Raw genomic sequence first — 57,139 nt, forward strand, 5'->3', positions numbered from 1 at the left:
CCCGATGATGTGCCCTCAGTGTGACTCTTGTGTTGCCGCCTGAGCGGTGGTTGGGTCCTGGTCACCTGGTGTTTGGCTCTTGATGTGCCTGCCGGCATCGCATTGATGCGCATGTCTGGTCTTGCAAAAGTTATGCCAACACCAGGTGGGAAGGACCGGCCGATGTGGCTTGATAGGAGCGTGGCAACGCCCCCAACTGAGGATTGCCCACCGACCGGCCCAACCGTCCCTGGTCCCTGTTTCTGAAATCAGGAGGCAACCACCATGGTTGTAGTTGGAGTCGATGTACACAAGAGCTCACACACATTTGTTGCCGTCGATCCCGTCGGCAAAAAGCTAGGCCAACTCACCGCCCCGGCCACCACCGCCGGCCATCATGCCGCGATGCGATGGGCCCACACCCAGTTCGGTACCGACCTGCTCTGGGGCATCGAAGACTGCCGACAGATGTCGACCCGCCTCGAACGCGACCTACTCACCGCCGGCCAGACCGCCGTGCGGGTACCCACCAAAATGATGGCCCACACCCGTGCCTCGGCACGTACCCGCGGCAAATCAGATCCCATCGACGCTCTGGCCGTCGCGCGGGCAGTGCTGCGCGAACCGAACCTGCCCGCCGCCGGCGCCGACCCCCGATCCCGCGAGATACGTCTACTAGTCGATCGACGCGAAGTGTTTGTCGCACAACGCACCTCAACAATCAACCGACTGCTGTGGCGAGTCCATGAAATCAACCCCGCCTACGCCCCCAAACCACGCTCGCTGAGCATGCACAAACACCAACAGATCCTCGCCGCACAGCTGGCCACCGAGACCGGACTGCTGGCCGACATCGCCCGCGAAGAACTCGACGAGATCATCTCCCTGACCACCCGGATCAACACCACGGCCACCGAGATCGGCAAACGAGTCCGCGAACTGGTTCCCTCGCTACTACAGCTACCCGGCTGCGGGGAACTCACCGCAGCCAAAATCGTCGGCGAAACCGCCGGCATCGCCCGCTTCCACTCGGCCGACGCCTACGCCAACTACGCCGGCACCGCCCCCATCCCGGTCTGGTCCGGCAACACCGCCGGCCGCGTCCGGCTACCGCGCTGCGGCAACCGACAACTCACCACCGCCCTGCACCGCATCGCCCTGACCCAAACCCGACTCGAAGACAGCGACGGCTACACCTACTACCGCAAACGCCGCGCCGCCGGCGACTCCACCACCGCAGCCCTCCGAGCACTCCGACGCCGCCTGGTCCGCACCGTCTATCAACGCCTGATCACCGACACTGCGCCCCAACCACGAGCCATTCAGACCGCCGCCGCTTGACATAGGAGCAACTTTTGGCGGTGCTCACCTGGGGTTTTGTTCGCCAAAAGGGCACACTTTCGGGGGTTGGGGGCGGTCAGTCGGCGACGCGGACCAGGGCTTTGCCGAAGTTGCGGCCTTTGAGGAGGCCACGGAACGCGTCGAGGACATTATCGAAGCCGTCAGTGATGTCTTCCCGGTACTTCAGGGAACCGTCGGCGACCCATTTGGAGGCCTCATCGAGGAACTTCGGCATCTGGTCGGCGGCGAACTCGGTTTGGATGAAGCCGCGAATCGTCAGGCTCTGGGCGAGCACGATCCCCATCAACTGCCCGGTCCGGTCCGGTCCCTCGGGAAGCGACGTCAGGTTGTAGTTCGCGACGAGTCCGCAGACCGGGATGCGGCCATAGAGGTTCATCCGGGGTAGTACGGCGTCGAAAACCGCGCCCCCGACATTCTCGAAGTAGACGTCGATGCCGTCGGGTGTGGCGGCCGCCAATTGCTCGGCGAAGTCGTCGGCGCGATGATCGACCGCGGCATCGAAGCCGAGTTCGTCGAGCAGATAGGAGACCTTGTCGGGGCCGCCGGCGATGCCGACGGCGCGTGCCCCCTTGATCTTTGCGATCTGGCCGACGGCCGACCCCACCGGACCCGCTGCGGCAGCAACCACCACCGTTTCGCCGGGCTGGGGTTTGCCGATGGTCAGCAGGCCCGCGTATGCGGTGAACCCGGGCATGCCCAGTACACCCAGAGCGGTCGACGGGGGGTTGGTCTTCGGGTCGAGGAGTCGGAGTTGCTTGGCCGGCTCCACCGAATGTGTCTGCCAGCCGCCGTAACCCAGCACGACATCCCCCGGCGCGAAGCGGTCGACGGTGGACTCGATGACGCGGGACACCGTTGCCCCCACCATCGGGTCGCCGATCTCGACCGGCGGCGCGTACGACTTCGCGGCGCTCATCCGGCCGCGCATGTATGGATCGAGCGAGAGGTAGAGCGTCTGCAACGAGACCTCGCCGTCCTGTGGTTCGCGCAGTGCGAACTCCTCGAAACGGAAATCGGAGTCCTTGGGCTCACCGTGTGGCCGCGCGGCCAGCACGATCCGGGTGGCGTTCGTCATATGTCTCCTCATCGAGATCGACCGTGCACATCCACCGTGCCCGTGGTGGCGTGTTCCGTCAACCATTGTTCCCGCGACCGTAGTGTCACTACGGTGAAGCGATGAGCAGCGAGGAGTCAGATTCGGTGGGCGGGACGGATTCGGTGGGCCGGGCCCGCCAGAACATCATCTACTCGGACGGTGTGTTCGGTCGAAAACCGAAGGTACCGACCAACTTTGAAGCCCTCGAACGCGCGGCCAAGAAGAGGATGTCACCGAAGGCCTGGGCGTATGTGGCCGGTGGGGCCGGTGACGGCGGGACGATGTCGGCAAATCGCCGGGCATTCGACCGGTGGGCGATCGTGCCCCGGATGCTGCGGGATGTCTCGAAGCGGACATTGGCGACCGAACTGTTCGGGCAGCAGCTGCCGGCGCCGATCCTGTTCTCTCCCGTTGGTGCCGGCGCTCTGGCCTACCCTCGGGCCGACATCCACATCGGACGCGCCGCAGCCGAACTCGGCGTGCCCTATATCTTCTCGAGCCAGGGCAGCGCGCCGATGGAACAGACCGCGGCCGCGATGGACGAGGTTGCCGCCGGGGCGCCGCGTTGGTACCAGCTGTACTGGTCGACCGACGAAGAACTGGTCGACAGCTTCTTGAATCGTGCCGAAAAGTGCGGGGCCGCAGCGATAGTCGTCACCCTGGACACCACGATGCTGGGCTGGCGTCCGCAAGACCTCAATCTGGGGTCGTTGCCCTTCGCCCAGGGGCTCGGGATCGATCAGTACACCTCGGACCCGCGATTCATCGACATCGTCCGAGAGCGGATCGCCGCAGGACTCCCGCGGGAACGGCCGCAGATCACCGCCGGCGCCATCAAGTCGCTGGTGTCGATGGCCCGCAACACCCCGGGTGATGTTGTGCGCAACCTGGTTTCGCCCGTTCCGCGGGAATCGGTGCAGACATTTCTGGAGATCTATTCACGGCCGTCGTTGAGTTGGGCCGACATCGCCGGACTCCGCGAGCGCACGTCGTTACCGATCGTGCTCAAGGGCATCCTGCATCCCGACGACGCCCTGCAGGCGGTCGACCTGGGGGTCGACGGGATTCTCGTGTCCAACCACGGGGGCCGGCAGGTCGATGGGGCGATCGGGTCCCTGGACGCGCTGGTCGATGTTGCCGCGGCGGTGCAGGGCCGCGCAAAAGTGTTGCTCGACTCGGGTGTTCACGGTGGTGCCGATGCGTTCAAGGCGCTGGCACTCGGCGCCGACGCGGTCTGCGTGGGTCGGCCACACATGTACGGGCTGGCCCTGGCGGGCGCCGAGGGTGCCCGCGATGTGGTCGCCAACATCATCGCCGAACTGGATCTGACGCTGGGATTGTCGGGCCACACAAGGGTCGCGGACCTGACTCCCTCGTCGCTGAAGAGGATCGGCTGAGCTGAGAACCGCTGTCAATGGACACCGGTGGTCAGCGTGTACGTACTCAACGGCAGGACGGCCGTGTCGCCGGATCAGGTCAGGGCGCGACCCGTCCGGATCCGGCGCCGGACATCCCAGAGATAGGCGTTGAAAGGGAAGGCGCGCAACGGCTTCGGTAGCCGGGTCGCCACGGTCTTGGCGACGCGGTTGTGGACGTCGAACACCCGCTGGTTCCGGTCGGGCCAGGCCAGGCCCATCTTGTCCCGGAACTCCGGCGGCAGGAAGCCGGTGGTGACGAACAGGCCATAACCGCCGATCACGAATGAGATCGGCCGCGGCAGGAACTCGAACCTTGAGATGGAGAGCAGCAGCTCGCGGATGGTGTCGTCGATCTCGAGTCCGGCGACGGTGGTGTCCCAGTAGACCTGGAAGTCGGCGCGGGTCGCGGGCCACAGATCGCGGGGCATCTGGAGCGTGGTGCCCATGAGCGCACCCTGTTGGTAGGCCTGTTCGGTGACCGCTTCGGGATCGCCGTAGAGGTACTGCATGTCTTCCCAGCCCTTGTAGAGGCAGGCGGCAACCCATAGTTGCAGGGTCGGATCGAAGGCGTTGTATTTCACCGGGCTGGACCCGCTCGACCTCACCTGGGCGTGCGCGTGGCCGATCGCCTTGCGGTAGGCCTTGCGGTCTTCAGGCGTGCCGTTGACCGCGACCGCGAGGTACGACAGCGTGGTGCGGCCCCGTTTGAGTGGGTGCTTGAACAGGTTGCCGGAGTCGACCTTGCTCTCGGCCACGCCGTAGCCGACCGCGGGCAGCGCGAGTTGCATGATCACGTTCGCGGCGCCGGCGAGAGCCGAGATGCCGGGCATTTCCAGCAGGTCACCGGACGCGCTGTCGGCCTCGACCCGGGTCCATACCGGTGCCGACGGCTCCACGGAGCGGGCGGTACTTCCATCGGTGATCCCAGACGTCATTGTCTGCCCTTCCCGCCGTGAACATTGTGACTACGTACGTTGTCTGTTTGATTCAACCGACCTGTCGACCGAAAGTCAATCGCCTCCATCACGGGGTGAGAGGATGGGGGGATGGCTGACCCCTTACGCCCGTACGGAGGCGAAAACGGAGCAGACCGGGTGAAACGGCGCCGGGCGATGCTGGTTGACGCGGCGCTCGACATACTCGGTTCGCCCGACGGCGGGGCGATCAGTGTGCGCGGGGTCTGTCGGCAGGCCGGTCTGACGGCCCGCTATTTCTACGAGAGTTTCGACGATGTCGATGCGCTGGTCGCGGCCACCTATGACGAGGTGGTTCTCGACATCGCGACCGCTGCGCAGGAGGCGGTGCTGGCCGGCGGCAGGTCGCCCCGCGATCAGATCGCGTCGGTCGTGCGGGTCATCGTCGACCGGATCGACGCCGACCGCAGGCGGGGGCGGGTGCTGTTCTCGCAGACACTGCTGAGCGGCAAACTGGCCAGCAAGCGCATGGACACCACCCTGATGTTCGCGGCGTTGACGATGCAGAACTCGGGCGCAGATGATGCCGGACCCCGGGTGCAGGGTGCGGCCCACTTCTACGTCGGTGGGTTCGGGCAGGTCCTGTCCGCTTGGATCGACGGTCGGATCAACTGCAACACAGACGAACTCATAGACCTGTGCGTCACGATGATGTGGGGCGCGGTGTCGGAGCTGTTTCCGCTTCGGGCCGAGCAGCACCAGTGAGCCGGTGGTTGTTCCAGCGGTCGAAGCCGATCCAGAGCAGCAGGCCCAGCACTGAGACGCCGATGCCGATCAGGCACAGGGTGGCCCAGCCGCCGCCGGCGTAAGCAAACCCCGAGCACACCGAACCGGCCACCGCGCCGGTGAAATACGTGACCATGTAGGCGGTGGTCACCCGGCTGCGGGTCTCGGGCGCCAAGGCGTAGATGGCGGTCTGGTTCGACAGCTGCGACGCCTGTGCCCCGAGGTCGAACACCACCAGTCCGATGATGAAGGCGGCCAGTGGGGTACCGGGCCACGCCAGCAGCAACCAGCCCGCGATGGTGACGAGCCACGCCGACGTTGTCGCCAGGCGCAGATGTCCGCGGTCGGCGAGCTTGCCGATCAGCGGGGCGCCCGCCGCGCCTGCGATACCGGCCAGGCCGAACGCGCCGATGGCCGATTCCGAGTAGTCGAAGTGCTCACCACGGTTGCCGGACAACAGAAATGCCGTCGACGTCCACATGGCGCTGAAACCGAACATGGTGAGGAACCCGAGTGCCATCCGCTGCCGCAGCATCGTTTCGGTGCGGACCATCCGGGCCACCGACAACAGCAGATGTCCGTACGGTTGATGTGGCCGGGCGGAATCAGACGGCGTCATGAAGTACACGACCACCGCCAGCACCGCCATCAGTCCGGCGCAGACGAACATCACCGATCGCCAGCCGCCGAATTCGGCGATCAGACCGCTGACGAGACGGGCGAGAAGGATGCCCATCAACAGGCCGCTCATCACCACACCCACCACGCGGCCGCGGTCGGAGGGCAGTGCCAGAGATGATGACCAGGGGATGACGATTTGCGCAGTGGCGGCGCTGATCCCGACCAGGACCGATGCCGCGAACAGTGTGACGAATCCGGGGGCCAGCCCGCTGAGCAGCAGGGCGCAGGCGGACGCGGTCATCATGCTGGGCGCCAACAGTTTCCGATTCCACAGGTCGCCCAGTGGAACCAGCAGGAGCATGCCGAGGACGTAACCGAACTGCGCGGCGGTCACCACCAGTGCCGCAGTGGCGGTGCTCACGGCGAAGTCCGCGCGGATCTCGTCGAGAACCGGTTGCAGGAGATACAGCGAGGAGACCGACAGGCCGCAGGTGAGCGCAAACAGAAGCGTCAGTGACGAACTGATCCCGACGGGCCCCGTCCGGGGGGAGGTGGGGTCGGCCTGCATCTGGTCAGCTTGCCGGATCATCCGGCCCGATCACCAATCGGGCATGCGGGCGCCGGTGCGGTGTGTATGGGGCCGACCGGCGCGACAAGCTAGGTTGAGATCCATGAACTCCGGGGTCGATCCGACGTCGCACATCAGTGATGACGATGCGCGGGACGCCGGTGCGTGGCGACAGTACGGGGACGAGGAAGACCTCCCGGTGCCACTGGCTGCCGCGCTCGCGGCGTTTGCCGAGCACGGATACCACGGCACGTCGGTGCGCGACATCGCTGCCCGCGCCGGGCTCAGTGTGCCGGGCCTCTATCACCACTACCCGTCCAAGCAATCGCTGTTGCAGGGCCTGCTCGAACGGACGATGAGCGACCTCCTGGATCGTTCGGAGGCCGCGCTGGCCGAGGCTGGCCCCTCCCCGCTGGAACAGTTCGACGCGGTGGTCGAATCGCTCCTCCGGTTCCACATGTACCGCCGGGCGCGGGCGTTTGTCGGTTCCACCGAGATTCGGAGCCTGGAGCCGGACTTCCGGCTCGAGTACATCGCGCTCCGCGACCGCCAGCAGCGGATGGTGGACAACATCGTCGAGGCCGGAGTGGCCTCGGGGGACTTCGTCGGCCCGTATCCCAAGGATGCCGCGCGGGCCGTCGCCACCATGTGTGTGGGTGTTTCGACGTGGTACCGGCCCCGGGGTCGGCTCGGTCCCGACGAGTTGGTGTCGCGATATCTGCTGATCGCACGGCAGATGGTGGGGGTTGTACCCGACGCCGGATGAGCCGGACGCTTGACCGCCCTGGTCTCGCCGTGGCACGGTGTTGTCCTACCGAACGATCGCTCGGTCGGGCCGGTTCCGGGTCGTCGAGCACCGCGCACAAGGAGGTGCCATGGCGATTCAGCTTTCTTATGATCCCCAGGTCGAGGACGTCGTCAAGAAGACGAATGTGTTCGTCCGCGACCACGTCCTGCCGATCGAGGACGAGTTCGCCGGCGACATCACTGCCGCCGGCGGAGACGAGCGTCGGCTCGAGATGCGTGACCGGGCCCGTGAGGCGGGTGTCTTCGCGCCGCACGCTCCGGTCGAGTACGGCGGTCTCGGCTTCAACATGTCGGACCGCGCCCCGGTCTTCGAGGCGGCCGGTTACTCGGTCTTCGGGCCCATCGCGCTGCACATCGGTGCACCCGATGAGGGCAATGTGCACATGCTCGCCCACATCGCCTCCGGCGCGCAGAAGGAGAAGTACCTCGCGCCGCTGGCCGCCGGAGACCAGCGTTCGGCGTTTGCCATGACCGAGCCCTCACCCGGTGCCGGTGCCGATCCGTCAGCCCTGCGCACCGCCGCCACCAAGGTCGACGGTGGCTGGAAGATCAACGGCGACAAGTGGTTCATCACCGGAGCCGACGGCGCCGGATTCTTCATCATCATGGCCCGCACTGCCGGTGCCCCCGGCGATCGCGGCGGGGCCACGATGTTCCTCGCACCCGCAGGCACCCCGGGCATCACCGTCGGACGTCATATCAACACGATCGACCGGGCGATGATCGGCGGACATTGCGAGGTCGCCTTCCGGGACGTCTTCGTTCCCGACGAGGACGTCCTCGGTGAGGTCGACGAGGGATACCGCTACGCGCAGGTGCGTCTCGGCCCGGCCCGCATGACCCACGTGATGCGCTGGATGGGCAGCGCCAACCGGGCCCATGACGTCGCGCTGAACTACGTCGCGCAGCGTGAGGCCTTCGGTGGCAAGCTCGGTGACCTCGGCATGATCCAGAAGATGGTGGCCGACAACGAGATCGACCTCGCCGCTGCTCGGGCGCTGTTGGTCAAGGCCTGCTGGGCCCTCGATCAGGGTTCCAATGCGGGTGATGAGACGTCGATTGCCAAAACATTTGGCGCCGAGGCATTCTCCCGGGTGGTCGACCGTTCGATCCAGATGTGCGGCGGCATGGGTGTCTCCGATGAACTGCCGCTGGCCCGTCTGCAGCGTGAGCTCCGCCCGTTCCAGATCTACGACGGTCCGTCCGAGGTGCATCGTTGGGCCATCGCCAAGCGCGCCGTGGGCAAGACCAAGAAGGCCATCGCCGCCGGGAAGGTGTCATGACCTCGCTGCCCGGGATGGATGTTGCCAGGCTTCGCGCATACCTGATCGAGAGCGGTGTTCCGGTCACCGGCGACCTGGTTGTCGAACTGATCAGCGGAGGACGGTCGAATCTGACCTTCACTGCTCGTGATGACAACTCGCACTGGGTGGTTCGGCGACCGCCGACCGGTGGCCTGACCCCGTCGGCGCATGACATGAATCGAGAATGGACGGTCACCAACGGATTGCAGGGTACTGCGGTTCCGGTGGCCGGCACCGTCGCCTTCGACCAGGAAGGTGAGGTCCTCGGCGCGCCGTTCACCGTCGTCGAATTCGTGGACGGGTTGGTGGTGCGCAGCGCCGATGACCTCGAGGCGCTCAGCGGCGACGACATCGAGCGCAACGTCGACGGTCTGATCCGGGCGCTCGCCGACCTGCACGCAGTCGACTACCAGGCGGTGGGCCTGGGTGAGTTCGGTCGCCCGGACGGTTTCGTGGCCAGGCAGGTCAAGACGTGGGCGCGGCAGTGGGAACACGTGAAGACCCGTGAACTCGACGATGTCGCCACACTGTATGCGGCACTGAGTGAAGCGATTCCGGCACAGACTACGAATTCGATCGTGCACGGTGATTTCCGGGTCGACAACACGATTCTCGACACGAGTGATCCGGGCAAGATCAAGGCAGTGGTCGACTGGGAGATGTCGACGCTGGGGGACCCGCTGACCGACGTCGCCCTGATGTGCGTCTACCGCGCGCCGGTCTTCGACGCCGTGCTCGGGATGGAAGCCGCCTGGACGAGCGACCGCTATCCGTCGCCGGACGATCTCGCCGAGCGCTACGCCAGGGTCTCCGGTCGCGAGTTGTCGGACTGGAACTTCTATCTGGCGCTGGCGAACTTCAAGCTCGGCGTGATCGGTGAGGGTATCACCCACCGCGCGCGCAGCGGTTCGTCGTCGGGTGAAGGTGCCGAAAGTGCCGCCAACGCAACGGGTGAGTTCATGGCGGCCGGCCTGCGGGCGATCAACAGCAAGTACTGAGGAGTGTTCCGGTGAGCAAGCAGGACAAGGGTCGCAAAGTCGCGTTGGTGACGGGAGCCTCACGGGGTATCGGTGCCGAGATCGCGTCGAGGTTCGCGGCCGACGGCTGGGACCTGACGATCAGTGCGCGCAGTCCGGAGCCGTTGCAGGAGCTGGCAACCCGGTTGGTGAACACACACGGGGGGCGGGTGGAGGTGGTCACCGCCGACGCGGCCGTCGAAGAGGAATTGATGCATCTGGCGGCGGTGCACGCCACCGAGTACGGCCGGCTCGACGCGCTGATACTCAATGCCGGGATGGGCCAGAAGGGTCCGATCAGCGACCTGCCCGCCCGCCGCTTCGACAAGCTCTATCAGGTGAACCTCAGGTCGGCGTATGTGCTGTTGCAGTCTCTGCTCCCGACGCTGCGCAGCACAGCCGAATTGGCCGGTGCCGCAAAGGTCATCGCCATCGCGTCGATCACCGGAGTTCATCCCGAACCCGACCTCGCCGCGTACGGCGCGACCAAGGCCGCGCTGATCTCGTTGTGCGAGACCTTCAATCTGGAGGAGTCGGGCCGCGGCGTGTCCGCGTCGACGATCTCGCCTGGATATGTGAACACCGACATGTCGTCCTGGACCGCGATCCCGCCGGAAGAGATGATCACCGCGGCCGATGTTGCGACGATCGCGATGGCAGTGACCCAATTGTCCCGGTATGCGGTGCTTCCCGGTGTGGTCCTGAGCCGGCCGGGGACCAACCTCGGCCGGGCCTGAGTAGTTCGAGATCGTCGTCGCTGTGACTCAAGGGGTGCCGCGCAGGGGCCGGTAGTTGGCCTGCAGGATGCGCTTCCCGAATCCGCGGAGCACGACGTTGCGGATCAGCGGTGGCAGATTGCGTGCGTGGTCGCGGCGGTGGGTCTGGGCGAGAACCCAATCCGTCCGCGGTCGGCGGCGCTGTTCGAATGCCGCCAATGCCTCGGTGGTATTCGTGGCTGCCGTGAGGGATTCGGTCAGCACGATGGCGTCTTCGAGGGCCATTGCGACACCCTGGGCCATATTGGGTGAGGTGGCGTGGGCGGCGTCACCGATGAGTAGGACGTTGCCGCGCGACCACCGGTCGAGCACGACTTCTTCGACCGGGCCGGCATGCACTGCTTCCGGGCCCCTTTTGTCCAGCGCATCGAGCACGGTCGGGACCGGTTCGGCATAGTCCGACAACACGTTTCGCAGCGGGATCGCCGGGTCGCTGATCGGCCCGTCGCAGTAGCAGTACACCTGACCGTGCCCGATCGGGAACATCAGGAATGCCGAACCCGGCCCGAGCCGGACCGACCACAGTCCCGGCGGACCGTCCCACGGGGCGAGGAAGCGGTACGCGTACTGGCCGACCGGCGTGGTCGCGTCGACATCGAAAACTTGCCTGCGAACCGTGGAGTGCACACCGTCGGCGCCCACGACGAGGTCGTAGTGGCCGACATGGCCCGCGGTCGTTCGCACCGTGATGTCCGGTCCGTCCGAGTTGATCACCGCGGGTGAATCACCCCACCGGATCGGCACATCGGCGACCCCGTCGATCAACACTCGGTGGAGGTCGGCGCGGGGCATGGCCAGGCACGACCCGATCCCGTCCCAGAGTTCGTCGACGTCGACGTCGAACAGCAGACGACCACGGTGGTCGGCGGTGCGCTGGCGATAAATGCGAGCGGCCAGACCGGCCACCGGGCGCGCGAGTCCGATCGCCTCGAGTGCTCGAACGGTGTTGCCCAGCAGGTAGATTCCGGTGCCACCGGGAACAGGGATCGGGGCTCGCTCGATGATCTCGACGGACGCGCCCCAGTCATGCAACAAGCGTGCGGTGGCAGGACCGGCGATACCGGCGCCCACTATCAGGACACGTACTCCGTCACCGTGCATGGTGACCACCTCCGTCACCCACAACGACGCCCGTGGACCGGATCTGTCAGAAAACGGTGAGGTCGACGTCTTGTCCGGCAAGTATCGCACCCGCCGTTGTGAGGCTGTCGAGCTTTACGAGGAAATGCTGGGTGATCGCATGAACGTCGCGCAGCCTGCGCTGGAGTGGATGATCGGAGTACAGCGCGGTGCCACCCCCGGCGGTGTAGGCGGTGTCGACCACCTCGACCGCAGTGGCCACCGCCCACGTGCACGCGGCGCGCAGATGAGCCCGAAACTCGGGTGTGAACTCGTCGTCGGCCAAAGCTGTTACCCAGGCGGAGTCGGCGTCGGCGTACAACAGGCTGCGCGCGGCGCGCAGCTTCGCATCGGTGACGCCCAGCTGGTGCTGGAACAGCGGGTTGGACGCCAGCGTTGCCGGGCCGAGAAGCGGTACCTTCCGCGTCGCCAGGGTGATGATGTCAGTGAGTGCTGCGGTGGCGATTCCGATTGCAACACTGGCGATTTCCAGTGCGAACACCGCTGGTGCGGGGATGCGTAACAGCGGTTCGTCGAGACACGGTTCGTCGACCATGATGAGGCCGGTACGCTCGGCAGGGACGAGCACGTCTCGTGCCGAGAAATGGTGGCTGCCCGTGCCGCAGAGCCCGGACGCGGTCCAGGTGTCCTCGATCTCGACCTGTTCGGGCGAGAGCACCACCAGCCGCATCTGCGGATCTGAGCCGTCAGAGCCGTCGCCCTCCAGGCAGTTGGCGAACAGCCAGCGGGCGTCCTGGCAACCACTGGCGAAGGCCCAACGACCGTTCACCCGATAGGCATCACCCTCGCGCATCGCCACCCCGCTCGGGTTGAAGACGCCGACGATGACCTGCGGTCCGTCGGTGTACAGGGTGTCGAAGGCGGCCCGCGAGAGGTGGCTCACGTCGAGCCAGCCGCTTGCGGCGATCCCCACCGTCCAGCTCACCGACCCGTCGGCCTGCGCCAGGGAATCGAGGACCTGCATCGCCGAAGGCAACTCGATACCGATCCCACCGTGGCTCCGGGGTAACAGCATCCGGAAACAACCGGTCTGTTCGAGTTCCGCGCGCAGGTCTGGGGGCAATCGTCGTGCCGACTCGATCTCGCGGGCCCGATCGGAGATCGTCGGGGCCAGCGTTGCTACGCCGTCGAGGATTGCGGCCGCCTCGAGCGACGGCGGCCGGGCGGCGGCAATGGCGGACATCACGACACCGCACCGGCCGAGGCGGTGGTGGCACTCAGTTGCGCCAGCAACCCGGCGACGTCGACCACACCCCATCGTTCGGCAATCTTGCCGTCGGCCACGCGCCAGATCTCGATACTGCGCACCGTCACCTCGGTACCGGACGCGGGAATCCCGAGCATCTCGCCAGTATGGATCGCGCCGACCGCAGCATTCTCGACGACCGTGTCGCCGGCCGACCGGTACTCGTCGAGCAGCATCCGCCGGTCGGACAGCCCGTCATTCAGCAAGGCGATCGTCTGCCGCATGCCTTCCCGGCCGGTGTCATGTCCCGGCATCGGGTCGTGGTTGACGAAGTCCTCGGCAAAGACTTCGTCGATCACACCGAGCCGGCCGCCGACGCATCCCTGTGTGGTGAAACGCCGCACGACGGCGATGTCCTCGTCACTCATGATGGCTCCCTTGGTTGCGGGTTTGAAACAACCGTACGAAAGCTCGCGGCTCGTCCACATCGGGCAAATCACCGATTCTGGCCCGGCGGCGTGTCTGGGTGATTCTGCGGAGTGTGCGGCGGCCGGTCAGATGAGATCGTGCTGATACGCGTAGGCCGTTGCCGCCGCCCGCGACGACAGACCCAGTTTGGTGAAGATGTTGCTCAGATGGGAGGCCACGGTCTTCTCGCTGATCACGAGGTCGGCGGCGATCGCTCGGTTGGTCGCGCCGGTGGCCACGAGCGCGAGCACCTCCAGTTCGCGGGGGCTCAGCCCGAGCGCCGAGCCCTGCCGGGCAGACGTCGCGGTGGCCTCGAGTCGGACGAGGTCGGTGGCCGCACGAAGCTCGGCGAAGATGGCGTGGGCGGTGGCGAACTCCATCTCGGCGCCCTCGGAGTCGCCGAGCCGATGGCAGGCGCGGCCGATCAGCACGATGGCCCGGGCCCGTTCGTACGGGACACCCAAGTCGCGCCATCGTGCGACGGCCCGCCGCAGCGCGATCAGGGCCTGCTCGGGTGATCCGTCGGCAAGGAGTACGGCGCCGGTGGCGTGGTCGGCCGCGGCGCGCAGGAAGGCGCTGTTCCACCGGGTGGCGAGCGCCGCGAGTTCGTCGGCCCCGGCTCGGGCGGCCAGCGCATCACCGCCGGCGAGCACGATCTCGACGTAGCCGGCGAGCAGTGCCGCCCGGGCCGGCGGTGCTGTGGCCTCGGCAAGTGCGCGCCGGATCGCGGCACCGGCCACCTCCACATCACCCTGGGCCAGGCGCAGCAGCGCCAGCCCGGGTTGCGGCTGCCGTCCCTGACGGTTCGCCTGCCGATAGGCTGCCTCGGCGGCGGCCGGCTCTCCGCGCAGCCGGTGCAACTCGGCCCTCAGGTACAGCGATTCGCCGACAGCCGGGTGACTGAACAACCTGTCGAATGCCCGTTCGGCCTCGTCGGCGGCCTCGGCCCAGCGGCCGTGCAGCAGCAGCATCTCGGCGCGGTGGATGAGGCACTGCCCGTGGTAGAGCACCAGCTCGGGTTGGTTCTCACACCAGCGACCGAAGGCCGCTGTCCACTCCTGTACCCGCCGGAGGTCGAAGAGTTCGTGGCAGCCGTCGATGGCCGTGCAATAGATGTCGCCGACGGCGATCGGTGAAACGTGCTGTGCGGCAATCGCAACGATCACCTCATCGAGCAGGGCGACGCCTTCGGTGACCTGACCTCGGTTGACCAGGCAACGCGCCACACAGACCCTCGCCAGCGCGACCAATTCGGCATCGTCGAATTGCTCGCCCGTGGCGCAGGCCTGCACGAAACCGCGATGAGCGCCGTCGGCGTCTCCTTCGAAATAGAGTCTCACCGCGGTGAGGTACCGCAGAAATCCCCGCTCCACACAGTCGGCACCGGCATCGTCGAGCAGTCGCTGCGCGTGCGAAACCCAGCCGCCGCCGCGTGCCAACTCGCCGCGATTCATCAAGCCGAACGCCAACCACGCCGCACAGCGGACCGCCCGGACCACATCACCCGATGCGAGCGCTACCTGATGCGCCCGCTCCCACATGCCCGTGCTCTCTGCGTAACGCCCCGTGAGACACGCGGTCACAGCGAGGCGTTCGAGATCATCGACACCCAGCGGTGCATAGTTGGCCGCCGCCGACAGCTGCTGGTACGCCGTCTCCCAGGCGAGCCGGCCGAACGCCTCACCGCCAGGATCCGGAGCGTTCTCCATCGGTCCAGTATGGCCTTCCACCTGCACATCGGCGATGGAAATCCATGGGTCAGGATCGGGTTTCGGCCCGTCGGATGATCTCGGTGGTCATGGCGTCGTATCTTTTCCGGTGGAGGGGCAAGGTCGCGTACCAATAGGTCCGGCCGGCAACGCCCCGTGGATAGAACACGGTGCGCAGATCGAGGTGGGTTCCCTCGTCGGTGCCGGACACCTCGATCTCGAGCCAGGCGGTGCCCGGCGCACGGTTCGACCGCAGCCGCAACACCTTTCCATCGGTGGACGAGTCCACCTGCCAGTGCTTGCGGTCCCGAACGGCTTCGATCACCTTCCACACCGTTTCCGGAGCGGCCGTCGTGTCGCCGGAATGGTGCGTGGTGTAAGCCTGTTCGCCTGCCCATCCGGGGTCGGTGGGGATGGGATCGGCCGGCGGATGATCGGGAGATGCGTTTTGCCAAGTGCTTTCGACTTCACCGCGGTCGATCCGGGCCAACGCCAGTTCGACAGATGTCCGGTACGACGTCAATCCCGCAGTGGGAGGGGGTATCACGGTGGTGATGTCGTGTTCGGAAACCACAGCATTGTGTTCGAGTGATTCGATCAGCGGCCGGGCCAGTCCACCCGGAATCGGTGTCACGGTGCCCACCCAGCGACTTGCGAGAGTTGGGGTGAGTAGCGGCAATACGAGGATGCGCCGCTTGGAGAGGCCGGCCACGTCGGCATACACCTGCATCATGTCGCCGTATTCGAGGACGTCGGGACCGCCGATGTCCCAGGTTCGCGACTCGGGCACCGGGGCGGTTGCGGCCTCGATCAGGAAGTGGAGGACGTCGTTCACCGCGATCGGCTGAATCTTGTTGTGGACCCACCGGGGCGTGGTCATGGCCGGTAGGCGTTCGGTCAGGTGCCGGATCATCTCGAACGACGCCGACCCCGAACCGATCACCACGCCGGCCTGCAACACGATCGTCTCGATGCCGGAGTCCATCAGGATCTCACCGACCTCGGTGCGTGAACTGAGGTGTTCAGAGAGTTCGACACCGGTGGGATGCAGTCCGCTCAGGTAGACGATGCGTTTGACCCCGGCGACCTCGGCCGCGGAGACCACGTTGCGGGCGGCGCGCTGCTCTTCGGCCCGGAAGTCCTTGGTCCCGCCCATGGAATGGACCAGGTGATAGACCACGTCGACATCCCGGAACGCCTCGGCCAGGGATTCCGGATCCGACAGGTCGCCCTTGATCACGGTGGCGTGTTCGGCCCACGGGGCGCCTGTCAGCTTGTCGGGCGTTCGCGCCAGCACTCGGACGTCGTGCCCACGTTGGATGAGTCGCGGTGCCAGACGGCCACCGATGTATCCGGTGGCGCCGGTGACCAGGATCTTGCGGGCCTGCGTCGATTGCGGCTGCATACGCCCCAGTGTGCCCGAAGCGACCGGGTACCCCCGCTGACCTGGCCTCCGGTCAGCGCATGGTCACCAGGGGCCGCGTGCCGTCGGTGTCATCGTCGATGTCGGCGTGGGCGTGATCGTTCACCGACATGACATTGATACCCGAGCGACCGACGAGGAGTTTGGTGACCGATGCGTTCACCATCGTCCGGGAGACCGCGGGCCAGTTCTCCGGGCTGATGCCCCAGAGGTCGGCGATCACCGCGCCGATGGTTCCCGCGGAGGACGCCGCGATCGCCACCTGTCCGGGCCCGGCGTGTCCGGCGATCTCGGCCAACGCTTGTCGAACACCGTTGCGGTATTCGGTATACGAACCGTCGGCCGCATTCGCCCACTCGATCAACGCGTCGTCGAGATTGCGCTGGAACCCGCGCTGCGCCGACGTCGCGTCCGGTGCGTTGCCGGGAGGCGGTACGTGGGTTTGAGCCAGACGCTCGAGGTTGTACTCGTTCCAGCCGGGGTTCACCACCGGCTCCGGCGCCATGCCGCTCGGGAACTGCGCGACGATTTCCTCGATCGTCTCGAGTTGGCGTGCAAGGTTTCCCGAGACGGTGAAGTCCACTTTGCCGGCGCGGGCGGCGAGCGCCTTACCGACGTTGCGGGCCTGCCTGCGCCCGAGCTCCGTCAAACTTCCGTAGCCGTTTTCGTCGACGCCGGCCTGACCATGCCGGACCAGATAGATGACACCCATCGCCCCATCTTGCCGGTACCGGTCGACGATCGAGATGTTGGCCCACTTGAAGATCCGCGAGCCATCTGTAGGCGCAAATTTCATATTTCAAGTATCGACGCTGCGGCGGTTGTGCTTCGGCGAGACGGCAATCTGATGATTCGCCCCGGGGGTGTGCTTCGTCACTAGGATGTGCTGAACCAGACAAACCGGATTGGACAGAACGCTGATCAACGAAGTGATGGAACCCAGCAAACAGGTAGTGCGTCGCGGCCGGACCACCCTCGCCGATGTACAGCAGATGCTGCGGGACGGATCGTGTTCCGTCCTGTCACTGGACATTTTCGACACGGTGTTGTGGCGACGGGTTCCGCGTCCGACCGACCTGTTCGCACTGCTGGGTGAGCGTCTCGCCAGTGAGGGCGCCTTGCCGTCCTGGGTCGACGCAGCCACCTTCCGCAGGATGCGGATCGTGGCCGAGTCGGATTCGCGGGAGCGGCGAGGAGCACTCGGTCCGGAGGTGTCGATCTACGACATCTGGCGTGAGATGCCCACCGCGATCATGACGGCCGGTGACATCGATTTCTACGTCGAGGCGGAGATCGATGAGGAATACCGGACCCTGGTGCCGGACCTCGACATCGCCGAGGTCATCAACACCGCCCACGCGCACTCGATCCCGATCGTCATGGTGTCCGACACCTACTTCCTGCAGGAGCACCTCGACCGGTTCCTGGACCGGCCCGGACTCGAACCTCTCAAGTCCGCGAGGTTCTTCCGCTCTCATGAGCACGGTGTCGACAAGGCCGAAGGTCTGTGGAAGATCGTGGTCAAGGCGTTGGGGGTATTGCCCGGCCAGATCGTGCACATCGGCGACAACAAGCGTCCCGATGTGACAGTGCCCGGCAAGTTGGGTGTCCGGACCGTGCACTTCACCCGCATCGGGGAGCGCTACGAGCCGATCCTGCGCCGCGAGCGCAGTCCCCTCGGACCGTTCGGTGCCAGTGCACCCCGCCTGGATCTGAGGCAGGGCGACTTCGGCATCACGAGTCTGCGAGCCAAGCTGATCGAGGATGCGCAGCTCGATGCCGTCGCGCCCGATGTGGCCTGTGCGTGGCGCTACGGTGCGTCGGTGCTCGGACCGGTACTCACCGGTTTTGCCGAATGGGCTGCACGCCGGGCTCACGAAGAGGGCACCTCGGTGCTCTGGTGTCCGATGCGCGAAGGCGAGATGCTTTCGACGCTGATCAACAATGCCGCCCGCCTGCATGGCTTCGATGTCACGGCGAAGCCGGTATGGCTGTCCCGACATCTGACATCGGTTGCCGCACTGGGATTCGTCGATCAGGACAGCATCCACAAGTTCATGCGGCGCCGCCACGGTATGACCATCGGCGGACTGTTGGGGATCCTCCAGCTGCGGCCCGGTGATGTGCCGGCGTTGTCGGCCCGACTCGGCACGGTGCTCGACAACGGGGTCATCGCCGACGACGTGGCCACCGCACTGACCGAGTCTCCGGCGATACGCAACCGGATCGCCACCACCGCAACAGCCACCCGCGAACGGCTGCTGGCGCACCTGCGATCGGTCGGTGCTCTTGACTCGGGCGACATCACGCTGGTGGACCTGGGGTGGGGTGCCACCATCCAGAGCCAGCTGGCAACGGCCTTGGAGTTGGCCGGAATCCCGATCACACCTGCGGGTCTGTATCTCGCGACCGATACCCGCAGTACCGCGGTCGCGCTGCGTGGTCTGCGCCTCGAGGGTTATCTCGGCTCGTCCGGTGAGCCCGTCGACATCGTCGGTCCGCTCGTCCGGAGTCCGGAGGTTCTGGAACAGGGCGTGAGCAGTCTCTGCGGATCGCTGCTCGACTTCACCCCCGACGGTGAACCGATCCTCGGACCGATCGCGGGTTCGGCAACCCAGATACATGCGCGTGCAGCCCTCCACGAAGCCGTCCACGCTTTTCAGGGCGAGTGGATTCGTTACGCTTCGGCGTCGACGGAGTGGCCGGTGTTCAACGGTGGTGAGGTGCCACTGCTGGGCAATATCCTCGCCTCGTCGATCATCTCGCCCACCGCTGACGAGGCCGCGGTCTTCGGGGCCTGGGAGCACGAGGACAACTTCGGCTCGGACCTGGTGAGTCACGTTGTGCCGGTGGACCTCCTGCCCGCGGTCGGATACATGTCGCCCGGTGATGTCACCGATCTGCTGATGCGAGATTCCTTCTGGCCGCAGGTGCTGGCGGCAAGCGATCCCAAGCTGGCCGCAGCCGTGGAGGCCGTGAACTCCGGTGCGGTACCCCCGGAGGTTTTCGAGCCGGACGAACCCGGTAGCAAGACGTTCCTGCGTTTTCGTACGGGCGACGGCAAGTGGCATGACGGACCGAAGGTTCCGCTGCGGATCAACCGGAACGGATTGTCGTTCGCGCGCCTGAACTTCGAGGCGTTCGACGCGACCGACATCGCGCTCGCGATCCCCGGACGGCCGGCGCTGGTGCGGGTCGATTGGATCGAGGCCACCGTCACCGCCGGCGGACATAGGTTGGCGGAACCGTTGCGCTGGGAACACCCAGGGGACTTCTCCGGCCTCGTGTACGCGGAATCGACATGGCTGGGCGGCAATCTGATCGAGTTCCATGCCCCGCATTCGGCGGTGTGGATACCGCTGGCCGCCCGGGCCGGGGCCCCGATCAGCACGGCTCAGGTAACCATCGCGTTTGCTGTTCTGCCGCAGTCGTTGTCGGGGCTGCAGCATCGACCGCCACCCGGGCCGCGCCTCACCAGATTGACCGCTCGCGCCAAGGGCGAATATCGGACGGGTGGGCCGCTGGCACTGGCCGCCGGTGTGGCCCGCATCGTCGCTCGCGCCGGCGGTCCGCCACCTCCGCCGAAAGATGAGGACGACGACCGTGACAACACCTGAGTTCGGGGATCGAAGCGATCCACACGCGCAGGCGCGGACTGCGCGTCAAGCGCCCCTGCTCCTGCATTCGCTGACCCTGTTCTCAGAGGTGATCGGTCGTATCTTTGCGGCGTCGCCCCCGGCGATCGTGGTGGAGGTCGGGGTCGAATCCGGCGGGGCGAGTTCGATCTATCTCGATGGCGGTGCCGGCGACGTGTACTGCATCGAATCGAGTCCGACCGAGGAGATGCGAAAAGCTCTCGCGGACAATCCCAATCTTCATCTGGTTGAGGGGTTTTCGCCGGACATTCTCGGGGATCTCCCGCTCGGCGATGTCTACATCCTCGATGGCGATCACAACTACGCCACTGTCCGTGCTGAACTCGACTGGATCCTGGCCAAGGCTCCCGACGCGATCGTCATACTCCACGACGTGTTGTGGCCTTGTGGCCGACGAGATCAGTACTACAACGCGGATGCTGTCAACGCAGACGGTGTTCACGAGAACGGTGATGACGGGCCCACGGTGTGGCACGACGAGGTCACTCCGGCGGGGTTTGTCGGTTTGGGGCACTTCACCGCCGCGATCGAGGCCGGAGGTGAGCGCAACGGCGTATTGACTGCTGTCGAAGACGCACTCGCTGCGCAGCCGTCGGGCACACACGAGTTTGCCTTGGTGCCGGCCATCTTCGGCCTCGGAATCATCTATCCGACCGGAGATCCGGAACGGTCCGATCGGCTTCGCGCGGCACTCGAACCGTACAGAAACTCGCCGTTGCTGGCGGCCATGGAGAACAATCGGATCGCGTTGTACACCCGCGTTCTCGCGATGCAGTACGAGATGGCCGACGCCGCCGACAAACGTGACGAACTCGTGCACCAGCTCGAACTGCAACGGGCGCAGCAACGCGACGAGGTCGCCGAACTCGAGCGCCGCCATCATGAAGAGCTGGCCGCACTACGGGCCAATCCACCCATCTCGATCCGCAACGTGACCCGACGTGCAGCGCGCAAAGCTGTCCGCGGGATACGTGCGGTTGGTCGAGACAGGTCTTCACACTAGCGGTCGCTGCCCCGGCAGTTTCCGTATCGGGACCAGGCCCCGGCCGGCCCGGAGGAACCCTCGATCATCTTGCGGGTTTCATCCGACCGACCGGGGTTCTGGCGACCTGCCTTTCACTGTGAAGTTGTCAAAGATCCTGCAGTGCACGGGGCAGCCGTGTTGCGGATGGAAAAACTGCGGGTTGATCAGGCTGCGGTGAGCTCGGTGGTCAGGGTGCGGCGGGCGTTGGATCGGATCGGGGTCCTGGTGAGGTCGTCCGGCGCGATGAACCACGGATGACCATCGCGATTGATAAAGACCTCCCAGCCACGGTGGTGGATGTAGCGGTGGTGTCGCCGACACAGCAGAACCATGTTGATCATGCTGGTCCCACCACCATGGCTCCAGAAGTCAATGTGGTGGGCGTCAGTCCGTCCGGGCGGGCAATCACACCCAGGGAACGCACAGCCCCGGTCGCGGGCGATCAAGGCCTTTCGGATTGCCGGCGTCACTGTCCGTTGATCGCGGCCGACATCGAGCGGCACCGAATTGTTGTCGAGCAGGATCTTCGTGATCACCGAATCACATGCCACCATTTGGGCGGTCGATGCTGATGCCGGTCCGGTCCATTCGAAGGCCGGTGCCAACGTGGGCGCCTTGGCACCTGGGATGCCGCGTAGTTGCAACTCCTGCAGGTGTTCTGGGGTCACGGTCACCACCACATGGGGCTTTGCGCCGCCACGTGACGGCCGGTCTTCCTGATCGAGATACGAATCGAGAAGTCGCTCAAGAGCATCGGCGCGGATCTGGGCATTCGATCGGCGATCCGGTGATCCGTCGGGTTCGGGTACCGGTGTCGACAACGGATCGAGCGCGACCCGTAGTTTCTCGCCCAGCAGGTTGTCCAGATCCAAGGTGCCGTGGCTGCGTCCATCGTCACCGTTCCCGAGGGTGAACTCGTTGAGCTCATGGTTCTCGGCGTCCGGGATCGGCTTGTCCGGTGGCGACAACACGATCGCGATATGCCGCGCCCGTTCCGACACCGCGGCCGGACTGGCCATCAACGCTTCGGTCAGCAAGCCTCGGACACAATCGTCTCGTTCAGCGTCGGGTAAGTCTGGATTTCGCCGTTCAATGTGGTTGATACCCTTCACTATCGAGTCCACATGCTCGCCCGACAGCGTTCCGTCCACACCGTAGGCCGCCACTGAGGGAATGTCGCCGAGCGCCTTGCCCACCCGCACATATCGATGGGCCGCCGCCGGCGCCATCCCCTCCTGCTGGAGCAGCCTGGCGGTGGATCGCACACCCGATTTCTGCGCCAACCCACGCTTGTCGACTTCGCCGACCAGCCGGAAAAGTATCTGTTCCACAACGTGATTGAGTCGGATAACCGCCACCGTGTGTGATGAAAACTGCGCATCATCCCCGGCGACCAAAGCTGCATCCCCTGCCAGATCAGACAACCTGGCGAACATTCCCCCGAAGTCCATGATTTGAGCGTACACCTGGAAACTCCTTCGCACAAGCTTTCGAATAAGCCTATTGCGCTGTAGCGCAGAATGTTTCGGGACACTCGCGGTTTGGGAGGGCAGTGTAATGAAGGGGTCTGACATTGCGGCTGTGTGCGGAAGATCGGCGGGATGATCGACACGGGCCCGGACCGCTTGGTCTTTCGATACGGTGAGATGCATGGGTACAACACGTGACTTTCGGTTCGGCGTGAACCTACTGGGTCGTGGCGGTGTGGCTGAGTTCTTGGCCCAGGTTCGTGAGGCCGAGCGGGGTGGCGTCGATGTCATCTTGTTGCCGGATCATCTTGAGCTCGGGGCGCCGTTTCCCATGTTGGCCGCCGCAGCGGCAGTCGCGCCCACTGTCCGGATCGGCACGTTCGTTCTCAATGCCGGTTTCTATCGTCCGGCCCTGCTGGCCCGAGAGGTCGCCAGTATCGATCAGCTCAGCGGGGGACGTTTCGAAGTCGGTATCGGCGCCGGCTATGTGGAGAGCGAGTTCGACGCTGCCGGTTTACCTTTCGGGACACCCGGTGAGCGGGTGCAGCATCTACGCGATACGGTGCTGGCACTCAAAGACCTTCTCGGGCGTGACGACCACGAGCCGCCATCGGTGCAGAAGCCCCCGCCGATCATGATCGCCGGAACCGGGGACAAGATCCTCACGTTCGCGGCGAGGCACGCCGATATCGTCGCCCTCGCCGTGGTCGCCGACGACGAGGTGCTCGCCGAGCGTGTCGGATTCATCCGATCCGCGGCCGGTGGCCGGTTCGATCAACTCGAGATCAATCTGATCATTCTTGATCTCGCCATCGATCGTGAACCCGACCTCGACGTCCTGCGGAGTCATCGACCGACGGATACCGATGCCGAACTCCTGGCGTTGCCAAACGGGTTGCGCGGCAGCCATGCCGAGGTCGTTGCCCGGATCAGGGAACTGCGGGACCGCTTCGGAATCAGCTACCTGACGCCGATAGACCCGCCCGCCGCCGATCTGCAGGCGTACGGGCGGGTCATCTCAGAACTGCGGGGAGGGCAGCCTAGCGCTCCAACCAGTGTGTCGCAGTGAGTGGTTCGGCGTCGGCCACGGCATCGTGACTGCAACCGAAGCCGACAGTCCAGCGGCCGTCGGAGAGCTCAACCGGACCCAGTGTCATCGGCGCCGGCAGCTCTGCGAGGAACGTTCCCAGGGCGGCCGGGGACAGGGTCCAGAGTTCGCCGCGGATGGATTTGCCGTGGTCGCTGTCGCGGACCAGTCCGGGCTTGGCCGGTTGGGTGTCGAGCGCGACCAGACGGTATTCCGGCGCGGTCGCGGCTTCACCCGACCATCGGGCACCGCGGCTGGTCAACTGACTGTCCAAGGGCTGTCCCCGCAGATGGGCCCCGACCACGAACACCTCGGTGACATCGGCACCCGCTCGCTCCGGCCACGACGGACCGGTGGCAGGCAGGCTGCTGCCGATGCGCCCGGCGATGTCGAGTGCAACGGCGTCGTCATGGGCACGTCCGATCACGGTGATGCCGAACTGCGCTGTGCTGCCATCTGATTCGATGACCTCCCCGGCCGGGACGGCCACCGCGCACAGGTTGAAGAGGTTGCAGAAATTGGTGTACGTGCCCATCGTCGCGTTGACCCCGACCGGATCGGCGGCCACCTGCGCCAGGGTCGGATGCATCGGGGCCGTCGGCACCAGCAGGGCCGCGGCGTCGCCGAGGGCCTCGAGTGCGCGGACACGCAACTCCTCGACGCGTCGACGATCGGCCAGCAGCTCGGTGGCCCGGAAGCGGTCGGCACCACCGATGATCCCGGCCACCGTCGGGTCGAGACCAGCCGAATCGTCGGCGGCCGTGATGAACTCGCCGACCGCGTCGTACCGTTCTGCCACCAGAGCGCCCTCGTACAGGAGCTTGGCGGCGGCGAGGAAGTCGTCGATGTTGATGCGCTTGACCACGATGCCCGCCGACTGAGCCTGTTCAACGGCTGCTGCGAAGGCGGCCTGCCAGCGTTCGTCCAAGGCGGGCAGCGTCTCCGGGACCGCAACCACCGGGTGCTCGGCCGCTGCGAAATTGGTATCGGCGGGCCATGTTCCGACGTCGGACATCACGCCCATCGCGCGGTTGGCGAGGTCGAGGTCGGCGGCCAGGATCGTGACGCAGTCATAGCTCGCGCACGCCGGTACGACACCGGTGGTGCTGACCACGCCCAGCGTCGGCTTGATGCCGACGATGCCCTGTAAACCGGCCGGCACCCGACCGGATCCGGCGGTGTCGGTGCCGATCGCGATGTCGGCGAAACCCAGGGCGACGGCGACGGACGATCCGGAACTGGATCCACCGGAGATCCGGTCGTCGCGACGGGAATCACGCACCGCGCCATAGGGACTACGGGTTCCGACGAGCCCGGTCGCGAACTGGTCGAGATTGGTCTTGCCGATGACCACCGCGCCCGCGGCCCGGAGCGCGGCGACCGAGACAGCGTCGACCTCTGGCAGGTATTCGTAGCCGGGGCAGGCGGCCGTGGTCGGGAGCCCGGCCACGTCCACGTTGTCCTTCACTGCCAGGACCACACCGGCAAGCGGACCGCCGGCGGCCAAAGATGCGGCGTGTTCCCGGGTTACGTCGGCCTGCTCACGCAGTGTGATGAAGACTTCCGGGCGATCGGCCGCGGCGATCGCGGCGTAGATCTCGGCGATGCGGCTCATGCCACCCTTCCTGTTTTGATGGCGAACTCGCCACCTTCGGACCAGCGTCGACGTTCTTCGGTTCGGGCGATCTCCATCGCCGTTCGCTCGGTGAGGATGTCGGCGGCGTTCTCGTCGAGGTACTGCTGGTGTTCGGCGAGCGAGAACGTCCCGTGCTCGATCTTCACCTCACCACGACCGGCAGCGGTGTCGGCGCGCAGGTCGAGCAGTTCGTCCGCACTCACCGGGTACCACCTGATCTTGTCGAAGAAGCGCAGCAACCACGGGTGCTCGGGGTCGAATCCGGCCGCTTCCAGTGGATGCCGATGATTCCACACCTGGGTGGTGCGCCCGACGAACTGGTAGCCGCCGGGACCTTCCATACCGTAGATGCACATGTAGGCGCCACCGATCCCGACCGCGTTCTCCGGTGTCCACGTGCGGGCCGGGTTGTACTTGGTGGTGACCAGCCGATGGCGGGGATCCAGGGGGACCGCAACCGGTGCACCGAGATACACGTCGCCAAGGCCGAGCACGAGGTACGAGGCGTCGAAGACGATGCGGTGGACATCGTCGACCGAGTCGAGTCCGTTCATCCGCCGGATGAACTCGATGTTCCACGGGCACCACGGGGCATCGGAGCGGACCCCGAGCATGTATCGCTCGATGGCCTCCCGCGTTGCCGGATCGTCCCAGGACAGCGGTAGGTGGACGGTCCGGCTCGGGACCACCAGTTCCGACGCGGCCGGCAACTGGGCCTCGCACTCGATCAGCCAGTCCAGCAGAACCGATTGCCGCAGTCTGGTCGGGTCGACCTTGACCTGCAACGACCGGATGCCGGGGGTGAGGTCGATGAGTCCGGCCGGACGATCCGCTTCGATCCGCTGGGCGAGTGCGTGGACGCGGGCCCGCAGCGCCAGGTCGAGCGTCATGTCGCCGTATTCGACCAGGATGTTGTCGTCACCGCTGCGCCGGTAGGTGACCACGGTGCTGCCGTCGGCGGTCATCGTGGACCCCAGGACACCGTTATCGAGGTCGCCGCCGGACGACAAGACCACACTGATGTCGGAGCGACGGGCCGAACCGAGGTCGGCGGGGCTGGCCGTCTGCGCTGAACGGACGGGGACGAAGCGCACGGTGTTGCCGGGTTTGAGCTGTCCCATCTTCCAGCGATCGGCGGTGGTGATCGTGACCGGGCAGACGAAGCCGCCCAGACTCGGACCGTCGGGCCCGAGCAGGATGGGGGTGTCGCCGGTGAAATCCAGCGCACCGACCGAGTAGGCGTTGTCGTGAATGTTCGACGGGTGCAGACCGGCCTCGCCGCCGTCGGTGCGGGCCCAGCGCGGCTGGGGTCCGACGAGCCGGACGCCGGTCCGGTCGGAGTTGAAGTGGACTTCGTAGGGCGTGTTGTAGAGGTCGTCGATGTCTTCGACGGTGAAGAACTCGGGTGCGCTGTGCGGTCCGACGGTCACCGCGAGGTGCCAGTTCTCGGTGAGCGCGGGCTTCTCCTCGTTCAGGATGCGCCGGGGCGCAGTGACCAGGTCGGCACCGGCACAGGTGAGGGTGTCGCCCTCGGTGAGCGGACGGCCGTCCTTGCCGCCGAACTTGCCGAGCGTGAACGTGGAACGGCTACCCAGGTACTCCTCGGCCTCGACACCACCGGCGACGGCCACGTAGACCCTCATCCCGACCGGTCCCGCCGCGCCGATGTCGAGGATCTCCCCGGCCTTCACCGTGACCGGGGCCCACTGCGGCACCGGAATCGAACCGACGGTGACAACGGCCGGCGCACCGGTGACCGCGACGACGGTGTCCTCGGCAAACGTCAACCGCGGCCCCATCAGGGTGCATTCGAGTCCGGCTGCGCCCTCGGGGTTTCCGACCGCCACGTTCGCCAGGCGGAACGACAGGTCGTCCATCGGCCCCGACGGTGGGACACCGACCTGCCAGTGCCGGATACGTCCGGGCCAATCCTGGATGGTGGTCTGCGGACCCGCCCGCAGGACCGAGATCGTCGACATTGCTTCAGGCGCCTTTCGAAACTGCTGCCGGCCGGGTCACGACGACGCGGACGGCGGTGGGGTCGAATCCGTTGCAGGGGTTGTTGATCTGCGGGCAGTTGGAGATCAGGACCAGGGTGTCGACCTCGGCGCGCAGTGCCAGTCGGAGTCCCGGTGCCGACAACCCGTCGACGATGCCCAGCGAACCGTCGGCATCGACGGGCACATTCATGAAGAAGTTGACGTTTCCGACCAGATCGGCCTTGCCCAAACCGTGTGGTGCGCCACCGATCAGAAAGTTCTCGACGCAGGCGTGCTGGTGTTTGGTGTGGTGTCCGTATCGCAGCGTGTTCGATTCCTGTGAACAGGCGCCACCAACGGTGTCGTGGTTGCCGACCTCGTCGGCCACGATGGTCATCAGCGGGGCGCCCTCGTGATCGCGGATGACACTGCCGGTGGTCAGGAAGATGTTGCCCTGTGCCGCGATCGTCGCCTGAGCGGAGTAGCGGACCGCATGATCGTGGGCGCCGAAGAACAGGGTGTCGACGGCCTGATTGCCGTGGAGATCGACGATGGTCAGCACATCACCGGCCGCGACCACACCCGACCAGGGTGCGCGGTCTCCGATCACGTGATCGGAGATCACCTCGCCGGGGATCAGGGCCAATTCGTCGGCCGATGCCGTGGCGGCGGATGTTGTTGCGGTGGTGGACATCAGACGGTCCTTTCAAAATGGGCGGCGTTCCAGGCGTCTTCGGAGTTGAGGACCGCGCGCTGGTACTCGGGGTCGGTGTCGCGCAGCCCGGTCACCGCGGCGTCGAGGTCGGCAGGTGCCTTCCAGGCCAGCACCTCCACGGGGCCGACGTCGAATGTCGGTGAGGGATCGAGCGGGTGGGCGGTGTTGACGATCGCCACGGTGCACGGAAGGTGCAGTAGCAGGTCGACGTACTTGTCTTGTCCGGCAGATCCTTTGGAGGTGAGCGATCCATCGGCCTCGACCACCACGCTGTGGAAGAAGGAGATGGACGGCACGACGTCGGTGGGTGTGAGCCCCTGCTTGGCCGCGGCCAGCGTGAACAACTCACGTCCCGCCGGCGAGTGTGAATGGACCTCACCGGCACCATACTTCTCGGTGTTGGTGGACAGGGTGGTGGTGCCGCACAGGGCATCGTGATGGCCCGAGGTGTCCTCGACGATGGTCGCCAGCGCCCGACCCTGATCGCTGAGGAGCGGGTGACCGGTGCCGAGGTACGCCTGCCATGGCACCTTCACCGTGTCGGCGACATTGAGCCGCTCCCACGGGGCATCGGAACGCCACAACAGCAGATGCGCACATCCGGTGCCGGTCACGTCGCGGAGTCGGAGGCGGGTGCCCCGGGCCAGGACCTTGACGGTGTAACGGCCGCCCGGGATGGTCTCGGCCCATGTCATGTCCTGTGGTGCGGTCTCTTCCGGAATCGCGGGCCATGCCGAGGCGGGGACGACCGGCATGGAGTCGGTGATCGTCTGGGCCTGAGCGCGGGCGTGTTCGCGGGCGCCCGCCGTGGTTCCGGTGGTGGCTCCGGTTGCAGTCATGATGAATATCCTTGTGCGATAGGTGGGTTGAACGGTCTGCTACTCGGAAGCTGCAGCTGACGGCGCCGGGACCGGCATCGGGTGCTTCTTGCCGTGCGGGAAGCAGGCGATACCGACGATGATCGCGACCACGATGCAGATCGGGCCTGCCCACTTGAGGATCGGCATCTCACCGGCCGGATCGAAGATCTCTTCGCGGGGCCAGGCGAGGTTGATCACCATCAGGAATCCGTAGACGACGGCCAAGATGTTGACCGGGATCCCGAAGCGTCCCAACGTGAACAGCTTCTTTCCCTCGGAATCCACCCGCACGTCTTCGCCGGGCCAGCCCTTGATGCGGCGCCAGAGCATCGGACCGGTGACGGACAGGTAGGCGAGGTAGATCAAGATGATGCAGACGCTGGCCAGGGTCGCGAAGATGGCGGAGTTGCCGACGTTGACCACGAGCACACCGATGCACAGGACACCGATCAGGATCGACGGTGCGATCGGGGTTCCGGTCTTCGGGTTGACATGAGAGAGGATCCTGGAGGCCGGCAGCCGGTCATCACGGGCCATCGAGAACATCAACCGCGAGCAGGCGGTCTGAATTGCCAAGGTGCAGATGAAGATCGCGATCACCACGTCACAGAGCAGGACCTTGCCCCAGAAGGATCCGAGGACCGAGTCGAGGACATAGGGGAGACCGCCGACGGCGAGTTCCTCACCCAGGCTGGGTGCGGCCATCAGTGCGCCGAGCAGCATCAGTCCGCCGCCGATCGCCGAAACCGTCAGTGCCAGACGGATCGTGCGCGGAGCGACCCGACGCGGATTCTTTGTCTCTTCGGCGAGTTCGCCTGCGGAACCGAAGCCGACCATCACGTAGGCGGCCATCAGGCCGGAGACGATGAACGCCCAGATGTAGCCGGGCTGTTCACCGGGGAGGCCGGTGTCGAAGACGACGTCGGGTCCACGCTCGGCGTGCGTGAACAGCGCCAGGATCACCGCGATCACACCGACGATCTCGCAGGTGACGCCGATGTTGTTGATCCGGCTCATCCAGTTGACGCCGATGCAGTTGATGAAGGTCGTGACGACGAGCAGGATCGAGCCGAGCAGGACCGCATTGGACGCTCCGCTGGTGCTGGTCAGGGCGGAGTCGTCGCCGATGAGCTGGAAGCCTTCCCAGATGGAGGGCATGACCACCTGCAACGCGATGGCCGCAGCCGATGCGGTGACGATCTGCGCGAGCATCATGAACCAGCCGCCGAACCACCCGATGACCTCACCGCCCATGCGCCGTGCCCACTGGTAGATGGCACCCGAGATCGGATACCTGGCGGCGATTTCGGCAAAACAGAGCGCCACGAGGAACTGGCCCGCGTAGACGATGGGCCAGGTCCAGAAAAACGCCGGACCGCCGAAAGAGAAGCCGAGGCCGAACAGCTGGAAAATCGTGGTCAGGATCGATACGAACGAGAATCCTGCAGCGAAGGATGCGAAGGTCCCCAATGACCGGTGCAACTGTTGTGTGTAACCGAAGGCAGAGAGATCGTCGGAATCGCCGATCTTCGAGGCACTCCCGGCGCTCGGCGCCGAGGGTGGTTGCGCTGTTGCGGTCATGGCGGGTCTTCCTGGTCGTGGGCGCTGCGGCCCGATTAACCTGTCGAGTGATAGATAATCGTGAAGCGATTTCTATCGAGTGACAGGTTTGTTACCAGGGTGCTACCACGTGAAACGATTAGGTTTCGCAAACCACACTGCGCCGCAGGTCGGGGGCTTGCGCTGAGGATTGGTCCTGCCCGAAAGCGGCCGGGCGACAGTAGGGTAAGTGCTTGTGAGTCAGATTGCGGCAGGGCCCGGGCGCCCGCGGTTGGTGGAGCAGCGCCGCCGTGGGGCAACCGCGCGCGACGAGATCCTCGACGCCGCCGCCGAGTTCTTCACCACGCGCGGGTACTCGGGTACGTCCACCCGGATGATCGCCGAGGCCGTCGGGATCCGGCAGGCCTCGCTCTATCACCACTTCAAGACCAAAGACGACATCCTCGAGGCGCTTCTGCAGGACACCGTGCTCGCGCCGCTGGAGGTGGCGACCGCCCTGCTCGAAGCCGACGGGTCAGCGCTGGAGCGGCTGCAGCGACTGGCGCGCTTCGACGCCGGGCAGCTCGCCGGCTCTCGCTGGAATCTCGGTGCGCTGTACTCGTTGCCGGAACTTCGGACCGAGCGTTTCGCCGAGTTCCGCAGTGCCCGAAGTGACTTGGCACGAATCTACGCGCAACTGGCCGGAGAGGTCCTGGGCAATCACACCGATCCCCGCCGGCACCTGCCGTTCCGGCTCGTCGAATCGGTGATCAGCATGCGATCGGATGAGATGGTCGGCGCGTTGGGCGCGGACTCACTCGAAGACCTGGTGACGGTGCTCGTGGACAGCGCCGAACTGGTCTTGAAGTAGCGGTCAGGCGCGCCACTCGGCGGTGCGTTCCGGGCTCGCTTGCGCGAGTGCTTTTTTGGTGGCTTCCGCATCGAAGTCTTTGCCGTACACCGGGGTTCCGGGCTGTTGCCGCCACGACTGTGCCAACGATCTGGCATCGACCGGGTCGAAACCGAGTTCGTCGACCAGCGCCGACACGATCTTTTTGCCCTCGGCGTCGTCGCCGGCGATGGGCAATGCGATCCGGCCCTTCGTTCCGGGCGGGGTCCCCTTCTCCAACAGGTGCTTCCAGTAGATGCCGTTGAAGACCTTGAAGACGGGCTCGTTCAAAACCTCGGAGACCCAGACACTTTCCGGCGTCCCGTCTTCGATGGCGTCGATCTTCCCGTCGCGTTGCTGCGGGTAGTAGTTGTTGGTCTCGATCACCGGCGCCCCGGGTTTGCGATTCGATAGGATTCCCGGCGCCAGGTCAGGGGTGTTCTTCTGCGGAATGCTGACGATCACCAGGTCTGCGTCTCGGGCGGCGTCCTTCGCCCAGACCGCTTCAGCGCCGGTTTCTGCGGCCAGTTCGGCAAGGGTCTGCGGATCCCGTGAATTGGCGACCCGTACCTGGTGCCCCAACCGCGTCAGTCGGCGGGTCAGCGTCCCGCCGATGAAACCCGCACCGATGATCCCGATTCTCACAACTGACCCCTTGCGCTGATGGACGACCACGTGTCGGGAAGTTCAACCGGTCTGATCACCGGATCATTCCGTGTCTCGATCGCTACCGGACCTCGTCCGGCAGCACATCGTGGACGAGCAGCGCGATCTGCACCCGATTGTTGAAGCCGAGCTTGTCGAGCATGTGGGAGATGTGCGTCTTGACGGTGGCGACGGACACGTGGAGTCCGGCCGCGATCTCGGCGTTGGACATCCCACGGGCGGCCGCCACCGCGACCCGTTGTTCACCGGCGGTGAGTTGCCCGAACTGTTCTGCGCCGCGGCTGCTGCGACTGTTGGGCTCGGTGTAACGCTGAATCAGCTTGCGGGTGATGGCGGGTGAGAGGATCGGTTCGCCCGCGGCCACCTTGCGTAATGCCGCGATCAGATCGCGAGGGGGTGTGTCTTTCAGCAGAAATCCGCTCGCCCCGGCACGCAGGGATCGCAGGACCAGGTCGTCGGTGCTGAAGGTGGTCAGCATGATGACGTGCGGTGGGTCGGGCAGTGCCCGCAGCACGGTGGTGGCGTCGAGTCCGTTGACCTTCGGCATCCGGATGTCCATCAGGACCACGGTCGCGTCGGTCTCGCGAACCAGCTCTGCCACGCCGGCCCCGTCTGCGGCCTCACCGACGATCGTGATGTCGGGCTGGCCGGTCAGCATGGTCCGCAGCCCCGCACGGATCAGCCACTCGTCGTCGATCAACAGAAGACGGATGCCGGTACCCGGTTCGTCGCTCACGGCAGACACTCTCCCTCCCAGGGCAGCCGTGCGGACAACACGAACCTTCTGTCGACGATGCCGTGGTGGAGCGTGCCACCGGCCAACGTCACCCGCTCGTTCAGGCCGACCAGCCCCGATCCGGTTCCCGGGATCGACGGGTACATGCCCGGGTTCAGTGGTTGCGCGATGGTGATCGTCAACCCGGTTCCTGGCGACCCCACGATCCGTACGGTGACCGGCACCGCCCCGGCGTGCTTGCGGGCATTTGTCAGCCCCTCCTGGACGATGCGGTAGGTCGCGCGACTGACCACGGCGGGCACCAGTTCCACGTCGCCGACGTCGACGGTCGCCTCAACCGCGCTTCCGGCCAGTTCTGTTTCGTCGAAGAGTTCGGGCACAGTGGCCAGGGACCTGGTCGGTTCGGCCAGGTCGTCGTCGGTCTCCTCGCGGAGCATGCCGATCACATCCCGCAGATCGACGAGCATCTGATGGACTCCGGCCCTGATCACGCCGGCCGCCCGGCTGATCTCCTCCGGGGAGGCGTCTGGCCGAAACTCGAGGGCGCCCGCGTGGACCGACAGCAGACTCATGCGATGCGCGAGCACGTCGTGCATCTCCCTGGCCAGACGTTCGCGTTCGGTGGCGCGGGCGTGCGCGATCCGTTCGCGTTGCTCGGACTCGACGTTGCGGGCGAGCTCGGCCAGCGAGATGAGCAGTTGCCGGCGATTACGCACCATCGTTCCCCAACCGAGCACGGCGACGGTGAGCAGCACAGAGAACGCCAGGATCACGCTCCAGGAATCCTGCTCGGCGTCGGGGTACAGGAAATAGTTCGACATCGCGGCACCGATACCGAGTGCGCCGATGGCCAACGAATAGCGCAAGGGTCGGTGGACCGCGAGCGAGAACAGGGCCAAAAACGCAGGGCCGGTGATGAATGAGGCGAATCCGGACGCGACGGTGAGGATCAGTGCGACGGCCACGGGCCACCGGCGGCGCCAGACCAGGGCGATACAGCCGAAGAGACCGAGAACGATGTCGGCGGCCAGAAGCGGACCCCAGTTCTCGAGCCGACCACCGATGGTGAGACCGCCGATCCCCGCGGCGAGCAACACCATGAGCACGTCGATCGTGATATCGCGAGTGGTGCGTCGACCCGTCAGCGGATGCGGATCGGCCTCGAGGGTCTCGCGCACCGCGCCGGGCATCCATGCCGGGCGCGTGGGCAAGCTGTCCCAGCCGCTGCCTTCTGACTGTGCACCGAAGCACCGAAGCGACTCATCCCACGATGGTGTCCGGTTCCGGCCGCAGATGCATCAGGCGAAAGTCTGAGCTGGATCGATCAGTCGGCGATCGAGGGCTGAGCAGCAACCGTCCGGGTTGTCGGCGATGCGGTGGCAGGCAACCCGAATCGGGCAAAATCTTCGACCATCGTTTCGGAGAAGAACACCACGACATGCGCGACACCGGACCGGGTGATGTCGAGGACCTGTAGCTGAAAAGGGCGATGCACACCGTCCTGTGGATCGCGCATGTACAGCCCGAAAGCCGGCTGGCCGTTGGCGGTGGTGGGGAGCAGCACCATGTCGTCGGCCTTCTCGGCCGGACAGTTGTGTTCGATGAGACGGCCGATGATCGACGGGCCCTGGTACCAGCCGGTGAACGGCGGCATCTCCCAGATGGCCTTGTCGGTGAAGAGAGCCACGATGGCGTCGATGTTGTAGGTCTCGAAGGCCTCGACCCACTTCTGCAGCATCTCTTGCTGCGCCTGGTCCTCGGGCTCGGTGATCGAATCGCGCTCGGGAGAGACCTCTTTGAGCTGTGCCCGCGCCCGCTGCAGCAGGCTGTTGACCGTCGCGGTGGTCAGATCGAGCGTCTCGGCGACCTCCGCGGCCCGCCACTGCAACACGTCACGCAGGATCAACACGGCGCGCTGGCGCTCGGGCAGATGCTGGAGGGCGGCGATGAATGCGAGGCGAATCGATTCGCGGGCCCCGACGATGGTTGCCGGATCCGCGGTTTCGGACAGCGTCTCGTCGGAGTCTGCGAAGGGCTCGAGCCAGGGAACCTCGTTGTCCTGCAGCAGCGGTGCCTCGGGATCGTACGAGTCACCACCGAGGCCGGAGGGCAACGGCCGGCGCTGCTTGGAACCCAGCGCAGTCAGGCAGGTGTTGGTCGCGATCTTGTACAGCCACGTACGGACCGAGGAACGGCCGTCGAACTTGGAGTACCCGCGCCACGCCCGGATGAAGGTCTCCTGGAGCAGGTCTTCGGCGTCGTGGTGCGACCCCATCATCCGATAGCAATGCGCCAGCAATTCACGACGGAACGGCTCGGTGACCTCCAGGAAGTCTGAATCCGCTGGCGCCTCGACAGTCATGTGACACAGATTACGGGAGCAGTCGGACACCAGCCAGCCCAAAAGGGCACGATCTCTCAGTTGTTCCAGAACCCTTCATGCACCTCGGCGGCCTCGGGCATCGGGATGGGACCGTGCACCGCGGTGGGTCGCTGGCCGGCTGCGAAAACCTCCCGGCAGGGGAGCGCCATGGTCGGATTCTGCTCGTCGGCGCCGGTGATGACGGCCAGGTCGGCCTCCGACAGGGCGTAGACGACCGTTCCGATCCCGGCCCAGTAGACCGCGCCCGAGCACATTGCACAGGGTTCGGCCGAGGTGTACATGGTCATCGTGGAGAGTTCGGCGGGCGTGAACCGGCCGGAGGCCATCCGGGCGAGATTGGTTTCCGCATGTCCGGTGGCGTCTTTTCCGGTTTCCACCGTGTTCTGTGCCTCGAGGACAACCTCTCCGGTGCGGGTCGCCAGCAGTGCGCCGAAAGGATGATTCCCGGACTCACGGGACTCTCGGGCGATGGCAACGGTGCGGCGCAACAGGTGGTCGTCGATATCGGTCATGGGTATGAGTGTGCCTGGTGGGGTCTGTGGTGTAGTTGTGGAGGGGTGATCCGAATCGGGACTTCCGGATGGGTGTATCCGCCGTGGCGCGGCGAGTTCTACCCGCCGGGCCTGGCGCAGCGTCGCGAACTCGAATACCTCTCCCGCACCCTCAATTCGGTCGAGATCAACGGTTCCTTCTACTCGTTGCAACGCCCCACCAGCTATCAGCGGTGGGCGGAGCAGGTCCCCGACGACTTCGTCTTCGCGGTGAAGGGACCGCGGTTCATCACGCATATGAAGCGGTTGGTCGACGTCGATCAACCGCTTGCGACGTTCTTGGCCTCCGGCGTCCTGGCGCTGGGTCCCAAGCTCGGACCGATGCTCTGGCAGCTGCCCCCGAACATGCCGTTCGACCCCGACGTCGTGTCGGCGTTCGCCGATCTGTTGCCGCGGACCACCACAGAAGCCGCGGAAATGTCCCAGAATCACGGCGACAAGGTCGACGGACGCGCCTGGACGAGCACCGATGCCGAGCGTCCACTGCGGCACGCGATGGAAGTACGCCACCCGAGCTTCGAAACTCCGGAGTTCCCACAACTGTTGCGGGAGAAAGGCATCGCGCTGGTCCTGGCGGATTCGGCGGGCAAGTTCCCGGTGATCGACGAGGTGACCACGGATTTCGTGTATGCCCGGTTGCACGGTGAGCACGAGTTGTACACCAGTGGCTACACCGACGATTCCCTCGACCGGTGGGCGGCGCGCTTTCGGGAACGGGCAACCGTCGGCGATGTCTACGTCTACTTCGACAACGACGCCAAAGTGCGTGCACCCCACGACGCGCGGGCACTGCTCGATCGGCTCGGGTGAGGTCCTCGGGTAGCGTTGTCGAACAGCGCACTCGCTTGCAAACGGCGCCACTTTTCAAGATGTGTCGGTACGACGTGAGGTGCTTCGATGATCGACCGACTCGACAGGCTGCAGCGGCGGCACCCCGTCCTGGGTTTCGGGATCGCCGTCATCTACAAGTTCGTCGATGATCAAGGCGGATACCTCGCGGTCCTGATCACCTATTACGCCTTCCTGTCGATGTTCCCGTTGCTGCTCCTGCTGACCACCACCGTCGGCATCGTTCTGGAGGGCAACCCCGAACTGCAGCGGACGGTGATCGATTCGGCCCTGAGTCAGTTCCCGGTCATCGGTGACCAACTCGGGACACCGCAGGAACTGAGCGGTGGTGTCGCGGGCATCATCATCGGTCTTGTCGGTGCCATCTACGGCGCCTCAGGTATCGGTCAGGCGACCCAGAACGCGATGAACACGGCATGGCAGGTACCGCGCAACAGCAGGCCGAATCCGATCTTGTCGCGGGTACGAAGTCTGCTGTTGCTCACACTCATTGCGCTGGCGCTCGTCGCGACAACGGTCCTGACGACCTTTGGCGGACTCTCGGGCCCGCTCAGTACGTGGCAGAGCTTCTGGGTGGGGCTGGCCGCGGTGCTGACCAACTCGGCGATCTTTGCCGTTGCCTTCCGGCTCAGTACGACCTCCAAGAGCGTGAGCTATCGCGACGTGTTGCCCGGCGCGATCGTGATGGGTGTGGTGTGGCAGCTGTTGCAGACCTTTGGAGCGGTGTACGTGACGGGCGTGGTCAAGAACGCCAGCACCACCAACAGTGTCTTCGCGGTGGTCCTGGGTCTTCTCGCATACTTCTATCTGGCGGCGATCGCCGTTGTCCTGTCCGCTGAGATCAACGTGGTGCGCAAGCACCGGCTTTATCCCCGGGCATTGCTGACCCCGTTCACCGACAACGTCGATCTGACCCGGGGTGATCGAAAGACCTACACGCGGCAGGCGAAGGCGCAGCGGGCCAAGGGATTCGAGCAGGTCACGGTCACTTTTGAGAAGCCTGATCAATCGGACGAAACAGATAAAGGTTCGCAAAAGCAATAATATTCGGTGCGGGAACTTACGCTGCAGTGAGTTCGTATGCAGCAAGCATCGAGACAGTGATCAGAAAGGCTCCACACAAAATGGGGATGAAGACCCGTGTTGTTTCTTCGGCCGCAGCGATGGCCGCCACCCTCACCCTCGGTGTTGCACTGGCCGGCCCGGCCGCTGCCGACACCATCGATCTCGAGGTCGATTACACCGCCAACACCTCGACCGTCATCAAGAAGCTCAACCAGAAGGTCGACTTCCCGGCGACCCCCCTCGCCACGACGCTGAGCCTGGAGTTCCCCAGCCTCGAAAAGGGCACGCTCAGTGGCCAGTTGAATCTCCCCACCACCAGCACCGACCTCAAACTCGGACCGCTGAACCTGGCAACGATCAAAATGTCGATCGTTGATCCCTCCGAGGTCACCGGCACCGCGGGGATCGACATGGAGACCTTCGACGTGACCCTGAAGGCTCAGCAGAGTTTCAAGATCAAGATCGACAGCATTCAGCCGCTGGGCATCAGCACGGGTTCGGCAAATCTGAACCTGCTGCCCCCGAAGGCGAACTGTGTGACGTCGGTGACCACGGCCGACCTGAGCGGCACGGCCAACCTCAACGAAGGGCTCGACACCGTTCTCAGTGGCACCTACGAGATCCCGGCGTTCACCGGCTGCGGCAACCTCGTCGGTCCCGTGCTCAACTCGCTGGTTTCGGGCCCCGGTAACACCCTGACGGTGGATCTGAAGACCAACACCGACGGTGCTGCCACCTCCATGCTCCGGCAGGCAGCGAGCAGCTAGACCGAAACTTTCGGGCAAACCCGCATAAAACTCATGCCCATGCACACCGCGGTGTGCATGGGCATGAGTGCTGTTCGGGCGATCAGATGACGCCGTGCAGCGGTGGCGGCGCGTCGTGGAGCAGAGCTTTTCCGATGTGCTGATACTTCCAGCGCACCGGGTCGTGCAGGGTGTGGGTTCGGGCGTTGCGCCAGAAGTGGTCGAGTCCGAGATCGGCTGCGGCGCTGCGTGTGCCCGACACCTCGAACAGGGCCGAGGAGACCTCGTTCGCAGCCCGGTCCGCGACGATCTTGGCCGTCGCGACGGCGATCGAGGCCTCGGCCGCTCGCTCGGCCGCGTTCTCTGCCGTCGCGGAAAAGGTTGCGTCCACCGCGTTTCCGGCCACGGACAAGGTCGCCTCGGCGGTTCGGACCTCGACCGCGAGTTCCCCGAAACGCTGGATCAACAGTGGGTCGTCGATGGCCCGGTCGACTCCGGCCTCGAACCACGGTCGGCTCTTTGTCCGCGCGAAATCGGTTGCGGCGCGCAGGGCGCCGCGTGCGATACCGGCGTCGATCGCCACGTGCAGCAGCTGGGCAAAGGCCCCGTACCCGGCCGGGGCGTTGAGTGCCCTGGCGCGGGCCACCAGGTGCCGGGGTTGCACGGTGACGGCTTCGAAGGTGATAGTCCCACTGCCGGTGGTGCGCTGTCCGATGCCGTTCCAATCGTCGACGATGCGGACCCCGGCAACATCGGCGGGTATGAACGCCACGTATTCGCCTGGCTCGAGCCCGGATTCGCCGTCCGGGTCCTCCAGGCGCGCGAGTACGGCGAGCGTATGGGCGTAGAGGGAGCCCGTGCAGTAGAACTTCGAACCGTCGAGCTGCAGGCCTCCCGAAACCGGTGTGATCGTTGTCGAGATGTCGGCGATCGTTTTGCCGCCGCGCTCGGACTGTGCGTTGGCGATACGGCCACCGCCGAGGACATCAGAGAAGATGTCCCGCTGCTGGGTCTGGGTACCGGCCAGCCGCAACAGGTTCAGATACACGAAATGGCTGTGCGGGATCTGCGCGATGTTCGGATCGGCTGTGGCCAGGATCCGGACGATCTCGGCCACGACACCTGGCGTCAGGTCGGCTCCACCGAACTGTGCGGGGACGGTGATCGCCAACAGTCCACTGGCGGAGAGCTCGTCGATCTCACGGTGGGGGAGTTTGCGGTCACGGTCGCGGGCAGCGGCCCCGGTGGCGAAATGTGCCGCCAGCGTGCGTGCCGTCGAAAGCGCCTGTGCCGCAGAGTCGATACGGGTTGCTATCGCGGTGCTGCTCACGACGCGCTGACACCGGCAGCTTCGTCTGCTGCTTCGATTTCACGAACCAGCGGGAGCACCTTGGCGCCGAAGTACTCGATTTCTTCCTGGAAGTGCAGGAAGCCCCCGAGTACCAGGTCGACCCCGAGTCGCTTGTAGGCGACGATTCGCTCGGCGACCTGCTCAGGGGTGCCGATGAGCTTGGTCTTGAAGCCGTCGTTGTACTGCACGAGGTCCTCGTACGACGAATTGGCCCACATGCCCTTGTGATCGGATGTGGACGCGCCGGCCTGCTGGACCGCGTCACGGAAGCCCTCGACCGCAGGACGATTGGCCTTCGAGATGATCTCGCGGAGGGTTTCGTGCGCCTCGGCCTCGGTGTCCCGGGCGATGATGAAACCGTTGAGGCCGAATCTGACCTCGCGGTTGTGTGCCCGTGCCACCGCTCGCAGGTCTTCGACCTGCTCGGTGACGCCGTCGAAGTCCTTGCCGTTGGAGAAGTACCAGTCGGCGTAACGGCCACCGTTGTTTCGGGCCGCGGTGGAGTTACCGCCCTGGAACAGCTCGGGATTCGGGCGCTGCGGTGTGTTGAGCGGCTTCGGCTTGAGGGTGAAGTCGCGGATCCGGTAGAAGTCGCCGGCGTATTCGACGTTGTCCTCGGTCCAGATCTTCCGGATAACCTCGAGGAACTCGGCACTACGTCGATAGCGTTCGTCATGCTCGAGCCATGGTTCTCCGAGCGCCTTGAACTCACCGGAGAACCATCCGGACACCACGTTGATCGCGAAGCGGCCATTCGACAGGTGATCAGCGGTGGCGCCGAACTTGGCGAGGACCGCGGGATGCCACAGTCCGGGATGGACCGCCGCGATGACCTTCAGCTTTTCCGTCGCACCGAGCAGTGCGAGGCTGAATGAGGTTGATTCGTGCTGGAATTCGGCACCGTACGACGCCATGTAGCGCACCTGGGACAGGGCGTATTCGAAACCGTTGTTCTCGGCGGTCCGGGCGAGCTTCTTGTTGTATTCGAAGTCCCAGCCGGTGCGCTGTTCGATGTCGCTGGTGACCAGGCCACCGCTGACGTTGGGCACCCAGTAGGCGAACTTGATCTGGTCGGCGATCTTCTCGGTGGTCATGGGTTCATCTCCAAAGTTGAGGTGGAGGCAGATTTACGAGGCGCCGGCCGGTTCATACGAACTCAGGAACGCGCCGCGAACCGGTTCGTGGGCGTGATCGCCGGCATCGAGCAGGCCGCGCCGGACCAGACGCGGACGGACGCCTTCACCGAAGTGGTAGGCCTCTTCGACGTGCGGGTATCCGGAGAGGATGAAGTGGTCGAGTCCGAGCGCGGCATATTCTTCGATCCGGTCGGCGACCTCGTCGTGCGACCCGACGAGTGCGGTTCCGGCGCCGCCGCGGACCAGACCCACCCCGCTCCACAGGTTGGGGTAGATCTCCAGGGAGCGGGCGTCGGTGGTCGAACTGAAAGCCGCCCCGCCGCTGTGGAGTTCGAGCATCCGCTTCTGTCCTTCGGACTCGGACTGCGCGAGGTTCTTCTGGGCACCGGCCACCACCGCCGGGTCAAGGGCTCCGAGAAGCCGATCTGCCTCGGCCCAGGCCTGTTCGGAGGTGTCGCGGGAGATGACGTGGAGCCGGATGCCGTACGTCAGCTCGCGTCCCTCGGCAGCGGCAAGTCCGCGGATCCAGTCGAGTTTGGCGGCGACGGCGTCGGGCTTTTCGCCCCACGTCAGGTAGGTGTCCGCGAACTTCGAGGCCACGGCGCCCGCGGCCGGCGAGGATCCGCCGAAAAAGACCGGGGGCAGTGGATCGGGGCGCCGGGCGAGCTGTGCGCCCTGCACCCGCAGGTGCTTGCCGGTGAAGTCGACGGGCTCGTCCTCGGTCCACAGGCGCCGGACGATGTCGAGGTACTCGCCGCAGCGTTCGTAACGGGCGTCCTTCGACAGGAAGTCGCCGAATGCGCGCTGCTCGGACGATTCGCCACCGGTCACGACGTTGAGCAACAGGCGTCCCTTGGACTGCCACTGGTAGGTCGCCGCCATCTGTGCGGCCAGGGTCGGGCTGATCAGCCCCGGACGCATCGCAACCAAGAACTTGAGGGTGTCGGTGGTCTCCAGCAACATCGCCGTCGACAACCAGGCGTCCTCACACCACAGGCCGGTCGGGGTTAGGACGGCTTCGAAACCGTTGACCTCGGCAGCCCCGGCCAGCTGGTTCAGATAACGCAGCGTTGCCGGACGATCGCCTGACATGTCCGAACCGTGACCACCTGCCATCAGATTCCGGGAGTCGCCGTACGTCGGCAGGAACCAGTGGAAATGCAGGGACACGGCGGGTGCCTTTCTGTGGGAAACGAGGAACGCAACCCAGTGTGGGCTGTATTCGGGATTCCTTTCCACAATTTCGTTCGCCGTGATTTCAAGTCGACGTGGAGGTCGGCGCCGGGGCTATTGTCGCCGGTGAGCTCGTCTCCGACCCGGGTTCGACCGGTGGGTGCGACCGGTTCACTTCGGCTCGTACCCACTGGTCGATCGTTTGCAGCGGGGTTGTGTCACTGCTATGTTTGCGCCTATGTCGAGCTCTGGTCACCACATCCCGGAGGTCACCTATGTGACTACCGCGTTGGGATGTCGTCTGCCTTTTGCTCGCGTCCTCTGTTGTCGAATGTCCTGATCTGATCACGCCGCGCTCGCGGCATTTTCGAATCTGACAACTTCTCGCCCCGGAACCCCCATGGGTTCTTCGGGTGGGATCATCCGACGAGGACATTTAAATGACTGCAACACTTGATCACCGCATTGTTTCCGGCTCCACCACCCGCTCCACCGTCACCCGTCCGTCCGAGCGAAGCGGATCGCGACCCCTGGTCGGCTCCCGCGTCACCGCGCCCGGGCGTCCTGCCCGTCCGCTGGGTGTTCCCGGCCCGAAGAAGGCACCCAAGATTCACATCGCGAACCCGCAGCTGCATCTCTCGACCAAGCCGGCAGCGGTTGTGCTCCGGGCTGCGCGTCTTCACGGACCGGTGTTCCGGGATGCCGCATCGAGCGCCTCTGGATTGAGCATCTCGACCGTGAACCGCCAGGTCAGTGCGCTGCTGAAGTCCGGTTTGCTGCGCGAGCGCGCCGATCTGGCCCCAGCGGGCGCCATCGGGCGTCCGCGGTTGCCCTTCGAACTGAACACCGCCGACTTCTTGACCGTGGGCATCCACATCGGCCTCAAGGTCACTTCGATCACCACCCACGACCTCTTCCACCGCGTGGTCGGTGCCATTCAGATCCCGACGCCGGTGGCGGACACGCCGGAACAGTCTCTGACCTCGATCGGCCTGAGCACCAAGCGTTTCCTGTCTCGCTGGCCGAACAAGAAGATGTTGTGGGCCGGCGTTGCGCTTGCCGGTCGGGTCGACAAGGCCGGCCGAAACACCCACCCGCGTCTCCCGTGGGAATCCGCCCCGGTCGGCGAGGTACTGGCGTCGGTCATCGGACTGCCGATCTCGGTGGCCTCGCACGTCGAGGCCATGGCCGCCGCGGAATTGCTGCTCAACCCCCAGGCCGAACTGCTGGTGGACCCGGCCGAAGAAGGCGGCAGCTTCGTCTACTTCTACGCCCGTGAATCGGTGGGTATCGCGTTCACCGTGGGTGGCAGCGTCTACACGCCGGCCGGTGGCCCGCCGGAAATCGGGCACTTCCCGGTCGGCAAGACCGAACTGCTCGATCCGTCGGGCACCGGACAACTCGAATCGACGGTCACCGACACCGGCATCGTGGATGCCGCGATTGCGGCCGGACTCGCGATCGGCAACATCGACGAGGTGCACTCGCTGGCGGCCGAGGGCAATGATCTCGCCCGGGCGATCCTGGCCGAGCGGGCTGCGGTCCTGGGCCGCGCAGTCGGTCTGATCGGGGACATCTTCAATCCCGACCACGTCGTCCTCGGTGGCCAGGCTTTCACCGATGCACCCTCGACGCTTCCGATGGTTGCCCAGGCGGTCCGGGAAACCTCCGTAGCCCCGCGACGCGACGTGCGGGTATCACGTTCCGGCGCAACGGTTCAGCAGCAGGCCGCCGGCGCGGTCTCACTCGATGCGATCTACAGCGACCCCATCGAAGCCCTCGCCCGCACCGCATAACCCCCCCGCCGAGCGTGCCGAAAAAACCGCCGACCGTGCCGAAAAAACCGCCGAGCGTGCCGAAATCACCTGTGCAACTGCATTATCGGCACGGTCAACGGTGATTTCGGCACGCTCGACGGCTGGGTTCGGTCTGGATGGGTCAGTCGGTGGTGCGCTTGTGGTACGCGATCAGGGCGAACGGGGCAAAGATCAGGGTCAATGCCACCGACCACAGAATCGTGGCAAGTTCGGGATTCTGAAGTGGCCAGGGCGCCCCGGCCGGAGCGGTCGGACCATTGCCCCACAGTTCCCGCATGGCCTGTACCAGCGCGGAGATGGGATTCCACTCGGCGATGGTCCGCAACCACGACGGCATCGGTGCGGTCGGAACGAACGCGTTGGACAGGAACGTGATCGGGAACAACAGAGTGAACATCACGCCGTTGACCGCCTCGGGTGACCGCATGATCGACCCGATGAGGATCCCGAACCAGATCATCGAGAAACCGAACAGCAATACCAGGGCAAATGCCAGGACCGCCTTGAGGAATCCCTCGTTGATACCCCAGCCGATCAGCAGGCCGGTGACAGCCATGACCACGATGCCGATCGATGAGTGGATCAGTGCGGCCACCGATCGGCCGACCAGCACCGATGATCTCGACATCGGCAGCGACCGGAACCGGTCGATGATGCCCTTCTCCAAATCGTTTGTGAGACCAAGCGCCACAATGAAAGCGGAGAACGCGATCGTCTGGCCCATGATCCCGGGTAGCAACCACTCCTTGTAGTCGAAACCCGAACCGGGATTGATCGATGCCCCGAAGACGTACGCGAACAGCAAGACGAACATGATCGGCTGAACCGTCACATCCGAGAGCATCTCGGGCTGCCGTTTGGTGTGGATCAGGTTGCGCCGCACCATCACCAGCGATTCCCTCAGTAGGTCGGGGCGGCCTCGGGTGAATTCGCGGGTGGCCTGCTTGGCGGCCGTACCGGCGGCAGTGGTGGTCATGAGTTGGTCTCCTCGGTGTCGGCATCTTCTGCGCGATGCCCGGTGAGTGAGAGGAAGACATCATCGAGGCTGGGGCGGGTCAGTCCGATGTCGTCGACCTCGATTTCGCTGCGTTCGAAGATCCCGGCGATCTTGGTCAGATCGGCGATCCCGTTGGCAGCCGCGGTCAGTTGTCTGGCCGATTCGTCCACGAACACTTCTCCGCTGTTCTCGCGCAGAAGACGTGTCGCCTCTGCCAGGTCATCGGTTCTCGAGACGGTGAGCACCAGGCTGGCGTTACCCGCCTGCTCCTTGAGCTGCAGCGGCGTGCCGGCTGCGATGATCTTGCCCTTGTCGATGACGACGATGTCCCGGGCGAGTTGATCGGCCTCTTCGAGGTACTGCGTGGTGAGAAGCAAGGTGGTGCCCTGCTGCACCAGCGAGAGCAGAACGTCCCAGAGTTCCTGGCGGCTTCTGGGATCGAGGCCGGTGGTCGGTTCGTCGAGGAACAGCACCGGCGGCGACGCCAACAGACTGACCGCGAGGTCGAGTCGTCGGCGCATGCCGCCCGAGTAGGTCTTGACCACCCGATCGGCCGCATCGCTGAGTGAGAACTGCTCGAGCAACTCGTCGCCGGAGCGCCGGACCTGTTTGCGAGGCAGACCGTAGAGGCTGCCGATCATCCAGAGATTTTCGCGGCCGGTCAGCAGTTCGTCGACGGTGGCGGCCTGCCCGGTCAATCCCATGCTGCTGCGGACCAGGTCAGGATGTTCACCGACGTCGTACCCCGCAATCCTGGCCGTGCCCGAGGTCGGCGTGCTCAGGGTGGTCATCATGCGCACGATCGTGGTTTTTCCGGCGCCGTTGGGACCGAGCAGGCCCATGACCGAACCCGGTGGGACATTGAAGCTCACCCCATCGACGGCCCGGACGCCGTCGAACTCTTTGACCAGATCGATGGCCTCGATCGCGTAGTCGGTTGCTGTGGCGGAAGTCATAGTCGTAACGGTAGCGACGTGGTCCGACACAAGGCCAGTGGATTTATTGCCGCCCGCCGTGGTTTTACTGCCAAGGACTGACACTGGGATTCTCCCTGATGGTTGTTGGCAAGGTGTCGATGCCGATCTTCCGACTTCAAGCGCACATGAAGTCAAGGCCGGACGTGATCCCCATATGTTCATGTCGTCGTGGACGAAGAAATTCCGACGGCCCGATCAGGATTCGAGGACCTGATGCAGTTTGATCATCGCGCCCCAGGGGTCGCCGATCGAGGCGAGCCGTCCGTACGGGGTGTCTTCCGGGGCCTGGATGACGGTGCCTCCGAGTTCGGTGGCCTTGGCCGCCGACGCGTCGGCATCCTCGACGCCGATGTAGATGGACCAGTGTGAGGGGAGCTCCGGTGGCAGGTACTTCGAGGCGTCCATGATCCCGGCGTGACCTTCGCCGGGGCCCTGATCTGAGAGCGCGAGTTGGCTGTACCGGAAGTCGTCGGTGTCGCTGACCGTGACCACGGTATTGCCCAGGACCTCGTGGTAGAAGTCGACGGCGGCCGGAAAGTCGGTGCTCTGCAGTTCGAAGTAGCAGGGTGCTCCGGCTTCCATCTGAAGCTCGAAACCCTTGTGCGATCGAGGTTCCCAGAATCCGAAAACCGCTCCATGGGGATTGAGTCCGGGCGCCGTCTCCGGGTTGCTCCCGCGGTCCGTGGCGATGGCCATCGTCCCCAGCTCGGGGATCTCCATCGGCTCGACGAGGATGCTCCCACCGGCTTCGGTGACCTTCTTGGTCGAGGCGTTGATGTCGGAGGTCTGGAAGTACATCCCCCAGAAGTCGGGTGTGCCGGGTGCCATCTTCGGGCCGATCCCGGCGATGAGTTTGTCTTTGTAGGTGAAGTTCGCGTACCCGCCGAACTGCTCGTCCGGTTCGGTGCACTCCCAGCCGAACAGTTGTCCGTAGAACTTCGCGGCCGCGACGGGCTCTGAGCTGGACAGGTCGAACCAGACGGGGACGCCGTCGGGTCGGGAATCGATGGTCGGCATGGCTGTGGTCTCCTCTGGGCGGTCAAATCGAAAGCTTCACAGGCATAGACCAGGGTGCGGACGAAAACTCATCGCGAGACGATAGCTCCGCATACGCGGATGGATTGCCTTGACAGAACCGCAGGATCGGACGAATCATGAGTGGATGACCGACCTCCGAATTCGGGACGCCGCCGAACTCCTGGGGATCAGTGACGACACCGTCCGCCGGTTGATCGCTGCAGACGAACTGTCCGCGCATACCGACGCGAGTGGCCGCCAAGTGGTGGACGGGGCAGAGTTGGCAAAGCTCGCCAGGGAACGGGCGCCGGTGCTGTCCTCCCCCGACGCGCCGGTCTCGCGGTCGGCCCGCAACCGCTTTGTCGGTCTGGTGACCGAGGTGAGGTCCGATCCGGTGATGAGCCAGGTGACGATGCAGTGCGGACCGTTCGAGGTGACCTCCTTGATGAGTACCGATGCGGTGCGCGAACTCGATCTCAAACCCGGTTCGGTGGCGACCGCCGTGGTCAAGGCGACCAATGTCATCGTCGAAACGCGGCCCGTCGAATGAAGTCGCGAAACGTCACCGGGCTTGCCCTCCTGTTGTCGGCGACAGTGCTGATGGCCGGGTGTTCGTCGGACGACGATGACAACCCGACGAGTGGCCCCGGTGGGGGAGGTGCGGACCAGGTCACGCTCACGGTCTTCGCCGCGGCGTCACTCAAGAACGGTTTCACCGCCCTGGCCGAGCAGTTCTCGCAGGACAACCCGACCATCGAGGTGCGGTTCAACTTCGACGGGTCCCAGGCGCTTGTCACCCAGATCCGGCAGGGTGCCCCCGCGGAGGTGATCGCCACCGCCGACGAGACGAGCATGGCGAAACTCGGTGACGCCGTGAACGATCCACAGATATTCGCCACCAACGTCCTCACCATCGTCACCCAACCGGGCAATCCGAAGAACATTCAGGGCCTGGCAGATCTCACCAGATCCGATGTCAGCACCGTGATCTGCGCCGCTGCGGTGCCTTGCGGCGTCGCGACCGCGAAGGTCGAGGAGAACTCCGGCGTGGACATCGAGCCGGTCAGTGAGGAGACCGCGGTGACCGGTGTGCTCACCAAAGTGCAGACCAGGCAGGCCGATGCGGGGCTGGTGTACATCACCGACGCGACCGGGGCGGGTGAGACGGTGACCGCAGTGTCCGATCCTGCCTTCGCCTCGGTGGTCAACGCATACCCGATCGGTGTTGTTGCTGCGAGCGAGAACAAGCAAGCGTCCCGGAAATTCGTCGACATGGTGCTCGGTGCCCGGGGTGCCGCGTTGTTGCAATCGATTGGCTTCGGTCCGGCAAAGTGAAAAGCACTGGACTGAAGTCGGTTCCGGCCTGGCTGTACATTCCGGCCGTGATCGGGGTGGTCTTGGTGGTGCTGCCGCCGATCGCACTGGCGGTGAACACGCCGTGGAGCGAATTCTGGGGCAACATCAGCTCGGATGCCTCGCGGGACGCACTGTTGCTGAGCCTTCGGACTGCGACGATCAGCACCATGTTGTGCATCGTGCTGGGCGTGCCGATGGCGATCGTCTTCGCCCGGCGTACCGGTATGGTTTTTCGCCTGCTGCGCTCGGTGGTGCTCTTGCCGCTGGTGCTGCCGCCGGTGGTCGGCGGAATCGGATTGATCTACGCCTTCGGCAAATTCGGTCTGATCGGCGAACATCTGGTGGCGATCGGCATCGACATCGCGTTCTCGACAACAGCGGTCATTCTCGCTCAGACCTTCGTGGCGCTGCCCTTCCTGGTGATCAGCCTCGAAGGCGCCTTGCGCAGCGTCGGCAATCGGTATGAACAGGTGGCGGCCACATTGGGGGCATCGCCGACACATACTCTGTGGAAAGTGACCATGCCGCTGGTGTTTCCGGCATTGCTCTCGGGAATGGTGCTGGCTTTTGCGCGGGCGCTCGGTGAGTTCGGCGCAACGATCACGTTCGCGGGCAACCTGCAAGGAGTCACCCAGACCGCGCCCTTGGCGATCTACGTGGAATCGATCAACGAACCCGAACAGGCTCTGCCGCTGTCGATGGTGCTCGTACTGGTGGCCTTGCTGGTGGTCATCGCGGTGCATCTGCGCGATTCTCGTCGGACGGTGGCGATATGAGTGGGGATCTGGTCGCCGAATTGCACAGTGGGGTTCCGTTTCTGGACCTGCAGGTGACAGTTCCGGCCGGGACGACGGTGGCGGTCCTGGGCCCGAATGGCGCCGGCAAGAGCACGTTCATGAATCTGTTGGCGGGTCTGATCAAACCCTCTGCCGGAACGATGACCATCGGAAAGCGTGAACTCGTCGGTCCGAAAGTATTTGTACCGCCGCACAAGCGGGGTGTTGCGATGCTCTCGCAGCAGGGCATGCTCTTTCCACATATGACGGTCCGGCAGAATGTTGCCTTCGCTCCGGCGGCGGCCCGACTGCCCCGCGCGCAGGTGCGATCGCTGACCGATCGATGGCTCGAAGCAGTGGACGCGATGGACCTGGCGGATCGCAAACCGGCACAACTGTCGGGTGGGCAGGCGCAGCGGGTGTCACTGGCCCGGGCATTGGCGGCCGATCCGGAGCTCCTGTTGCTCGACGAACCGTTCAGCGCACTCGATGTCGATGTGGCCCATCGTATCCGGGTGCTGATGCGTGGCATCCTCGCAGACCGTGCGCGCACGACCATGTTGGTCACCCACGACATCGCCGATGCGGTCACTCTGGCCGACTCGGCGATCATCCTGGGGGAGGGCAGGATCGTCGACCGTGGTCCCGTGCGTGAGCTGCTCACCAGCCCGGCAAATCAGTTCGCGGCACAATTGGCGGGTCTCGATCTTGTTGCCGGACAGTGGGATGGAGATGCGCTCGATGCAGGGGCCTTCCACATCACCGGGATGGCCGATACCCCGCTGACCGTCGGTGATCCGGTCATGGCCGCGTTTTCACCGACCGCGGTCGCGATCTATCGGACACCGCCGACCGGCAGCCCACGCAACGTGGTCAAAGCGGTTGTCACACGGATCGTTCCGCAAGGTGATCTGGCCCGCGTCGATACCGGCGTGGGTGCCCAGACGGTCGCCGCGGCGATCACGTGGGCCGCTGTGGCCGAACTCGACCTGGTCGCCGACGACGACGTCTACCTGGTGATCAAGGCCAGCGAGGTCACGCTGTACCACCCGCGTTGACGTCCTCGAGGCGGCCATTTCGCCGTCGAGAGCAGCAATCAGAAGTGAGTGATTGACATCACCATCCAAGCGGTCTAAGTTAACTGAACTGATATCAGTTTGAGTTACCGGTCCTGATATTCCCCCCCACGCGGCAGGCAATTGATGCTGTCGCGCCATTCTGGAGGTCTTTTTTGAATTCGTTTGCCAGGGCAACACGTGCGGTCGGCATTGTCAGCGTTCTCTTGATTTCCGCCGCATGCGGAGGCGAGGAGTCCGCGTCCGGGCCAGTCGAGGGTAACTGGGAGGATGTGGTCACCGCCGCTGAGGAGGAAGGTGTCGTCCACCTGTATTCCACGCAACACCCGGAGAATCTAGAGGCGCTGAAAGTGGCTTTCGCGCAGGAGTATCCAGCGATCAAGCTCGAATTCACCCGCGGCACGGACGTAGAGACGAATCCGCGCGTCGAGGCAGAGGTGAGAACCGGGAAGGGCACTGCTGACGTGCACATGCTGTCCGACCCGGCGTGGGCGGCCGCAGTGGCCGATTCCGGTGCGTACTCGGTGGACATCGTCGGACCGGCGTTCGACGATCCGGACTACGACCGCGAGGGCAGCGTACTGAACGACAAGTTCTTCTTGACCAGCGCGGCGATCATGGCGCTGGGGTGGAATGCCAACGAACTTCCGCAAGGTCTGCAGTCCCCGGATGATCTACTCGATCCAGCTCTGCGCGGTCGGATCGGCGTAGTCAACCCCTCTGGCTTCGCTGCTGTTGTGGATGAATATCAGTTCTTCGAGAAGCGTTGGGGTGACGGTACGTTCAATGAAGAGTTGGCGGCCCTTGATCCGCGTGTCTACCCCAGCTCGCTCGGTATCGCGCAGGCGTTGAGCTCAGGCGAGATCGTCGCCACGCCGATGGTGCAACCGTTGGTTCGTGAGATGGAGGCCGGGGCGCCGGTCGACTGGGTGCTTCCGGACCCGGCGTGGGGGACACCGTGGTACTCCCACGTTCTGGCATCGGCGCCACACCCCAATGCCGCACAGGTACTGGCGAACTTCTTGGTCAGCAGCAAAGGACAGGAAGCACTGTCGAAGGGCTATGGCAGCGTGCTTTCTGGTATTCCGGGATCCGTTGGCCGGGCGCAGGATATTCCGTTCCCCGATACGTCCGCGTTGACGCCGGAGAGTATCGCCAAGTATCAGGAGCAGTGGGAGAAGATGTTTGTGGGTTGAGATCGGCGAATTGCCGTCGCCGCGGTCAGGTTTTCGTGAACCGGACCCTGGCGGCGGCTTCGCTGCTGCTGGGCCTCAGTCCAGGCGGCACAACGTCTTTCCCCTGGTGTGGCCGTTCAACATTGCGACCAGCGCGGCAGGTGCCTGATCCAGGCCGTGATACACCGATTCCTGGTGATGCATGGTGCCGTCGGCGAGGTGCTGCCCGATCTCAGTGCGGATCGTGTCCGAGAGGTGGTTGAAGGAGCCGGCGCGAAAGCCCTGCAGGCGCAGGCTTTTTGCGGTGATCTGAAACAGGTTTGACGGACCGGGCAGCGGGCTGCTGCGGTCATATGTCGACACGGCGCCGCAGATGGCGATGCGACCGTTCTCACGTAGCACATCGAGCGCCGCAGCGAGATGGTCACCTCCGACGTTGTCGAAGTATGCATCGAACCCGTCGGGTGCGGCCTCGGACAGCAGTGTGCGGAGGTCGCCGCTGCGGTAGTCGAACGCTCGATCCGCACCGAGGTCGGTGGTGAGGTGGCGGACCTTGTCGGCACCGCCTGCGGACGCGACAACCCTGGCCCCGCGGAGCCTGGCCAGTTGCACCGCGATACTCCCGACGGCCCCGGCGGCCGCGGACACCCACAGCGTGTCGTCCGGTGTCAGTTCTAGGATCTCGAACAGCCCGACGTACGCGGTCAGGCCGGAGCTGCCGAGCGGCCCGAGGAACCATTGTGGCTCAAGGCCTCCGGTGTGGATCGTGGTCAGCGCGCCCGCGCCACCGAGCGCGCCCTCGGCGCCCGCATCGACGGCCGCGTAGTCCCGGTAGCCGTGCATATGGGAGACCAGGTCGCCGACGGTGAAGTCGGGGCTGCGGGACTCGACCACCACGCCCAGTGCCAACCCCGCGAGGGGATCACCGGCGCGCAACGGGGGTAGGTATCCGGCCGGCGCGTTGCTGCCCAGCCGGATTCGGATCGACGGATCGATCGACAGCCAGCTGTTTTGCACGAGGACCTGTCCCGGCATGAGCTGTGGAACGTCTGCTTCCGCGATCGTGAAGTGCTCTGCGGTGAGGGCTCCGGTGGGTGCCGAGGCGAGGCATACGACACGGTTGGCGGTGGTGATGACGAACCTCCGATGAGTGGGAAGCACTACCCGGTAAACAAAGGTGAGTTCAGTTTGGGTATTTGCCCGAAAGTAGCACACACTCGGTATCAACTGAACTAAGTTCAACTACAGACCGATCAACGGAGTTGGAACATGATGAGCAACGCTCAGACGATGAGCCTTGTTGCGCCACTGCGGGTGCGGCGGTTGCGAAATATGCTCGGCTTCTCGCTGAGCGCAAGTGTGGGCGTGTGGATTCTGGTGCTGGCCGTGCAGTGGACGCTCGCCGAAGCCGGGGAATCGGCGGCAACGGTGTCTCTGGTGCAGTTCGCTGCCAGCCTGCCGTTCTTCTTGCTGGCCCTGCCGCTCGGTGCGCTCACCGAATTCGTCAGCCATCGGGCACTTCTCGTCGGGACCTCACTGGCTCTGCTGGCGGCGTCGATCCTGCTGTCTGTTCTGCAGCAACTCGGCATGGCCGGCACGCCGGTTCTGATGAGCGCGGTGTTCATCGCCGGCGCGGGCCTGGCCTCGGTTGCCATCGTGTGGCAGGCATTGTTGCCGCACATCGTCAGTCGAGACATGTTGATGGTGGTCCCGGCCATCGACGGCGCGGTGTTCAACGGCGCGCGGGCGGTCGGGCCGGTTGTCGGTGGCGCAGTGCTCGCCGGGTTCGGTGCGACCTGGGCGTTTGCACTCATCGCCGTCCTTTTCGCGCTGTGCGTCGGGATCTCGGCATGGAACGTTCCCGGTGACATCGGCCGGGCCGCCACGCATCAACCCGTGACCGCAGCCGTCGGTGGCAGCCTGCGGTTCATCCGGCACAGCCGGTGGACGCGACGATTGTTGTTGCGTCTGACCATGTTCGGCATACCGGCGAGTTGTCTGTGGGGCCTGCTTCCGATCGTGGCGCACGAGCGTCTCCAGGTGAGCACATTCGAGTTCGGGGTGCTGTCCGGAGCGATCGGGGTCGGCGCCGTGCTCGGTACCGTCGCCCTGATGCCCGTACGGGCGCGATTGAGCTGGAATCACTTTGTGGCACTCGGTTCGGGGGCCTATGCGGTTGTGCTCGCCGGGATGGCGATGGTGCCCTGGTTCAGCGTCATGTTCGTCCTGCTGGTGGTGGTCGGGGCGGCGTGGGTGGGCGTGCAGAGCACCTGGATGATCGCCACCCACGCGGCCGTCCCGCCGTGGATCAAGGCGCGGGTGATCGCGTTCATCATGCTGATGTTCCAGGGCAGTCAGGCCGTGGGTTCGGTGTTGTGGGGTGTCCTCGCCGACGTTGTCGGCCTGCACTGGGCAATCCTGTTGTCGGCGTTGATGATGGCTGTATCCGCGGTTGAGGTCGTGCGGCGCGGGATCATGCCCAGCGACCAGATCACACCGGATCTCGCCCAGGCTCCGGCTCCGGTTGCTCCACCACCCGGGCATGAGGGCAAATGGGTGATCATCGAGACCACCTACCGGGTGGTCCCGGAAGGCGCGAGCGGATTCGTCGCGGCGATGGACGAGCTGCGGCGCTCGCGCCTGCGACTCGGTGCCAGGCGATGGACCCTGGCCACGCCGGCGGATGCCTCCGACACCTTTGTCGAATACTGCATGTTCAAGGACTGGTCGGAATATCGGTCGCAGGAGACCGAGCGGCTCACGGTACCGGAGTACCGGCTGCGCACGCTCCTCACGGAGTACCTGGTGACAGAACCGCGGACGCGGGTGCTGATCGAACCGAAGACGCCGTGAGGGGCGTGAACACAGTTATTGCACAGCGGTTCTCAGACCGTGAACCGGCCACCGTTGCTCAGTAGGACGACGCCCACGAGGTTGACGGCGGCATCGGATGCCAGATACAGGATGTTGTCGGCCAGTTCCTGGGGGGAGGCGTACCCGCGGGCACCGCTGCCGGCCATCGCCTCGCGCAGGTGCGCCGGGGTGCGGGCCGCCATACCGGTGTCCACCGGGCCCGGTGCGACGGTGTTGACCCGAATCCCGAAGGGGGCCACCTCCTTCGCCACGGATTGACTCAGGGCGTGCACACCCGCCTTGGACGCACTGTAATGCGGGTAGCCGATGAGGGTGTCGAACCCGGACGACGATCCGATCGTCACGATGGCGCCACTCCCGGCCGGCTTCATGGCGCGTACCGCCTCGCGCAGGACGAAGAAGGTGCCGTCGAGGTTGATCGACATGACCCGGCGCCAGTCGTCGTCCTCGAGATGCGCGAGGATGTCGATCGGTTCGCCCTTTTCGGCGGCGTCGTACATGCGCTGTTTGCTCTTGGGGTCATCGACGCCTGCGGCATGGACAACGACGTCGATGCGGCCCTGGTCGGCAATGATGGCCGCGAAAGCGGTTGCCACCGCATCCGAATCGCTGACGTCGAGTCCGATGGCCTGCCCGACTTCGATCTCGGCTGCGACCGCCTCCGCGGCGGCGGCGTTCACATCGCAGAGGTAGACGGCGCGGGCCCCGCGGTCGGCGAGTGCCTTGGCGGTTGCCGCACCGATGCCGGATCCGGCGCCGGTCACCACGGCGATTTTGCCGGCGAACTGATTGTCGGTCATCTTTTGCCTTTCGGTTGGGGGTCATACGTCCGGCGACGAAGGTCGCGGGACGACAAAGCCCGCGTGCGGCCAGTCAACGGCGGCACACGGGCCGGAGGTCTGTCAGTTGAAGACTTGCTCGAGCTCGTCGCGATACTTGTCGGCGCCTTCGCCGGAGGTGACGTCGGTGTTCTGGTCGGGGAGTTCCTGTGCCAGTGCAAGGGATCCCTCGATGTCCGGTAGGACCGAGCTGTATCCGACGGAGGTGGCCGCCTGGCCTGCTGCGGTGACCATGAAGTCGGCCAGGACCTGCGCGGCATTCGGATGCGGTGCGGTGCCCAGCGCGAGCCCGTACCACTTGGCACCCCAGATATGTTCGCCTGCAGCCCATTCGACCGGTGCGCCGGCCTCCTTGTTCGGCAGCATCGGGTCGGCCATCAGTCCGGCGCTGATCTCACCCGAGGCGATCGCCTGCGCGAGTGGCTGGTTGCTGGGGTACATCCGCGGATTCTGTTCTGCCAGTTGCTCCAAGATTCCACGCCCGCCGTAGTACTTCTCGGTGTGGGCGTAGTAGTCCAGGTAGGTGGGCGATGTCGCCGGGTTGACGATGCCGATCTTTCCCTTGAGGGCCGGATCCAGCATGTCCTGCGGTGTGGAGACGCCACCGGGCAGCAGGCCGGTGTTCCAGCCGAATCCGAGGAGCACCGCGCCTTCGAGGAAGTATCGGTCGGCGATGATGCTGCTCTCGCGGTTGTAGTCGGGGTTGTCGAAGCTCGGCCCCACCAGCGGAACCGCGGCGTCACTCTCTTCGTTCGCATTCATCCACGACACGTCCGTGATGACCGCGAGGTCTCCGATCCCCTTCCCGGAGCGGCTCTCGGCGTCGATCTTCGACAGCAGGTCGGCGTCGACACCGCGAACGATCTCCAGGTCGATGTCCCGGTATTCGGCCTCGAATGCGGTCTCGAGCGCTGCGAGCCGAGGGGCGGCCTGCGTCGAGTAGATCGTGACCTTGCCTTCTTTGTTGGCCGCGGCGACGACCTCGTCCCAGGAACCGGAGACGGGTTCGGAGGTACCCGATGAGCTGTTGCCGCACGCGGTCAGCGTCAGGGCAGCCGCGGCGACCGCGACCGTGGCGCGGATGAATTTGCGATTCATTTCGGGGCGTCCTCTTTCCAGAAGCTGAAGTTAATTCAATTCACCCTAAAGTGACGCGCCACACAATGCAAGCGTTGTATGCAATGGACCTCGCCTCTGATGGACTGGTGATTGACACCGCTTACGGTTCGTGAAAATCTAATTGAACCGATATCAGTTCTGTTTTGCGCAGTTGGTCTCGTGCGGCCCGGCGAGGGTGGCCGCGGGGCTGTGCGAACGGCCGGCTTCCGGCCCGTCCGAAGTGAGGAATTTATGTCCAACGAAGCCTTTGACCTCCTGGTTGTCGGTGCCGGCATGGCCGGACTGACCGCAGGCGCCAAAGCCGCGTCGAGCGGCAAGAAGGTCTGTCTACTGGAGGTCGGCGGCGACGTCGGCGGCTCGGCACGGTTCGCCGGCTATGCCTGGACTGCTCCCACCCATGAGGTGATGGACGCCGAGAATCCGCGTGGAGACGAGGCGCTCAAGCGCGCTCTGGTCGACCGCTTTCCGGGCGGGGTGGACTGGATCCGCTCGGTCGGAATCGATGTCGACGACGCCCAGCGAATCCTGAGTTTCGGGGGGCAGGGCCACAAATTCGACACCAACCACTACATCGACACCTGCCGCCGGATCGTCCTCGATGCCGGTGGTGAGGTCTTGCTCCGTACGGAAACCGACAGTCTTGTCACCGTCGATGGCGTCGTGACCGGTGCCCGCGTGCGAACGGGTCCCGGTGAGTCGCGGGAGATCTCGGCTGCGTACACACTGCTGGCCACCGGTGGTTTCCAGGGCGACAAAGAGCTACTCGCCCAGCACGTCCATCCCGATGCCGGGAAGATGCAGTTGCGGTCGAACCCGAACAGCTCTGGTGCCGGGTATCGACTGGCGATGGCGGTCGGTGCAGGTGCGGGGCCGGACAATGTCGGCTTTTACGGCCACCTGATCCCGAGCGGCGTGCAACTCGCGGACCCGGCCGATTTCGTCGACATGTCGCTCTACTACAGCGAACACGCGTTGCTGTTCAACCTCGACGGCAAGCGTTTCGTGGATGAGACACTCGGCGATCATCTGACGA

At 65.0% G+C, this 57,139-nt stretch carries 51 protein-coding genes (1 of these 51 cut by a window edge); 22 read left to right on the forward strand and 29 right to left on the reverse strand.

Annotated features, from left to right (window positions below; all coding sequences use genetic code 11):
- The first annotated feature begins 264 nt into the window (after positions 1-264).
- Complete coding sequence (locus tag AC51GT_RS13620) at positions 265-1,320, forward strand: IS110 family RNA-guided transposase (protein WP_496323328.1); 1,056 nt, start codon at positions 265-267, stop codon at positions 1,318-1,320.
- Between the two features lie 76 nt (positions 1,321-1,396).
- On the opposite strand, the gene curA is transcribed toward AC51GT_RS13620, so the two are convergent.
- Positions 1,397-2,416 carry an NADPH-dependent curcumin/dihydrocurcumin reductase gene (gene curA, locus AC51GT_RS13625; RefSeq protein WP_496329106.1) on the reverse strand — a complete coding sequence of 340 codons (1,020 nt, stop codon included), beginning with the start codon at positions 2,414-2,416 and terminating at the stop codon, positions 1,397-1,399.
- A 101-nt stretch (positions 2,417-2,517) separates the two neighbouring features.
- Between curA and AC51GT_RS13630 the strand changes: the two genes are divergently transcribed.
- A complete protein-coding gene (locus tag AC51GT_RS13630) occupies positions 2,518-3,834 on the forward strand; it encodes an alpha-hydroxy-acid oxidizing protein (RefSeq protein WP_496329107.1) in 1,317 nt (438 codons plus the stop codon).
- A gap of 74 nt (positions 3,835-3,908) precedes the next feature.
- Here AC51GT_RS13630 and AC51GT_RS13635 read toward each other — a convergent pair whose 3' ends face one another.
- Positions 3,909-4,790, reverse strand: a complete 882-nt coding sequence (locus AC51GT_RS13635) for an oxygenase MpaB family protein (protein ID WP_496329108.1) — start codon at positions 4,788-4,790, stop codon at positions 3,909-3,911.
- A gap of 111 nt (positions 4,791-4,901) precedes the next feature.
- On the opposite strand from AC51GT_RS13635, the gene AC51GT_RS13640 reads away from it, so the two are divergent.
- Positions 4,902-5,534 (forward strand): TetR/AcrR family transcriptional regulator, encoded by a 633-nt coding sequence (locus tag AC51GT_RS13640; protein ID WP_496327406.1) that lies wholly within the window; start codon positions 4,902-4,904, stop codon positions 5,532-5,534.
- On the opposite strand, the gene AC51GT_RS13645 is transcribed toward AC51GT_RS13640, so the two are convergent.
- Entirely contained in the window at positions 5,473-6,765 is a 1,293-nt protein-coding gene (locus AC51GT_RS13645) for an MFS transporter (protein ID WP_496329109.1), read from the reverse strand. The two genes, AC51GT_RS13640 and AC51GT_RS13645, sit on opposite strands and share 62 nt — an antisense overlap.
- 82 nt (positions 6,766-6,847) lie before the next feature.
- Here AC51GT_RS13645 and AC51GT_RS13650 point away from each other — a divergent pair, with 82 nt between their 5' ends.
- From AC51GT_RS13650 to AC51GT_RS13665, 4 genes are all read left to right on the forward strand, one after another.
- Positions 6,848-7,510 carry a TetR/AcrR family transcriptional regulator gene (locus AC51GT_RS13650; RefSeq protein WP_496329110.1) on the forward strand — a complete coding sequence of 221 codons (663 nt, stop codon included), beginning with the start codon at positions 6,848-6,850 and terminating at the stop codon, positions 7,508-7,510.
- 109 nt (positions 7,511-7,619) lie between these two features.
- The gene (locus AC51GT_RS13655) at positions 7,620-8,834 is read left to right on the forward strand and encodes an acyl-CoA dehydrogenase family protein (protein ID WP_496329111.1); all 1,215 of its coding nucleotides are present in this window, start codon (positions 7,620-7,622) and stop codon (positions 8,832-8,834) included.
- Positions 8,831-9,853 (forward strand): phosphotransferase family protein, encoded by a 1,023-nt coding sequence (locus AC51GT_RS13660; protein ID WP_496329112.1) that lies wholly within the window; start codon positions 8,831-8,833, stop codon positions 9,851-9,853. Before AC51GT_RS13655 ends, AC51GT_RS13660 begins: the two co-directional genes overlap by 4 nt.
- Positions 9,854-9,864: 11 nt before the next feature.
- Positions 9,865-10,608: an SDR family NAD(P)-dependent oxidoreductase gene (locus AC51GT_RS13665; protein WP_496329113.1), complete on the forward strand. Its 744-nt coding sequence runs from the start codon at positions 9,865-9,867 to the stop codon at positions 10,606-10,608.
- A 27-nt stretch (positions 10,609-10,635) separates the two neighbouring features.
- Here AC51GT_RS13665 and AC51GT_RS13670 read toward each other — a convergent pair whose 3' ends face one another.
- The 6 genes from AC51GT_RS13670 to AC51GT_RS13695 form a co-directional block, all read right to left on the reverse strand.
- Positions 10,636-11,748, reverse strand: coding sequence for an FAD-dependent monooxygenase (locus AC51GT_RS13670; RefSeq protein ID WP_496329114.1), 1,113 nt, complete (start codon positions 11,746-11,748; stop codon positions 10,636-10,638).
- Between the two features lie 46 nt (positions 11,749-11,794).
- On the reverse strand, positions 11,795-12,970 hold the full coding sequence (locus AC51GT_RS13675; RefSeq protein WP_496329115.1) for an acyl-CoA dehydrogenase family protein: 1,176 nt from the start codon (positions 12,968-12,970) through the stop codon (positions 11,795-11,797).
- On the reverse strand, positions 12,970-13,401 hold the full coding sequence (locus tag AC51GT_RS13680) for an ester cyclase (RefSeq protein WP_496329116.1): 432 nt from the start codon (positions 13,399-13,401) through the stop codon (positions 12,970-12,972). Before AC51GT_RS13680 ends, AC51GT_RS13675 begins: the two co-directional genes overlap by 1 nt.
- 126 nt (positions 13,402-13,527) lie before the next feature.
- Entirely contained in the window at positions 13,528-15,150 is a 1,623-nt protein-coding gene (locus tag AC51GT_RS13685) for a LuxR C-terminal-related transcriptional regulator (protein ID WP_496329117.1), read from the reverse strand.
- A gap of 49 nt (positions 15,151-15,199) precedes the next feature.
- On the reverse strand, positions 15,200-16,555 hold the full coding sequence (locus AC51GT_RS13690; protein WP_496329118.1) for a DUF2867 domain-containing protein: 1,356 nt from the start codon (positions 16,553-16,555) through the stop codon (positions 15,200-15,202).
- Between the two features lie 52 nt (positions 16,556-16,607).
- Positions 16,608-17,369, reverse strand: a complete 762-nt coding sequence (locus AC51GT_RS13695) for a histidine phosphatase family protein (RefSeq protein ID WP_496329119.1) — start codon at positions 17,367-17,369, stop codon at positions 16,608-16,610.
- Between the two features lie 136 nt (positions 17,370-17,505).
- Here AC51GT_RS13695 and AC51GT_RS13700 point away from each other — a divergent pair, with 136 nt between their 5' ends.
- Positions 17,506-20,190 carry an HAD family hydrolase gene (locus AC51GT_RS13700; protein WP_496329120.1) on the forward strand — a complete coding sequence of 895 codons (2,685 nt, stop codon included), beginning with the start codon at positions 17,506-17,508 and terminating at the stop codon, positions 20,188-20,190.
- Positions 20,177-21,232, forward strand: coding sequence for a class I SAM-dependent methyltransferase (locus AC51GT_RS13705; RefSeq protein WP_496329121.1), 1,056 nt, complete (start codon positions 20,177-20,179; stop codon positions 21,230-21,232). Before AC51GT_RS13700 ends, AC51GT_RS13705 begins: the two co-directional genes overlap by 14 nt.
- Positions 21,233-21,417: 185 nt before the next feature.
- Here AC51GT_RS13705 and AC51GT_RS13710 read toward each other — a convergent pair whose 3' ends face one another.
- Complete coding sequence (locus tag AC51GT_RS13710; RefSeq protein WP_496329122.1) at positions 21,418-22,704, reverse strand: HNH endonuclease signature motif containing protein; 1,287 nt, start codon at positions 22,702-22,704, stop codon at positions 21,418-21,420.
- Positions 22,705-22,903: 199 nt separating this feature from the next.
- On the opposite strand from AC51GT_RS13710, the gene AC51GT_RS13715 reads away from it, so the two are divergent.
- Positions 22,904-23,791 carry a TIGR03621 family F420-dependent LLM class oxidoreductase gene (locus tag AC51GT_RS13715; RefSeq protein ID WP_496329123.1) on the forward strand — a complete coding sequence of 296 codons (888 nt, stop codon included), beginning with the start codon at positions 22,904-22,906 and terminating at the stop codon, positions 23,789-23,791.
- Here the strand turns inward: AC51GT_RS13715 and atzF are convergent.
- The 5 genes from atzF to AC51GT_RS13740 are packed head-to-tail and all read right to left on the reverse strand — an operon-like array spanning position 23,763 to position 30,580.
- Positions 23,763-25,424, reverse strand: a complete 1,662-nt coding sequence (atzF, locus tag AC51GT_RS13720) for an allophanate hydrolase (RefSeq protein WP_496329124.1) — start codon at positions 25,422-25,424, stop codon at positions 23,763-23,765. The two genes, AC51GT_RS13715 and atzF, sit on opposite strands and share 29 nt — an antisense overlap.
- Complete coding sequence (locus tag AC51GT_RS13725; RefSeq protein ID WP_496329125.1) at positions 25,421-27,424, reverse strand: 5-oxoprolinase/urea amidolyase family protein; 2,004 nt, start codon at positions 27,422-27,424, stop codon at positions 25,421-25,423. The genes atzF and AC51GT_RS13725 overlap by 4 nt, the downstream gene beginning before the upstream one ends.
- 4 nt (positions 27,425-27,428) lie before the next feature.
- Positions 27,429-28,118, reverse strand: coding sequence for an urea amidolyase associated protein UAAP2 (locus AC51GT_RS13730; protein ID WP_496329126.1), 690 nt, complete (start codon positions 28,116-28,118; stop codon positions 27,429-27,431).
- Entirely contained in the window at positions 28,118-28,978 is an 861-nt protein-coding gene (locus tag AC51GT_RS13735; RefSeq protein ID WP_496329127.1) for an urea amidolyase associated protein UAAP1, read from the reverse strand. The genes AC51GT_RS13730 and AC51GT_RS13735 overlap by 1 nt, the downstream gene beginning before the upstream one ends.
- Positions 28,979-29,017: 39 nt before the next feature.
- Positions 29,018-30,580, reverse strand: coding sequence for an amino acid permease (locus AC51GT_RS13740; protein ID WP_496329128.1), 1,563 nt, complete (start codon positions 30,578-30,580; stop codon positions 29,018-29,020).
- Between the two features lie 214 nt (positions 30,581-30,794).
- Here AC51GT_RS13740 and AC51GT_RS13745 point away from each other — a divergent pair, with 214 nt between their 5' ends.
- Complete coding sequence (locus AC51GT_RS13745) at positions 30,795-31,409, forward strand: TetR/AcrR family transcriptional regulator (protein WP_496327385.1); 615 nt, start codon at positions 30,795-30,797, stop codon at positions 31,407-31,409.
- 3 nt (positions 31,410-31,412) lie between these two features.
- Here AC51GT_RS13745 and AC51GT_RS13750 read toward each other — a convergent pair whose 3' ends face one another.
- The 5 genes from AC51GT_RS13750 to AC51GT_RS13770 form a co-directional block, all read right to left on the reverse strand.
- Positions 31,413-32,072: an NADPH-dependent F420 reductase gene (locus AC51GT_RS13750; protein ID WP_496329129.1), complete on the reverse strand. Its 660-nt coding sequence runs from the start codon at positions 32,070-32,072 to the stop codon at positions 31,413-31,415.
- Positions 32,073-32,154: 82 nt separating this feature from the next.
- Positions 32,155-32,829: a response regulator gene (locus AC51GT_RS13755; protein WP_496327383.1), complete on the reverse strand. Its 675-nt coding sequence runs from the start codon at positions 32,827-32,829 to the stop codon at positions 32,155-32,157.
- Positions 32,826-34,007 (reverse strand): sensor histidine kinase, encoded by a 1,182-nt coding sequence (locus AC51GT_RS13760; protein ID WP_496329130.1) that lies wholly within the window; start codon positions 34,005-34,007, stop codon positions 32,826-32,828. Before AC51GT_RS13760 ends, AC51GT_RS13755 begins: the two co-directional genes overlap by 4 nt.
- Positions 34,008-34,153: 146 nt before the next feature.
- Positions 34,154-35,191 (reverse strand): sigma-70 family RNA polymerase sigma factor, encoded by a 1,038-nt coding sequence (locus AC51GT_RS13765; protein ID WP_496327381.1) that lies wholly within the window; start codon positions 35,189-35,191, stop codon positions 34,154-34,156.
- Between the two features lie 56 nt (positions 35,192-35,247).
- Positions 35,248-35,724: a nucleoside deaminase gene (locus tag AC51GT_RS13770; protein WP_496327380.1), complete on the reverse strand. Its 477-nt coding sequence runs from the start codon at positions 35,722-35,724 to the stop codon at positions 35,248-35,250.
- 45 nt (positions 35,725-35,769) lie between these two features.
- Here AC51GT_RS13770 and AC51GT_RS13775 point away from each other — a divergent pair, with 45 nt between their 5' ends.
- The 3 genes from AC51GT_RS13775 (at position 35,770) to AC51GT_RS13785 (ending at position 38,444) form a co-directional block, all read left to right on the forward strand.
- A complete protein-coding gene (locus AC51GT_RS13775) occupies positions 35,770-36,573 on the forward strand; it encodes a DUF72 domain-containing protein (RefSeq protein ID WP_496327379.1) in 804 nt (267 codons plus the stop codon).
- A gap of 87 nt (positions 36,574-36,660) precedes the next feature.
- Entirely contained in the window at positions 36,661-37,656 is a 996-nt protein-coding gene (locus AC51GT_RS13780) for a YihY/virulence factor BrkB family protein (protein WP_496327378.1), read from the forward strand.
- Between the two features lie 86 nt (positions 37,657-37,742).
- Positions 37,743-38,444: a hypothetical protein gene (locus tag AC51GT_RS13785; RefSeq protein ID WP_496329131.1), complete on the forward strand. Its 702-nt coding sequence runs from the start codon at positions 37,743-37,745 to the stop codon at positions 38,442-38,444.
- Positions 38,445-38,526: 82 nt separating this feature from the next.
- Here AC51GT_RS13785 and AC51GT_RS13790 read toward each other — a convergent pair whose 3' ends face one another.
- Genes AC51GT_RS13790 through AC51GT_RS13800 form a run of 3 tightly spaced genes read right to left on the reverse strand, consistent with a single transcriptional unit; the run spans position 38,527 to position 42,080 of the window.
- The gene (locus tag AC51GT_RS13790) at positions 38,527-39,753 is read right to left on the reverse strand and encodes an SfnB family sulfur acquisition oxidoreductase (protein WP_496329132.1); all 1,227 of its coding nucleotides are present in this window, start codon (positions 39,751-39,753) and stop codon (positions 38,527-38,529) included.
- Positions 39,750-40,868 carry a dimethylsulfone monooxygenase SfnG gene (gene sfnG / locus AC51GT_RS13795; protein ID WP_496329133.1) on the reverse strand — a complete coding sequence of 373 codons (1,119 nt, stop codon included), beginning with the start codon at positions 40,866-40,868 and terminating at the stop codon, positions 39,750-39,752. Before sfnG ends, AC51GT_RS13790 begins: the two co-directional genes overlap by 4 nt.
- Before the next feature lie 33 nt (positions 40,869-40,901).
- Entirely contained in the window at positions 40,902-42,080 is a 1,179-nt protein-coding gene (locus AC51GT_RS13800; protein ID WP_496329134.1) for an LLM class flavin-dependent oxidoreductase, read from the reverse strand.
- Positions 42,081-42,523: 443 nt separating this feature from the next.
- Here AC51GT_RS13800 and AC51GT_RS13805 point away from each other — a divergent pair, with 443 nt between their 5' ends.
- Positions 42,524-43,879: an ROK family protein gene (locus AC51GT_RS13805; protein WP_496329135.1), complete on the forward strand. Its 1,356-nt coding sequence runs from the start codon at positions 42,524-42,526 to the stop codon at positions 43,877-43,879.
- A gap of 142 nt (positions 43,880-44,021) precedes the next feature.
- On the opposite strand, the gene AC51GT_RS13810 is transcribed toward AC51GT_RS13805, so the two are convergent.
- The 3 genes from AC51GT_RS13810 to AC51GT_RS13820 all read right to left on the reverse strand — a co-directional run bounded on the left by AC51GT_RS13810 (position 44,022) and on the right by AC51GT_RS13820 (position 46,891).
- Positions 44,022-44,876, reverse strand: a complete 855-nt coding sequence (locus AC51GT_RS13810; RefSeq protein ID WP_496322574.1) for an ABC transporter permease — start codon at positions 44,874-44,876, stop codon at positions 44,022-44,024.
- Positions 44,873-45,853, reverse strand: a complete 981-nt coding sequence (locus AC51GT_RS13815; protein WP_496322575.1) for an ATP-binding cassette domain-containing protein — start codon at positions 45,851-45,853, stop codon at positions 44,873-44,875. Before AC51GT_RS13815 ends, AC51GT_RS13810 begins: the two co-directional genes overlap by 4 nt.
- Before the next feature lie 216 nt (positions 45,854-46,069).
- Positions 46,070-46,891: a VOC family protein gene (locus AC51GT_RS13820; RefSeq protein ID WP_496329136.1), complete on the reverse strand. Its 822-nt coding sequence runs from the start codon at positions 46,889-46,891 to the stop codon at positions 46,070-46,072.
- 145 nt (positions 46,892-47,036) lie between these two features.
- Here AC51GT_RS13820 and AC51GT_RS13825 point away from each other — a divergent pair, with 145 nt between their 5' ends.
- The 5 genes from AC51GT_RS13825 to AC51GT_RS13845 all read left to right on the forward strand — a co-directional run bounded on the left by AC51GT_RS13825 (position 47,037) and on the right by AC51GT_RS13845 (position 51,295).
- Positions 47,037-47,441, forward strand: coding sequence for a TOBE domain-containing protein (locus tag AC51GT_RS13825; RefSeq protein ID WP_496329137.1), 405 nt, complete (start codon positions 47,037-47,039; stop codon positions 47,439-47,441).
- The gene (gene modA / locus AC51GT_RS13830; protein ID WP_496329138.1) at positions 47,438-48,226 is read left to right on the forward strand and encodes a molybdate ABC transporter substrate-binding protein; all 789 of its coding nucleotides are present in this window, start codon (positions 47,438-47,440) and stop codon (positions 48,224-48,226) included. Before AC51GT_RS13825 ends, modA begins: the two co-directional genes overlap by 4 nt.
- Positions 48,223-49,023: an ABC transporter permease gene (locus AC51GT_RS13835; RefSeq protein ID WP_496329139.1), complete on the forward strand. Its 801-nt coding sequence runs from the start codon at positions 48,223-48,225 to the stop codon at positions 49,021-49,023. The genes modA and AC51GT_RS13835 overlap by 4 nt, the downstream gene beginning before the upstream one ends.
- Positions 49,020-50,081: a sulfate/molybdate ABC transporter ATP-binding protein gene (locus AC51GT_RS13840; protein ID WP_496329140.1), complete on the forward strand. Its 1,062-nt coding sequence runs from the start codon at positions 49,020-49,022 to the stop codon at positions 50,079-50,081. Before AC51GT_RS13835 ends, AC51GT_RS13840 begins: the two co-directional genes overlap by 4 nt.
- 173 nt (positions 50,082-50,254) lie before the next feature.
- On the forward strand, positions 50,255-51,295 hold the full coding sequence (locus AC51GT_RS13845) for an ABC transporter substrate-binding protein (RefSeq protein WP_496329141.1): 1,041 nt from the start codon (positions 50,255-50,257) through the stop codon (positions 51,293-51,295).
- A 75-nt stretch (positions 51,296-51,370) separates the two neighbouring features.
- Here AC51GT_RS13845 and AC51GT_RS13850 read toward each other — a convergent pair whose 3' ends face one another.
- Positions 51,371-52,435, reverse strand: coding sequence for an NADP-dependent oxidoreductase (locus tag AC51GT_RS13850; RefSeq protein ID WP_496329142.1), 1,065 nt, complete (start codon positions 52,433-52,435; stop codon positions 51,371-51,373).
- Positions 52,436-52,543: 108 nt separating this feature from the next.
- Between AC51GT_RS13850 and AC51GT_RS13855 the strand changes: the two genes are divergently transcribed.
- Positions 52,544-54,127: an MFS transporter gene (locus tag AC51GT_RS13855; protein ID WP_496329143.1), complete on the forward strand. Its 1,584-nt coding sequence runs from the start codon at positions 52,544-52,546 to the stop codon at positions 54,125-54,127.
- A 32-nt stretch (positions 54,128-54,159) separates the two neighbouring features.
- Here the strand turns inward: AC51GT_RS13855 and AC51GT_RS13860 are convergent, their stop codons facing one another.
- Together AC51GT_RS13860 and AC51GT_RS13865 are read right to left on the reverse strand one after the other, a co-directional pair.
- Positions 54,160-54,948 (reverse strand): SDR family NAD(P)-dependent oxidoreductase, encoded by a 789-nt coding sequence (locus AC51GT_RS13860; RefSeq protein WP_496329144.1) that lies wholly within the window; start codon positions 54,946-54,948, stop codon positions 54,160-54,162.
- Between the two features lie 102 nt (positions 54,949-55,050).
- Positions 55,051-56,085 (reverse strand): ABC transporter substrate-binding protein, encoded by a 1,035-nt coding sequence (locus AC51GT_RS13865; protein WP_496322585.1) that lies wholly within the window; start codon positions 56,083-56,085, stop codon positions 55,051-55,053.
- A gap of 252 nt (positions 56,086-56,337) precedes the next feature.
- On the opposite strand from AC51GT_RS13865, the gene AC51GT_RS13870 reads away from it, so the two are divergent.
- On the forward strand, positions 56,338-57,139 hold the 5' portion of the coding sequence (locus AC51GT_RS13870; RefSeq protein WP_496329145.1) for an FAD-dependent oxidoreductase. 524 nt of this gene lie beyond the right edge of the window; only the first 802 of its 1,326 coding nucleotides appear in the window; the start codon lies at positions 56,338-56,340; the stop codon falls past the right edge of the window.

This window comes from Williamsia sp. z34, from assembly GCF_059553395.1.

Excerpts from the sequence above, each read along its gene's own strand:
- AC51GT_RS13620 (WP_496323328.1), top strand. The coding sequence starts at position 265 with ATGGTTGTAGTTGGAGTCGATGTACACAAGAGCTCACACACATTTGTT.
- curA (WP_496329106.1), bottom strand. The coding sequence starts at position 2,416 with ATGACGAACGCCACCCGGATCGTGCTGGCCGCGCGGCCACACGGTGAG.
- AC51GT_RS13630 (WP_496329107.1), top strand. The coding sequence starts at position 2,518 with ATGAGCAGCGAGGAGTCAGATTCGGTGGGCGGGACGGATTCGGTGGGC.
- AC51GT_RS13635 (WP_496329108.1), bottom strand. The coding sequence starts at position 4,790 with ATGACGTCTGGGATCACCGATGGAAGTACCGCCCGCTCCGTGGAGCCG.
- AC51GT_RS13640 (WP_496327406.1), top strand. The coding sequence starts at position 4,902 with ATGGCTGACCCCTTACGCCCGTACGGAGGCGAAAACGGAGCAGACCGG.
- AC51GT_RS13645 (WP_496329109.1), bottom strand. The coding sequence starts at position 6,765 with ATGATCCGGCAAGCTGACCAGATGCAGGCCGACCCCACCTCCCCCCGG.
- AC51GT_RS13650 (WP_496329110.1), top strand. The coding sequence starts at position 6,848 with ATGAACTCCGGGGTCGATCCGACGTCGCACATCAGTGATGACGATGCG.
- AC51GT_RS13655 (WP_496329111.1), top strand. The coding sequence starts at position 7,620 with ATGGCGATTCAGCTTTCTTATGATCCCCAGGTCGAGGACGTCGTCAAG.
- AC51GT_RS13660 (WP_496329112.1), top strand. The coding sequence starts at position 8,831 with ATGACCTCGCTGCCCGGGATGGATGTTGCCAGGCTTCGCGCATACCTG.
- AC51GT_RS13670 (WP_496329114.1), bottom strand. The coding sequence starts at position 11,748 with ATGCACGGTGACGGAGTACGTGTCCTGATAGTGGGCGCCGGTATCGCC.
- AC51GT_RS13675 (WP_496329115.1), bottom strand. The coding sequence starts at position 12,970 with ATGTCCGCCATTGCCGCCGCCCGGCCGCCGTCGCTCGAGGCGGCCGCA.
- AC51GT_RS13680 (WP_496329116.1), bottom strand. The coding sequence starts at position 13,401 with ATGAGTGACGAGGACATCGCCGTCGTGCGGCGTTTCACCACACAGGGA.
- AC51GT_RS13685 (WP_496329117.1), bottom strand. The coding sequence starts at position 15,150 with ATGGAGAACGCTCCGGATCCTGGCGGTGAGGCGTTCGGCCGGCTCGCC.
- AC51GT_RS13690 (WP_496329118.1), bottom strand. The coding sequence starts at position 16,555 with ATGCAGCCGCAATCGACGCAGGCCCGCAAGATCCTGGTCACCGGCGCC.
- AC51GT_RS13695 (WP_496329119.1), bottom strand. The coding sequence starts at position 17,369 with ATGAAATTTGCGCCTACAGATGGCTCGCGGATCTTCAAGTGGGCCAAC.
- AC51GT_RS13700 (WP_496329120.1), top strand. The coding sequence starts at position 17,506 with ATGGAACCCAGCAAACAGGTAGTGCGTCGCGGCCGGACCACCCTCGCC.
- AC51GT_RS13710 (WP_496329122.1), bottom strand. The coding sequence starts at position 22,704 with ATGGACTTCGGGGGAATGTTCGCCAGGTTGTCTGATCTGGCAGGGGAT.
- AC51GT_RS13715 (WP_496329123.1), top strand. The coding sequence starts at position 22,904 with ATGGGTACAACACGTGACTTTCGGTTCGGCGTGAACCTACTGGGTCGT.
- atzF (WP_496329124.1), bottom strand. The coding sequence starts at position 25,424 with ATGAGCCGCATCGCCGAGATCTACGCCGCGATCGCCGCGGCCGATCGC.
- AC51GT_RS13725 (WP_496329125.1), bottom strand. The coding sequence starts at position 27,424 with ATGTCGACGATCTCGGTCCTGCGGGCGGGTCCGCAGACCACCATCCAG.
- AC51GT_RS13730 (WP_496329126.1), bottom strand. The coding sequence starts at position 28,118 with ATGTCCACCACCGCAACAACATCCGCCGCCACGGCATCGGCCGACGAA.
- AC51GT_RS13735 (WP_496329127.1), bottom strand. The coding sequence starts at position 28,978 with ATGACTGCAACCGGAGCCACCACCGGAACCACGGCGGGCGCCCGCGAA.
- AC51GT_RS13740 (WP_496329128.1), bottom strand. The coding sequence starts at position 30,580 with ATGACCGCAACAGCGCAACCACCCTCGGCGCCGAGCGCCGGGAGTGCC.
- AC51GT_RS13765 (WP_496327381.1), bottom strand. The coding sequence starts at position 35,191 with ATGACTGTCGAGGCGCCAGCGGATTCAGACTTCCTGGAGGTCACCGAG.
- AC51GT_RS13770 (WP_496327380.1), bottom strand. The coding sequence starts at position 35,724 with ATGACCGATATCGACGACCACCTGTTGCGCCGCACCGTTGCCATCGCC.
- AC51GT_RS13780 (WP_496327378.1), top strand. The coding sequence starts at position 36,661 with ATGATCGACCGACTCGACAGGCTGCAGCGGCGGCACCCCGTCCTGGGT.
- AC51GT_RS13785 (WP_496329131.1), top strand. The coding sequence starts at position 37,743 with ATGAAGACCCGTGTTGTTTCTTCGGCCGCAGCGATGGCCGCCACCCTC.
- sfnG (WP_496329133.1), bottom strand. The coding sequence starts at position 40,868 with ATGACCACCGAGAAGATCGCCGACCAGATCAAGTTCGCCTACTGGGTG.
- AC51GT_RS13805 (WP_496329135.1), top strand. The coding sequence starts at position 42,524 with ATGACTGCAACACTTGATCACCGCATTGTTTCCGGCTCCACCACCCGC.
- AC51GT_RS13810 (WP_496322574.1), bottom strand. The coding sequence starts at position 44,876 with ATGACCACCACTGCCGCCGGTACGGCCGCCAAGCAGGCCACCCGCGAA.
- AC51GT_RS13815 (WP_496322575.1), bottom strand. The coding sequence starts at position 45,853 with ATGACTTCCGCCACAGCAACCGACTACGCGATCGAGGCCATCGATCTG.
- AC51GT_RS13820 (WP_496329136.1), bottom strand. The coding sequence starts at position 46,891 with ATGCCGACCATCGATTCCCGACCCGACGGCGTCCCCGTCTGGTTCGAC.
- AC51GT_RS13825 (WP_496329137.1), top strand. The coding sequence starts at position 47,037 with ATGACCGACCTCCGAATTCGGGACGCCGCCGAACTCCTGGGGATCAGT.
- modA (WP_496329138.1), top strand. The coding sequence starts at position 47,438 with ATGAAGTCGCGAAACGTCACCGGGCTTGCCCTCCTGTTGTCGGCGACA.
- AC51GT_RS13840 (WP_496329140.1), top strand. The coding sequence starts at position 49,020 with ATGAGTGGGGATCTGGTCGCCGAATTGCACAGTGGGGTTCCGTTTCTG.
- AC51GT_RS13855 (WP_496329143.1), top strand. The coding sequence starts at position 52,544 with ATGATGAGCAACGCTCAGACGATGAGCCTTGTTGCGCCACTGCGGGTG.
- AC51GT_RS13860 (WP_496329144.1), bottom strand. The coding sequence starts at position 54,948 with ATGACCGACAATCAGTTCGCCGGCAAAATCGCCGTGGTGACCGGCGCC.
- AC51GT_RS13865 (WP_496322585.1), bottom strand. The coding sequence starts at position 56,085 with ATGAATCGCAAATTCATCCGCGCCACGGTCGCGGTCGCCGCGGCTGCC.